At 60.6% G+C, this 57,526-nt stretch carries 51 protein-coding genes, 1 tRNA gene, 1 rRNA gene and 1 pseudogene (1 of these 54 cut by a window edge); 38 read left to right on the forward strand and 16 right to left on the reverse strand.

From position 1 onward, the window contains the following. The 3 genes and pseudogenes from rrf to KZX66_RS12565 form a co-directional block, all read left to right on the forward strand. Positions 1 to 102, forward strand: a 5S ribosomal RNA gene (rrf, locus tag KZX66_RS12555); the annotation flags it as partial. A 207-nt stretch (positions 103 to 309) separates the two neighbouring features. Then, positions 310 to 1,132, forward strand: a pseudogene (locus KZX66_RS12560) (IS66 family transposase); the annotation flags it as partial. A 3-nt stretch (positions 1,133 to 1,135) separates the two neighbouring features. After that, positions 1,136 to 1,714, forward strand: a complete 579-nt coding sequence (locus KZX66_RS12565; RefSeq protein WP_248079779.1) for a plasmid pRiA4b ORF-3 family protein — start codon at positions 1,136 to 1,138, stop codon at positions 1,712 to 1,714. A gap of 308 nt (positions 1,715 to 2,022) precedes the next feature. On the opposite strand, the gene KZX66_RS12570 is transcribed toward KZX66_RS12565, so the two are convergent. Continuing rightward, a tRNA-Leu gene (locus KZX66_RS12570) sits at positions 2,023 to 2,107 on the reverse strand. 108 nt (positions 2,108 to 2,215) lie between these two features. Between KZX66_RS12570 and queA the strand changes: the two genes are divergently transcribed. From queA to KZX66_RS12600, 6 genes are all read left to right on the forward strand, one after another. Continuing rightward, entirely contained in the window at positions 2,216 to 3,265 is a 1,050-nt protein-coding gene (gene queA / locus KZX66_RS12575) for a tRNA preQ1(34) S-adenosylmethionine ribosyltransferase-isomerase QueA (RefSeq protein WP_248079781.1), read from the forward strand. 5 nt (positions 3,266 to 3,270) lie between these two features. Continuing rightward, a complete protein-coding gene (gene tgt / locus KZX66_RS12580) occupies positions 3,271 to 4,386 on the forward strand; it encodes a tRNA guanosine(34) transglycosylase Tgt (protein WP_164393827.1) in 1,116 nt (371 codons plus the stop codon). A 43-nt stretch (positions 4,387 to 4,429) separates the two neighbouring features. Next, the gene (yajC, locus tag KZX66_RS12585; protein ID WP_003175975.1) at positions 4,430 to 4,768 is read left to right on the forward strand and encodes a preprotein translocase subunit YajC; all 339 of its coding nucleotides are present in this window, start codon (positions 4,430 to 4,432) and stop codon (positions 4,766 to 4,768) included. Between the two features lie 62 nt (positions 4,769 to 4,830). Beyond that, positions 4,831 to 6,699 (forward strand): protein translocase subunit SecD, encoded by a 1,869-nt coding sequence (secD, locus tag KZX66_RS12590; RefSeq protein WP_248079783.1) that lies wholly within the window; start codon positions 4,831 to 4,833, stop codon positions 6,697 to 6,699. A 9-nt stretch (positions 6,700 to 6,708) separates the two neighbouring features. Then, on the forward strand, positions 6,709 to 7,623 hold the full coding sequence (secF, locus tag KZX66_RS12595) for a protein translocase subunit SecF (RefSeq protein WP_248079785.1): 915 nt from the start codon (positions 6,709 to 6,711) through the stop codon (positions 7,621 to 7,623). 124 nt (positions 7,624 to 7,747) lie between these two features. Beyond that, positions 7,748 to 8,290 (forward strand): glycine zipper 2TM domain-containing protein, encoded by a 543-nt coding sequence (locus KZX66_RS12600; RefSeq protein WP_032890678.1) that lies wholly within the window; start codon positions 7,748 to 7,750, stop codon positions 8,288 to 8,290. A gap of 56 nt (positions 8,291 to 8,346) precedes the next feature. Here the strand turns inward: KZX66_RS12600 and suhB are convergent, their stop codons facing one another. Then, complete coding sequence (gene suhB / locus KZX66_RS12605) at positions 8,347 to 9,162, reverse strand: inositol-phosphate phosphatase (RefSeq protein ID WP_003175971.1); 816 nt, start codon at positions 9,160 to 9,162, stop codon at positions 8,347 to 8,349. Between the two features lie 145 nt (positions 9,163 to 9,307). Between suhB and trmJ the strand changes: the two genes are divergently transcribed. From trmJ to KZX66_RS12710, 21 genes are all read left to right on the forward strand, one after another. After that, a complete protein-coding gene (gene trmJ / locus KZX66_RS12610) occupies positions 9,308 to 10,078 on the forward strand; it encodes a tRNA (cytosine(32)/uridine(32)-2'-O)-methyltransferase TrmJ (RefSeq protein ID WP_248079787.1) in 771 nt (256 codons plus the stop codon). Positions 10,079 to 10,080: 2 nt separating this feature from the next. Further along, on the forward strand, positions 10,081 to 10,863 hold the full coding sequence (cysE, locus tag KZX66_RS12615; RefSeq protein ID WP_248079789.1) for a serine O-acetyltransferase: 783 nt from the start codon (positions 10,081 to 10,083) through the stop codon (positions 10,861 to 10,863). A gap of 292 nt (positions 10,864 to 11,155) precedes the next feature. After that, a complete protein-coding gene (gene iscR / locus KZX66_RS12620; protein ID WP_003194020.1) occupies positions 11,156 to 11,647 on the forward strand; it encodes a Fe-S cluster assembly transcriptional regulator IscR in 492 nt (163 codons plus the stop codon). A 50-nt stretch (positions 11,648 to 11,697) separates the two neighbouring features. After that, positions 11,698 to 12,912, forward strand: a complete 1,215-nt coding sequence (locus tag KZX66_RS12625) for an IscS subfamily cysteine desulfurase (protein WP_248079791.1) — start codon at positions 11,698 to 11,700, stop codon at positions 12,910 to 12,912. A gap of 99 nt (positions 12,913 to 13,011) precedes the next feature. After that, entirely contained in the window at positions 13,012 to 13,398 is a 387-nt protein-coding gene (gene iscU / locus KZX66_RS12630; protein WP_028617851.1) for a Fe-S cluster assembly scaffold IscU, read from the forward strand. 28 nt (positions 13,399 to 13,426) lie between these two features. Beyond that, a complete protein-coding gene (gene iscA / locus KZX66_RS12635; protein WP_010565230.1) occupies positions 13,427 to 13,750 on the forward strand; it encodes an iron-sulfur cluster assembly protein IscA in 324 nt (107 codons plus the stop codon). 8 nt (positions 13,751 to 13,758) lie between these two features. Beyond that, on the forward strand, positions 13,759 to 14,280 hold the full coding sequence (hscB, locus tag KZX66_RS12640; RefSeq protein ID WP_032895386.1) for a co-chaperone HscB: 522 nt from the start codon (positions 13,759 to 13,761) through the stop codon (positions 14,278 to 14,280). Between the two features lie 51 nt (positions 14,281 to 14,331). Further along, positions 14,332 to 16,194, forward strand: coding sequence for a Fe-S protein assembly chaperone HscA (gene hscA, locus KZX66_RS12645; protein ID WP_248079793.1), 1,863 nt, complete (start codon positions 14,332 to 14,334; stop codon positions 16,192 to 16,194). Between the two features lie 3 nt (positions 16,195 to 16,197). After that, positions 16,198 to 16,539, forward strand: coding sequence for an ISC system 2Fe-2S type ferredoxin (gene fdx / locus KZX66_RS12650; protein ID WP_032890689.1), 342 nt, complete (start codon positions 16,198 to 16,200; stop codon positions 16,537 to 16,539). A gap of 14 nt (positions 16,540 to 16,553) precedes the next feature. After that, positions 16,554 to 16,754, forward strand: coding sequence for a Fe-S cluster assembly protein IscX (iscX, locus tag KZX66_RS12655; protein ID WP_003194015.1), 201 nt, complete (start codon positions 16,554 to 16,556; stop codon positions 16,752 to 16,754). A 94-nt stretch (positions 16,755 to 16,848) separates the two neighbouring features. Further along, the gene (ndk, locus tag KZX66_RS12660) at positions 16,849 to 17,274 is read left to right on the forward strand and encodes a nucleoside-diphosphate kinase (RefSeq protein WP_248079795.1); all 426 of its coding nucleotides are present in this window, start codon (positions 16,849 to 16,851) and stop codon (positions 17,272 to 17,274) included. Positions 17,275 to 17,303: 29 nt separating this feature from the next. Next, the gene (gene rlmN / locus KZX66_RS12665) at positions 17,304 to 18,452 is read left to right on the forward strand and encodes a 23S rRNA (adenine(2503)-C(2))-methyltransferase RlmN (protein ID WP_003238464.1); all 1,149 of its coding nucleotides are present in this window, start codon (positions 17,304 to 17,306) and stop codon (positions 18,450 to 18,452) included. Positions 18,453 to 18,464: 12 nt separating this feature from the next. Continuing rightward, positions 18,465 to 19,223 carry a type IV pilus biogenesis/stability protein PilW gene (pilW, locus tag KZX66_RS12670; RefSeq protein WP_248079798.1) on the forward strand — a complete coding sequence of 253 codons (759 nt, stop codon included), beginning with the start codon at positions 18,465 to 18,467 and terminating at the stop codon, positions 19,221 to 19,223. Then, positions 19,223 to 20,221 carry a RodZ family helix-turn-helix domain-containing protein gene (locus tag KZX66_RS12675; RefSeq protein ID WP_248079800.1) on the forward strand — a complete coding sequence of 333 codons (999 nt, stop codon included), beginning with the start codon at positions 19,223 to 19,225 and terminating at the stop codon, positions 20,219 to 20,221. Before pilW ends, KZX66_RS12675 begins: the two co-directional genes overlap by 1 nt. A gap of 2 nt (positions 20,222 to 20,223) precedes the next feature. Continuing rightward, positions 20,224 to 21,333: a flavodoxin-dependent (E)-4-hydroxy-3-methylbut-2-enyl-diphosphate synthase gene (gene ispG, locus KZX66_RS12680; RefSeq protein WP_003175952.1), complete on the forward strand. Its 1,110-nt coding sequence runs from the start codon at positions 20,224 to 20,226 to the stop codon at positions 21,331 to 21,333. 21 nt (positions 21,334 to 21,354) lie between these two features. Further along, positions 21,355 to 22,644: a histidine--tRNA ligase gene (gene hisS / locus KZX66_RS12685; protein ID WP_248079802.1), complete on the forward strand. Its 1,290-nt coding sequence runs from the start codon at positions 21,355 to 21,357 to the stop codon at positions 22,642 to 22,644. 41 nt (positions 22,645 to 22,685) lie between these two features. Continuing rightward, positions 22,686 to 23,327, forward strand: coding sequence for a YfgM family protein (locus tag KZX66_RS12690; protein WP_248079804.1), 642 nt, complete (start codon positions 22,686 to 22,688; stop codon positions 23,325 to 23,327). Then, on the forward strand, positions 23,320 to 24,471 hold the full coding sequence (gene bamB / locus KZX66_RS12695) for an outer membrane protein assembly factor BamB (RefSeq protein WP_248079806.1): 1,152 nt from the start codon (positions 23,320 to 23,322) through the stop codon (positions 24,469 to 24,471). The genes KZX66_RS12690 and bamB overlap by 8 nt, the downstream gene beginning before the upstream one ends. Positions 24,472 to 24,605: 134 nt before the next feature. After that, a complete protein-coding gene (gene der, locus KZX66_RS12700) occupies positions 24,606 to 26,075 on the forward strand; it encodes a ribosome biogenesis GTPase Der (RefSeq protein WP_248079807.1) in 1,470 nt (489 codons plus the stop codon). A 128-nt stretch (positions 26,076 to 26,203) separates the two neighbouring features. Beyond that, a complete protein-coding gene (locus tag KZX66_RS12705) occupies positions 26,204 to 27,352 on the forward strand; it encodes a pyridoxal phosphate-dependent aminotransferase (RefSeq protein WP_248079810.1) in 1,149 nt (382 codons plus the stop codon). After that, on the forward strand, positions 27,340 to 28,131 hold the full coding sequence (locus tag KZX66_RS12710; RefSeq protein WP_248079812.1) for an amidohydrolase: 792 nt from the start codon (positions 27,340 to 27,342) through the stop codon (positions 28,129 to 28,131). Before KZX66_RS12705 ends, KZX66_RS12710 begins: the two co-directional genes overlap by 13 nt. A gap of 92 nt (positions 28,132 to 28,223) precedes the next feature. Here the strand turns inward: KZX66_RS12710 and leuA are convergent, their stop codons facing one another. The 4 genes from leuA to KZX66_RS12730 form a co-directional block, all read right to left on the reverse strand. Next, positions 28,224 to 29,903, reverse strand: coding sequence for a 2-isopropylmalate synthase (gene leuA / locus KZX66_RS12715; protein ID WP_248079813.1), 1,680 nt, complete (start codon positions 29,901 to 29,903; stop codon positions 28,224 to 28,226). A 322-nt stretch (positions 29,904 to 30,225) separates the two neighbouring features. Further along, the gene (locus tag KZX66_RS12720) at positions 30,226 to 31,047 is read right to left on the reverse strand and encodes a M23 family metallopeptidase (RefSeq protein WP_248079815.1); all 822 of its coding nucleotides are present in this window, start codon (positions 31,045 to 31,047) and stop codon (positions 30,226 to 30,228) included. A 3-nt stretch (positions 31,048 to 31,050) separates the two neighbouring features. Continuing rightward, on the reverse strand, positions 31,051 to 32,430 hold the full coding sequence (gene xseA, locus KZX66_RS12725; protein WP_248079817.1) for an exodeoxyribonuclease VII large subunit: 1,380 nt from the start codon (positions 32,428 to 32,430) through the stop codon (positions 31,051 to 31,053). Positions 32,431 to 32,439: 9 nt separating this feature from the next. Then, a complete protein-coding gene (locus KZX66_RS12730; protein WP_248079819.1) occupies positions 32,440 to 33,330 on the reverse strand; it encodes a LysR family transcriptional regulator in 891 nt (296 codons plus the stop codon). A gap of 99 nt (positions 33,331 to 33,429) precedes the next feature. Between KZX66_RS12730 and KZX66_RS12735 the strand changes: the two genes are divergently transcribed. From KZX66_RS12735 to guaA, 4 genes are all read left to right on the forward strand, one after another. Continuing rightward, entirely contained in the window at positions 33,430 to 34,197 is a 768-nt protein-coding gene (locus KZX66_RS12735) for a sulfite exporter TauE/SafE family protein (RefSeq protein ID WP_248079821.1), read from the forward strand. A 71-nt stretch (positions 34,198 to 34,268) separates the two neighbouring features. Then, positions 34,269 to 34,817 carry a sugar ABC transporter ATPase gene (locus KZX66_RS12740; RefSeq protein WP_248079823.1) on the forward strand — a complete coding sequence of 183 codons (549 nt, stop codon included), beginning with the start codon at positions 34,269 to 34,271 and terminating at the stop codon, positions 34,815 to 34,817. 104 nt (positions 34,818 to 34,921) lie between these two features. Continuing rightward, a complete protein-coding gene (guaB, locus tag KZX66_RS12745; protein ID WP_248079825.1) occupies positions 34,922 to 36,391 on the forward strand; it encodes an IMP dehydrogenase in 1,470 nt (489 codons plus the stop codon). Positions 36,392 to 36,472: 81 nt separating this feature from the next. Next, the gene (guaA, locus tag KZX66_RS12750) at positions 36,473 to 38,050 is read left to right on the forward strand and encodes a glutamine-hydrolyzing GMP synthase (protein WP_248079827.1); all 1,578 of its coding nucleotides are present in this window, start codon (positions 36,473 to 36,475) and stop codon (positions 38,048 to 38,050) included. A gap of 135 nt (positions 38,051 to 38,185) precedes the next feature. On the opposite strand, the gene KZX66_RS12755 is transcribed toward guaA, so the two are convergent. The 3 genes from KZX66_RS12755 to mltF form a co-directional block, all read right to left on the reverse strand. Continuing rightward, positions 38,186 to 40,483 (reverse strand): autotransporter outer membrane beta-barrel domain-containing protein, encoded by a 2,298-nt coding sequence (locus KZX66_RS12755; RefSeq protein WP_248079829.1) that lies wholly within the window; start codon positions 40,481 to 40,483, stop codon positions 38,186 to 38,188. Positions 40,484 to 40,798: 315 nt separating this feature from the next. After that, positions 40,799 to 41,653: an alpha/beta hydrolase gene (locus KZX66_RS12760; protein WP_248079831.1), complete on the reverse strand. Its 855-nt coding sequence runs from the start codon at positions 41,651 to 41,653 to the stop codon at positions 40,799 to 40,801. Positions 41,654 to 41,668: 15 nt separating this feature from the next. Next, positions 41,669 to 43,129, reverse strand: coding sequence for a membrane-bound lytic murein transglycosylase MltF (mltF, locus tag KZX66_RS12765; RefSeq protein WP_248079833.1), 1,461 nt, complete (start codon positions 43,127 to 43,129; stop codon positions 41,669 to 41,671). A gap of 286 nt (positions 43,130 to 43,415) precedes the next feature. Here mltF and purL point away from each other — a divergent pair, with 286 nt between their 5' ends. Beyond that, positions 43,416 to 47,312 carry a phosphoribosylformylglycinamidine synthase gene (gene purL, locus KZX66_RS12770; RefSeq protein WP_248079835.1) on the forward strand — a complete coding sequence of 1,299 codons (3,897 nt, stop codon included), beginning with the start codon at positions 43,416 to 43,418 and terminating at the stop codon, positions 47,310 to 47,312. A gap of 4 nt (positions 47,313 to 47,316) precedes the next feature. Further along, positions 47,317 to 47,628, forward strand: coding sequence for an NGG1p interacting factor NIF3 (locus tag KZX66_RS12775; protein ID WP_078734552.1), 312 nt, complete (start codon positions 47,317 to 47,319; stop codon positions 47,626 to 47,628). Positions 47,629 to 47,911: 283 nt separating this feature from the next. Here KZX66_RS12775 and nagE read toward each other — a convergent pair whose 3' ends face one another. The 7 genes from nagE to KZX66_RS12810 form a co-directional block, all read right to left on the reverse strand. Beyond that, complete coding sequence (nagE, locus tag KZX66_RS12780; RefSeq protein WP_248079837.1) at positions 47,912 to 49,609, reverse strand: N-acetylglucosamine-specific PTS transporter subunit IIBC; 1,698 nt, start codon at positions 49,607 to 49,609, stop codon at positions 47,912 to 47,914. Positions 49,610 to 49,636: 27 nt separating this feature from the next. Then, a complete protein-coding gene (ptsP, locus tag KZX66_RS12785) occupies positions 49,637 to 52,147 on the reverse strand; it encodes a phosphoenolpyruvate--protein phosphotransferase (RefSeq protein WP_248079838.1) in 2,511 nt (836 codons plus the stop codon). Positions 52,148 to 52,183: 36 nt separating this feature from the next. Continuing rightward, on the reverse strand, positions 52,184 to 53,194 hold the full coding sequence (locus KZX66_RS12790; RefSeq protein WP_248080198.1) for an SIS domain-containing protein: 1,011 nt from the start codon (positions 53,192 to 53,194) through the stop codon (positions 52,184 to 52,186). Continuing rightward, positions 53,187 to 54,293 (reverse strand): N-acetylglucosamine-6-phosphate deacetylase, encoded by a 1,107-nt coding sequence (nagA, locus tag KZX66_RS12795; protein WP_248079840.1) that lies wholly within the window; start codon positions 54,291 to 54,293, stop codon positions 53,187 to 53,189. The genes KZX66_RS12790 and nagA overlap by 8 nt, the downstream gene beginning before the upstream one ends. A 9-nt stretch (positions 54,294 to 54,302) precedes the next feature. After that, complete coding sequence (locus KZX66_RS12800; protein WP_248079842.1) at positions 54,303 to 55,061, reverse strand: GntR family transcriptional regulator; 759 nt, start codon at positions 55,059 to 55,061, stop codon at positions 54,303 to 54,305. Positions 55,062 to 55,321: 260 nt separating this feature from the next. Next, entirely contained in the window at positions 55,322 to 55,825 is a 504-nt protein-coding gene (locus KZX66_RS12805) for a L,D-transpeptidase family protein (RefSeq protein WP_248079844.1), read from the reverse strand. 37 nt (positions 55,826 to 55,862) lie between these two features. Further along, the gene (locus KZX66_RS12810; RefSeq protein WP_248079846.1) at positions 55,863 to 56,411 is read right to left on the reverse strand and encodes an NUDIX hydrolase; all 549 of its coding nucleotides are present in this window, start codon (positions 56,409 to 56,411) and stop codon (positions 55,863 to 55,865) included. Positions 56,412 to 56,557: 146 nt separating this feature from the next. Between KZX66_RS12810 and KZX66_RS12815 the strand changes: the two genes are divergently transcribed. Together KZX66_RS12815 and KZX66_RS12820 are read left to right on the forward strand one after the other, a co-directional pair. Further along, positions 56,558 to 57,160, forward strand: coding sequence for a CoA pyrophosphatase (locus tag KZX66_RS12815; protein ID WP_248079848.1), 603 nt, complete (start codon positions 56,558 to 56,560; stop codon positions 57,158 to 57,160). A gap of 35 nt (positions 57,161 to 57,195) precedes the next feature. Continuing rightward, positions 57,196 to 57,526, forward strand: the 5' portion of a protein-coding gene (locus KZX66_RS12820) for a gamma carbonic anhydrase family protein (RefSeq protein ID WP_248079850.1). It continues 194 nt past the right edge of the window; only the first 331 of its 525 coding nucleotides appear in the window; it begins with the start codon at positions 57,196 to 57,198; its stop codon lies beyond the right edge, outside the window.

Here is a 57,526-nt window from a genome sequence, read left to right on the forward strand (position 1 = left end):
AGCATTGGAACCACCTGATCCCATCCCGAACTCAGCAGTGAAACGATGCATCGCCGATGGTAGTGTGGGGTTTCCCCATGTGAGAGTAGGTCATCGTCAAGATTAAATTCCAGAACCCCTGTTTGCTCACGCAGACAGGGGTTTTGTTTTGGGCGCTCGGAAAGTGCACAGCGCAACCCAGTACGCACAAGCTTCAGCGATAACTAACGCGTACTCCCGTCGTCCAGCCACAGGCAAAGTGTCATTCCGAGTTCGCAGTTGAGGTCGCAAGCTGCGTATCACGCGCCCCCGATCCGCAGACGCTTCCCCCTGGCCGACTGGATGGGCCAGAGCAGTCAGTTGCTCAGAACGTCCTTGAGCACCACGTCATGAGCGATCACAAAGTCCATGCCGACGACACGCCGATTGGCGTGCTCGCGCCGGGCAACGGCAAGACCAAAACGGCTCGCCCGTGGGCATATGGCAAGGGGCAACATCCGCGCGCTCATCTCAAGGGCTTTAGCGGGATCTTGCAGGCTGCTTTTGCTCAGTTGTATGCCACAGGCACTGTTGAGGACGCCGCGTGCTGGGCTCACGCTCGCCGCAAGTTTTACGAGGTCTGCAAAGACCAGGCTTCACCCCTCGCCGCCGAGGCGCTGCAACGGATTGCGGCCCTGTATGCCATCGAAAGCGAGATTCGAGTGCAGCCGCCCAACCTGCGAAAAACGGTTCGCCAAAATCGAGCCAGTCCGCTGCTGGAGCACCTGCACGCATGGCTTAACCAGACGCTGACTCAGCTGTCGAAAAAGTCGGCATTGGGCGGGGCAACCTTTTATACCCTCAATCGGTGGCAGGCCTTAACGCGCGACGGCGATGACGGCCGGGTCGAAATCGACAACAACGCCGCCGAGCGGGCGCTACGCTCCGTCGCATTGGGCCGCAAGAATTACCTGTTTGTCGGTTCCGATGCCGGCGGAGAACGAGCCGCTGCGATTTACAGCCTGGTAGGTACTGCCAAGTTAAACGGGTTAAACCCACAGGCCTATTTGACCTACGTGCTTGAGCGCATTGCCGAGCACCCGGTCAATCGGTGAGCGAGTTGCTGTCCTGTAACATATCGTTGAACCACTCTGAACACTGCGAGGCCGCCTGACCCATGGTTAAAACCGTCAGTTTGCCCAAACCCGCCCCCGACCTGTTATTGCTACACATCGAGCTGAAGTGGATCACTCCGAAGATTTGGCGTCGGTTCGCGGTACCTGAAAACATCACCTTGGGCAAATTGCACCCTGTCATCCAGGTCGTGATGGGCTGGAGTGATAGCCGTCTGCATGAGTTTGAAATTGCTGGTGAGAATTACGGCATGCCCGACCCTGATGGCTGGGGGCCGACGGTGAACCCGGAAGCCCGTAAAACGCTGATTAAGGCGCTGAACGGAAAGCGGACATTCAATTATCTCTACGACTTTGATGACAGTTGGCATCACTGTATCAAGGTCGAAAAAACGCTACCCGCTATTGCCTGTCTTCAAGTGCCGTACTGCATCGACGGCGCCAATGCTTGCCCACCGGAAGATGTGGGCGGCGGGCCTGGTTACGAGGAGTTTCTGGAGGCGATGGGTAACCCCGATCATTCAGAGCATGACGCCATGGTTGAATGGCATGGCGATGTCTTTGATCCAGTCGCGTTTGATTGCGAGCGTGTGAACCAGTGGTTTAAACGGATTAAGGTTTGAGTTGCAAGGGAGTGTAGCTCGGACGCTTATACCAGAGGCGCAGTGCCCGTCCGCCAAGCCTATAAGACCTGTATCTGAGTCTAGATGTGTGTTCGGCCTGGCAGAGTGGTTTGCCAGTGAGAAGGTGGCGCAGTCGAAGGACGTCTGCGGCCTGTGAGGTCGTTCACTCAGTTTTAGGGGCTGCCCAGCTCCTTGGTGGCGGCTTCTCATTATCTCTCTCTCTGAGGGCCACGGCAGCTTCTGGCGACGTTTCCAGCTTTTCTACAGACGAAAAAAAAGACCTTGATATTCAAGGTCTTTCTTTAAGATGGTGCCCCGAGGGAGACTCGAACTCCCACTCCTTTCGAAAACGGATTTTGAATCCGCCGCGTCTACCAATTCCGCCATCAGGGCTCAATGGCGGCGAAGTATAGAGATGAGATTACCGTTGGTCAATCACGTTTCATGGTCTATTTTCACTATTTCCGCTAGACTTCCCGGCCCTGCTAGACGAACCCCATCATGCGCGTTGCTGACTTTACTTTTGAGCTCCCTGATTCGCTGATTGCTCGCCACCCGTTGGCCGAGCGTCGCGCCAGTCGACTGCTGACCCTGGACGGGGTCAGCGGTGCCCTTGCACACCGTCAATTCACTGATTTGCTTGAGCATTTGCGCCCCGGCGATTTGATGGTATTCAACAACACACGGGTGATCCCTGCACGGCTGTTTGGCCAGAAAGCGTCCGGCGGCAAGCTGGAAATTCTGGTGGAGCGTGTACTCGACAGTCATCGCGTGCTGGCGCACGTGCGCTCCAGCAAATCGCCGAAGCCGGGGTCGAGCCTGCTGATCGATGGCGGTGGCGAAGCGCAAATGGTTGCGCGCCATGACGCGCTGTTCGAACTCAAGTTCGCCGAGGAGGTATTGCCGCTCTTGGAGCGCGTCGGCCATATGCCGCTGCCTCCTTATATCGACCGTCCTGACGAAGACTCGGATCGCGAACGTTATCAGACGGTGTACTCCCAGCGCCTTGGCGCTGTTGCCGCGCCAACGGCCGGGCTGCATTTCGATCGACCGCTACTGGATGCCATCGCCGCCAAGGGCGTCGAGACCGCTTATGTGACCCTGCACGTGGGGGCCGGCACGTTTCAGCCGGTACGTGTGGATAACATCGAAGACCACCATATGCACAGCGAGTGGCTGGAAGTCAGCCAGGACGTCGTGGATGCGGTAGCTGCGTGCAAGGCGCGTGGCGGCCGGGTCGTGGCCGTAGGCACCACCAGCGTGCGCTCCCTCGAGAGCGCCGCGCGTGACGGCGTGCTCAAACCCTTCAGTGGCGACACCGATATCTTTATTTTCCCGGGCCGGCCGTTCCACGTGGTCGATTGCCTGGTGACCAACTTCCATTTGCCGGAATCCACGCTCTTAATGCTGGTGTCGGCATTTGCCGGTTACCCCGAAACCATGGCCGCTTACCAGGCTGCCATTGACAATGGGTACCGTTTTTTCAGCTACGGTGATGCGATGTTTATCACCCGCAATCCGGCGCCACGCGGCCCAGAGGAAACCTTATGAGTCGTATGTCGTTTGAACTGTTGGCCACCGACGGCAAGGCCCGCCGTGGTCGCCTGACCTTTCCGCGTGGCACCGTGGAGACGCCGGCGTTCATGCCTGTCGGTACCTATGGCACCGTAAAGGGCATGCTGCCGCGCGACATCGTCGCCACCGGCGCCGAGATCATCCTCGGCAACACTTTCCACCTGTGGCTTCGCCCGGGCACCGAAGTGATCAAGAAGCATGGCGACCTGCATGATTTCATGAAGTGGCAAGGCCCGATCCTTACCGACTCCGGCGGCTTCCAGGTATTCAGCCTGGGTGCCATGCGCAAGATCAAGGAGGAGGGGGTGACCTTCGCCTCGCCGGTGGATGGTTCCAAAGTGTTCATGGGGCCTGAAGAGTCCATGCAGGTCCAACGTGACCTGGGCTCCGACATCGTGATGATTTTTGACGAGTGCACGCCGTACCCGGCCGATGAAGACGTCGCGCGGATTTCCATGGAGCTGTCGCTGCGCTGGGCTCAGCGCTCGAAGAATGCTCATGGCGATAGCACCGCAGCCCTGTTCGGTATCGTCCAGGGCGGCATGCATGAAAGCCTGCGTAAGCGTTCTTTGGAAGGCCTCGACAAGATTGGCTTCGATGGTCTGGCCATCGGCGGGCTGTCGGTGGGCGAGCCCAAGCACGAGATGATCAAGGTGCTGGATTACCTGCCGGGCCTGATGCCTGCTGACAAACCTCGTTACCTTATGGGCGTTGGCAAACCGGAAGATCTCGTAGAGGGTGTGCGCCGCGGTGTGGACATGTTCGATTGCGTGATGCCAACCCGTAATGCCCGCAATGGGCATCTGTTCATCGATACAGGCGTGCTGAAGATCCGTAATGCGTTCCATCGCCATGATGATTCGCCGCTGGATCCAACCTGTGATTGCTACACCTGCCAGAACTTCTCCCGTGCTTATCTGCACCATCTGGACAAGTGCGGGGAAATGCTGGGTAGCATGTTGAATACCATCCACAATTTGCGCCATTACCAAGTCCTGATGGCTGGTTTGCGCGAGGCTATTCAACAGGGTACATTGGCCGCCTTCGTCGATGCCTTCTATGCCAAGCGCGGGCTCCCTGTGCCGCCCTTGGACTGAGTTTTCCGACCCTAAGATTCACTATTTGCAACTGGAGTGCTAAATGAGCTTTTTTATCTCTAACGCCATGGCTGATGCTGCCGCGCCTGCCGCTGCTGGCCCTATGGGTGGTGGTTTCGAGTGGATTTTCCTGGTCGGCTTCCTGGTTATCTTCTACCTGATGATCTGGCGTCCACAGGCCAAGCGTGCCAAAGAGCAGAAAAACCTGCTGGGCAGCCTGCAGAAAGGTGACGAAGTCGTGACCACTGGCGGCATCGCCGGCAAGATCACCAAGGTTTCCGATGCTTTCGTGGTTCTGGAAGTTTCCGACACCGTGGAAATGAAGTTCCAGAAGGGCGCCATCGCCGCCACGCTGCCAAAAGGCACGCTCAAAGCGATCTAAGTTCCAACCTTTACCAATCGACGGGGCGCGCAAGGCGCCCCGCGTTATAAGCGGGCGGCGTGATGCTGAACAAATACCCTCTGTGGAAATACGTACTGATCCTGGCGGTGCTGGCGATCGGTTTTATTTATTCCGCTCCCAATCTCTATCCTGATGACCCGGCGATCCAGATCTCTGGCGCCAGCACGTCGCTGCAAGTCAATCAGGCTGACCTGGAGCGCGCGAGCAAAGCGCTCACTGATGCGGGCATCCAGGTTAAAGCGGCAACCTTGGCGGCTGGTTCGAAAGGCGGCTTGCTGCGTCTGACCAAGCAAGAAGACCAGTTGCCGGCCAAAGACGTTGTGCGCAAGGCCATGGGTGACGACTACGTTGTCGCGCTCAACCTGGCGCAGACCACGCCACAGTGGTTGCGCAGCATTGGCGCGCATCCGATGAAGCTGGGTCTGGACCTGTCCGGTGGTGTGCACTTCCTGCTGGAAGTCGACATGGACAAAGCCCTCGACGCACGCCTGAAAGTTTACGAAGGCGACGTGAAGAGCCTGCTGCGCAAAGAGAGGTTGCGTTATCGCAGCCTGCCGCAGCTCAACGGTGCTATCCAGCTGGGTTTCTCTGACGAAGCTTCCCGCGAACAGGCGCGTGCGCTGATTCGCAAGAACTTCAACGATTTTGACATCGTACCGGCCGACCTTAACGGTCAGCCTGTGCTGCGTCTGGCGATGACCCCGGCCAAGCTGGCGGAAATCCGCGAGTACTCCATCAAGCAGAACTTGACCACGGTACGTAACCGCGTCAATGAGCTGGGTGTGGCCGAGCCGATCGTTCAGCGCCAGGGCGCCAACCGCATCGTGGTTGAGCTGCCGGGTGTGCAGGATACGGCGGAAGCCAAGCGTATCCTGGGTAAAACCGCCAACCTGGAGTTCCGTCTCGCGGCGGAGCCAGGTGCTTCGCGCGCGACCTCCGAGGAATTCGAATTCCGTGAGGGCAATCGCCCACCTGCACTGATCGAGCGTGGCTTGATCATCACTGGTGATCAGGTGACCGACGCCAAAGCCGGTTTCGGCGAGCACGGTACCCCTGAAGTTAACATCCGCCTGGATGGCCACGGCGGCGAGCTGATGAGCCGCGCCACGCGCAGCAATGTCGGTCGCAGCATGGCGGTGATCTTCATTGAGCAACGCCCGGTGACCACCTACACCAAGCAGATCGTCAACGGCGTCGAAAAAGACGTGCCTGTCCAGACTTTCAAGGAAGAGAAGAAGATCATCAGCCTGGCGACTATCCAGTCACCGCTGGGGGCGCAATTCCGCATCACTGGTCTGAACGGTCAGGGTGAGTCCTCGGAGCTGGCTCTGCTGCTGCGTGCGGGTGGCCTTGCGGCGCCGATGTACTTCGCTGAAGAGCGTACCATCGGCCCAAGCCTGGGTGCGGACAACATCACCAAGGGTGTGAATGCTGCGCTGTGGGGCATGCTGTTCGTGTCCCTGTTCATCATCGCCATCTACCGCTTCTTTGGCATCATCGCCACCGTGGCCCTGGCGGGCAACATGGTGATGCTGCTGGCCCTGATGTCGCTGCTGGGTGCAACGCTGACCTTGCCGGGTATCGCCGGTATCGTACTCACCATGGGTATGGCGGTGGACGCCAACGTGCTGATCTTCTCGCGCATTCGTGAAGAGATCGCGGCGGGCATGACCGTGCAGCGTGCAATCAACGAAGGCTTCGGCCGGGCATTTACCGCGATCCTCGACTCCAACCTGACCACCTTGCTGGTCGGCGGGATTCTCTTTGCCATGGGCACCGGCCCAGTCAAAGGTTTTGCGGTGACCATGTCCCTGGGTATCTTTACCTCGATGTTCACGGCCATCATGGTGACCCGCGCAATGGTCAACCTGATCTTTGGCGGGCGTGACTTCAAGAAGTTGTGGATTTAAGGGGCTGCCATGTTACGTACAATCAACTTCATGGGCGTTCGCAACATTGCGTTCGGCGCCACAGTGCTCCTTACCGTTCTGGCCTTGTTCAGCTGGTTCCATAAGGGCCTGAACTACGGTCTCGACTTCACCGGCGGTACGCTCATCGAGCTGACCTACGAGAAGCCGGCCGACGTCACCCTGGTGCGCAACGAGCTGGTCAAGGCCGGTTATCACGAAGCCGTGGTACAGAGCTTTGGTGCGACCACCGACCTGCTGGTGCGGATGCCGGGTGAAGACCCGCAATTGGGTCACCAGGTGGCTGAGGCGCTGCAGAAGGTCGGCGGCGAAAACCCGGCATCGGTCAAGCGCGTCGAGTTCGTCGGTCCGCAGGTGGGTGAAGAGCTGCGCGATCAGGGCGGTCTGGGCATGCTGATGGCGCTGGTCGGCATCATGATCTACCTGGCATTCCGCTTTCAATGGAAGTTCGGTGTTGGCGCCATTGTGTCGCTGATCCACGACGTGATCGTGACTGTCGGGATCCTGGCCTACTTCCAGATCACCTTCGACCTGACGGTGCTGGCGGCGGTGCTGGCGATCATTGGTTACTCGCTCAACGATACTATCGTGGTATTCGACAGGGTTCGTGAGAACTTCCGTGTACTGCGCAAGGCCACGTTGATCGAGAACATCAACATCTCCACCACCCAGACGCTGCTGCGGACCATGGCGACGTCGATTTCCACCTTGCTGGCGATCGCTGCGTTGATGATCTTCGGTGGCGATAACCTGTGGGGCTTCTCCCTGGCGCTGTTTATCGGCGTTCTGGCGGGTACCTACTCGTCGATCTACATCGCCAACGTGGTGTTGATCTGGCTGAACCTCAGTACCGAAGACTTGATCCCTCCGGCTGCCACTGACAAGGAGGTCGACGACCGTCCTTGATGGGGGCTCGTTGATCTGCTGTTACAAAGAAGGCATGAGTATTGAACTCGTGCCTTTTTTTTTGCTCCAAGGCTGGGTATAGCGCGGATCTTTCGGTCCGTTTGTGATGGTCAGGAGGTTCAACGTGAACAAGTCGTTACTGGTTGGTGCGGTATTGGGTGCTGTCGGTGTGACTGCCGGGGGTGCTGTTGCCACCTACAGCCTGGTAAAAAGCGGCCCTGAGTATGCGCAAGTGCTGGCAGTGCAGCCGGTGAAAACCCAGATCAAGACCCCTCGCGAAGTCTGCAAGGACGTTGCAGTAACCCGGCAGCGTCCGGTGCAGGACCAGCATCAAATCGCCGGTACCGTCGTCGGTGCCTTGGCTGGTGGCTTGCTGGGTAACCAGATCGGTGGCGGTAACGGTAAGAAATTGGCCACCGTAGCCGGTGCAGTCGGTGGGGGTTACGCGGGTAACAAGGTTCAGGAAGGCATGCAGAACCGCGATACCTACACCACGACGCAAACCCGCTGTAACACCGTCAATGACATCAGCGACAAAGTGGTCGGCTATGACGTGCGTTACACCCTGGATGGCAAAGAGGGTTCGGTGCGTATGGACCGTGACCCAGGCGGTCAGATTCCGGTCGATAAGGAAGGGCGTCTGGTGCTGGGTCAGAATCAGCAATAAGCTTTTTAAAGGTATAAAAAAAGCACCCCGAGGGGTGCTTTTTTGTGCTCGCTCGCTTAGCGCTTCAGCGATGCAGGCAGGTGCGGCTGGATCGCTGTCAGTACGGCCTTGAAGCATTTGGTGTTGCCGGCGACGACGTGGCCTTTTTCCAGGAAGTCATGACCGCCGGTGAAATCGCTCACCAGGCCGCCGGCCTCTTGGATCAGCAGCGCGCCTGCAGCCATGTCCCACTCGGACAAGCCTGACTCCCAGAACGCATCAAAACGACCTGCGGCCACATAGGCCAGGTCCAGGCTGGCAGCGCCGGCGCGGCGAATGCCGGCGGTCTGGCCAACCAGGGCGCGGAACATGCCCAGGTAGTTTTCCAGGTTGTCCATCTGGTCGTCGCGGAATGGGAAGCCGGTACCCAGCAGGGCGCCGTCCAGGCTGGTGCGACCGCTGACGCGCAGGCGGCGACCGTTCAACTGGGCGCCACGGCCACGGCTGGCGGTGAATTCTTCCTGGCGAACCGGGTCGAGTACGACGGCGTGTTCCAGGCGGCCACGGTATTTGCAGGCGATGCTTACCGCAAAGTGTGGGATGCCGCGCAGGAAGTTGGTGGTGCCATCCAGTGGGTCAATGATCCACAGGTAGTCTTCGCCTTCGCCGCTGCCTTTGTGCAAGCCGGTTTCTTCACCGAGGATGCCGTGGGTAGGGTAGGCCTTGCGCAGCGCGTCGATGATTTTCTGTTCGGCGGCGCGATCCACCTCGGATACGTAATCCTTGGCGTCTTTTTCGTCGACCTTGATGGTATCCAGGCGCTCGATGGAGCGGAAGATCAATTCACTGGCGCTGCGGGCGGCGCGCAGCGCGATATTCAGCATGGGCTGCATGGATGTGTCACCTAAGGTTGTTAAAGAAAGCCGGGCATTCTAGCAGAAACTTTCTTCAGGTGAAGGACGACGTGAGCTTTCGTGGCATAACCTTAGGCTGTTCTGTAAGATTTGCTCCCCTTTCCCGTGTCCGAGAGCGCCTCCCTTGCTGCAAAACATTCGTGTCGTCTTGGTCAATACCAGTCATCCCGGCAATATCGGCGGGGTGGCGCGAGCCATGAAAAACATGGGGCTGACGCGCCTGGTGCTGGTCGAACCGCGCGTTTTTCCGCACCACGAGGCTGATGCCCGTGCATCCGGCGCCAACGATCTGCTTGAAAAAGCTCAGGTCGTCGCCACCTTGGAGGATGCGCTGGTCGGCTGCAATCTGGTGCTCGGCACCAGCGCCCGCGACCGTCGGATTCCTTGGCCGTTGCTGGATCCGCGTGAGTGCGGCACCAAGGTGGTGGAGGAGGCTGTCGGTGGCGCTGAAATCGCTTTGGTGTTTGGCCGCGAGGATTCCGGCCTGACCAATGAAGAGCTGCAGCGATGTCACTATCACGTGCATATACCCTCAGACCCTGAGTTCAGCTCGCTGAATCTCGGCGCAGCGGTGCAGGTGTTGACGTACGAAGTGCGCATGGCTTGGCTGGCCGCCGCCGGTCAGCCTAGCAAAATGGAAAAGGAAGAGGTTGCCTCAACCAAGAGTGGCGAGTTGGCAACCATGGACGAGCTGGAACGATTTTATGAGCACCTTGAGCAAACCCTGGTGGCCATTGAATTCCTTGACCCAGAAAAGCCACGGCACTTGATGGCGCGCCTGCGTCGCTTATATGGGCGCAGCTCGGTCAGTCGGGCGGAAATGAATATATTGCGTGGCATCCTCACGGAAACCCAGAAAGCGGCCCGTGGCGAGCTGCTTAAGCGGAAGGATTAAAAATGTTCGAGCGTCTGCGAGAAGATATCCAGAGTGTTTTTCACCGTGACCCTGCGGCGCGCAACGCCTTTGAAGTGCTGACTTGCTATCCGGGCATGCACGCCATTTGGATCCATCGTCTGTCCGGCGCCTTGTGGGGTATGGGTTGGAAATGGCTGGCGCGGCTGGTGTCCAACTTCGGACGCTGGTTGACCGGTATTGAGATTCATCCGGGTGCGAAGGTGGGGCGTCGGTTCTTTATCGACCATGGCATGGGTATCGTTATTGGTGAGACCGCTGAGATCGGCGATGATGTCACTCTGTACCAGGGCGTAACCCTGGGCGGCACCAGTTGGAATAAAGGCAAGCGCCACCCGACGCTGGAAAACGGCGTAGTGGTGGGCGCGGGTGCCAAGGTTCTGGGGCCGTTCACGGTCGGTGCGGGTGCCAAGGTGGGCTCCAATGCGGTTGTCACCAAGGCTGTGCCACCGGGTGCCACCGTCGTAGGTATTCCTGGGCGAATCATCGTCAAGCCGGAAGTCGGCGATGAGCAGGAGGCCAAGCGCAAGGCCATGGCTGAGAAGATTGGCTTTGACGCCTATGGTGTCAGTGAGGATATGCCTGACCCAGTGGCCCGTGCCATCGGTCAACTGCTCGATCACCTGCAAGCGGTGGACGGCAAGCTGGATGGCATGTGCGGCGCTTTGAAGGAACTGGGCAGCAGCTACTGTGCGAAGGATCTGCCTGAGCTGCGTGAAGAGGACTTCGCGCAGATCAAAGATGAAGCGGCCTCCAAGGTCGGCTGAAGTCTCCTGTCATCACAAGCCCCTTGTGGGAAGGGGCTTGTGGTCGATCGCAGTATGTCAGGCGCCATCTATGTCGACTGACTCACCGTTATCGGGTGCATGTCTCTGCCATGCTATTGCTCTCTGAATTCCTGTTCGGTCTTGTTCCCGCTATTCGTCCCCACCCCATCCTGCTATGATTCGCGCGCCCTTTTTACGGGTAATCCTGACTAAAGTACTAGGTCTTATAGTTGACTTAAATACTCGGGAATCGCATACTTGCTCCCATTCTGAAACACCTTGGTACTTGTCCATGAGACTGACTACAAAAGGCCGATACGCGGTGACTGCCATGCTCGACCTGGCTTTGCACGCGCAAACTGGGCCGGTGTCCCTGGCCGATATCTCCGAGCGCCAAGGCATTTCCCTGTCCTACCTTGAACAGCTGTTCGCCAAGTTGCGCCGCAGCAATCTGGTGTCCAGCGTGCGGGGTCCGGGTGGTGGCTATCAACTGTCCCGCGATATGCAGGGTATCCAGGTCGCCCAGGTGATCGATGCGGTCAACGAGTCCGTCGACGCGACCAAATGCCAGGGGCTGGGTGACTGCCACGCCGGCGATACCTGCCTGACGCACCACTTATGGTGTGACTTGAGCCTGCAGATCCATGAGTTTTTGAGTGGTATCAGCTTGGCTGATCTTGTGACTCGCCGTGAGGTGCAAGAAGTAGCCCAGCGTCAGGACCAGCGCCGTTGCAATACAAAGGCGCCGCGTCTGGACAAGATTGAAGCGTCCGCCGTCGAGTGACAGCCGAAGAGCTAACGGCACGCCAGCCAGCCTGATTTAGGAGAAAGTCCATGAAATTGCCGATTTACCTTGATTACTCAGCGACCACCCCGGTTGATCCGCGTGTCGCGCAAAAGATGAGCGAATGCCTGCTGGTTGACGGAAACTTCGGCAACCCGGCCTCCCGTTCTCACGTATTCGGCTGGAAAGCCGAGGAAGCGGTCGAGAACGCTCGTCGCCAGGTCGCAGACCTGGTGGGCGCAGATCCGCGTGAAATCGTCTGGACCTCCGGTGCTACCGAGTCCGACAACCTGGCGATCAAGGGCGCGGCGCATTTCTATGCGACCAAGGGCAAGCACCTGATCACCACCAAGATTGAGCACAAGGCTGTTCTCGACACCATGCGCCAACTGGAACGTGAAGGCTTCGAGGTCACTTACCTCGAACCGACCACCGACGGTATCGTCACCTCGGCGATGATCGAAGCCGCACTGCGTGATGACACCATTCTGGTGTCGGTGATCCACGTGAACAACGAAATCGGCACCATCAACGACATCGCGGCCATCGGTGAGCTGACCCGTTCCAAGGGCATCCTGCTGCACGTCGACGCTGCTCAGTCCACCGGCAAGGTCGACATCGACCTGTCCAAGCTGAAAGTCGATCTGATGTCGTTTTCGGCCCACAAGACCTACGGTCCTAAAGGTATCGGCGCGCTGTACGTGAGCCGCAAGCCTCGCGTGCGCATCGAAGCCGCCATGCACGGCGGCGGTCACGAGCGCGGCATGCGTTCGGGCACCCTGGCGACCCACCAGATCGTTGGCATGGGCGAAGCGTTCCGCGTGGCCAAGGAAGACATGGCTGCCGAAAACGTGCGCATCAAGGCCTTGAGCGACCGCTTCTACAAGCAGGTCGAAGACCTCGAAGAGCTGTACGTCAACGGCAGCATGACAGCCCGCGTACCGCATAACCTGAATTTGAGCTTCAACTACGTCGAAGGCGAGTCGCTGATCATGGCCCTCAAGGACCTGGCGGTTTCGTCCGGTTCTGCCTGCACCTCGGCGTCCCTTGAGCCTTCGTACGTACTGCGCGCCCTGGGCCGCAACGACGAACTGGCACATAGCTCGATCCGCTTTACGTTTGGCCGTTTCACCACCGAAGAGCAAGTCGACTACGCCGCGCAGAAAGTCTGTGAAGCCGTCAACAAACTGCGTACGTTGTCGCCGCTGTGGGACATGTACAAGGATGGCGTCGACATCTCCAAGATCGAGTGGGCGGCACACTAACTATAGAAGCCGCCACCCAAGCTCTGTAGGAACGTGGCGGAAAACGCAGGCGTTTTTACAGGGTTCCAGAGCGGCCCTGATGAGTGAGGATTCAGTACCATGGCTTACAGCGAAAAGGTCATCGACCACTACGAAAACCCGCGCAACGTCGGCAAGATGGACGCGGAAGATCCTGATGTCGGCACTGGCATGGTCGGCGCTCCGGCGTGCGGCGACGTGATGCGCCTGCAGATCAAGGTCAACGACGCTGGCGTTATCGAAGATGCCAAGTTCAAGACTTACGGCTGCGGTTCCGCCATTGCCTCCAGCTCCCTCGCTACCGAGTGGATGAAAGGCAAGACCCTGGATGAGGCTGTCACCATCAGCAACACCCAGTTGGCCGAAGAGCTGGCTTTGCCGCCTGTGAAAATCCACTGCTCGGTACTCGCTGAGGACGCCATCAAGGCGGCCGTACGCGACTACAAGCAGAAGAAAGGCTTGATCTAAGCATTTGGCGACGAGTAAGGAGTCAACGATGGCTATCAGCATGACAGAAGCGGCTGCGCGGCACGTGCGACGCTCCCTGGATGGGCGCGGTAAAGGTGAGGGGATTCGTCTGGGTGTTCGCACCACAGGCTGTTCCGGCCTAGCGTATGTGCTGGAGTTCGTCGACGAGGTAGTTGCGGAAGACCAGGTGTTCGAAAGTCACGGCGAGAAAGTGATCATCGACCCTAAAAGCCTGACCTACCTGGACGGCACCGAACTCGATTTCGTCAAGGAAGGGTTGAACGAAGGCTTCAAGTTCAACAACCCCAACGTTCGCGGTGAATGTGGCTGCGGCGAAAGCTTCAACATCTGAGGCGACTCGTGGGTACTCCTTGTCATTTCGCTTTATTCGAGCTGCAGCCGAGCTTTCGGCTGGACCTTGAGCAGCTTGCTACGCGCTACCGTGAGTTGGCGCGTGGCGTGCATCCGGACCGCTTTGCCGACGCTTCCGAGCGTGAGCAACGCTTGGCGCTGGAGCAATCGGCCAGCCTCAACGAAGCCTATCAGACGCTCAAAAGCCCCCCGAAACGCGCGCGTTATTTACTGGCGATGAAGGGTGGTGAGTTGCCGATGGAAGTCACCGTGCATGATCCGGACTTCCTGATGCAGCAAATGCAGTGGCGCGAAGAGCTCGAAGACTTGCAGGACGAAGCCGATGTGGCTGGCGTCGTGGTCTTCAAGCGCCGTCTGAAGGCGGCCCAGGATGAGCTCAACGAAAGCTTCGCAGCCTGTTGGGATGATGCGGCGCAACGCGAACAGGCCGAACGCCTGATGCGGCGCATGCAATTCCTCGACAAGCTCACCTACGAAGTGCGCCAGCTAGAAGAGCGCCTCGACGATTAACCCAGTGCTGCCCGTGATGCACGCCTGATAGACAGATAAGACCTGATTACCATGGCTCTACTGCAAATCGCCGAACCCGGCCAAAGCCCTCAACCGCACCAGCGTCGCCTGGCGGTCGGGATTGACCTGGGCACCACCAATTCCCTGGTTGCTGCCTTGCGCAGCGGCCTGTCCGAGCCACTGCCCGACGCCGACGGCCAGGTTATCCTGCCGTCAGCCGTGCGCTATCACCTCGATCGCACCGAAGTGGGCGAGTCGGCCAAACTGGCCGCGTCGACTGACCCACTGAATACTGTGCTGTCCGTCAAGCGCTTGATGGGACGCGGTCTGTCCGACGTCAAGCAATTGGGTGATCAACTGCCTTACCGCTTTGTCGGCGGCGAATCCCACATGCCCTTCATCGACACCGTCCAGGGCCCGAAAAGCCCGGTGGAAGTGTCTGCCGATATCCTCAAGGTGCTGCGCCAGCGCGCAGAAACCACATTGGGTGGTGAGTTGGTCGGTGCAGTGATCACGGTTCCGGCTTATTTCGATGATGCTCAGCGCCAGGCCACCAAGGATGCGGCGAAACTCGCCGGCCTGAATGTGCTGCGCCTGCTCAACGAGCCGACGGCTGCTGCCGTGGCCTATGGCCTGGATCAACATGCCGAAGGCTTGGTCGCCATCTACGACCTGGGCGGCGGCACCTTCGATATTTCGATCCTGCGTCTGACCGGTGGTGTGTTTGAGGTGCTGGCCACCGGTGGCGACAGCGCCCTGGGCGGCGATGACTTCGATCATGCAATCGCGGGCTGGATCATCAGCAGTGCCGGCTTGTCGGCTGACCTGGATCCGGGCGCGCAGCGCAACCTGCTGCAAACCGCCTGCGCGGCCAAGGAGGCGCTGACGGATGCCGCTTCTGTTGAAGTTTCCTACGGTAGCTGGTCGGCTCAACTGACTCGCGAAGCCTTTGATGCGTTGATCGAGCCAATGGTTGCCCGCAGCCTGAAAGCGTGCCGCCGTGCCGTGCGTGATTCCGGTATCGAGTTGGAAGATGTCGGCGCTGTGGTCATGGTCGGTGGCTCAACCCGTGTGCCGCGTGTCCGTGACGCGGTTGCCGAAGCCTTCGGTCGCCAGCCGCTGACAGAAATCGACCCGGATCAAGTCGTTGCCATCGGTGCCGCGATCCAGGCCGATACCCTGGCCGGCAACAAGCGCGATGGCGGTGAGCTGTTGCTGCTTGATGTGATCCCGTTGTCCCTGGGGCTGGAAACCATGGGCGGCCTGATGGAGAAGGTGATTCCGCGTAACACGACCATCCCCGTTGCCCGCGCCCAGGATTTCACCACGTACAAAGATGGCCAAACGGCCATGATGATTCATGTGCTGCAAGGCGAGCGTGAGCTGATCAGCGACTGCCGCTCCCTGGCGCGTTTTGAATTGCGCGGCATCCCGGCGATGGTCGCGGGCGCGGCGAAAATCCGCGTGACCTTTCAGGTCGACGCGGATGGCCTGCTCAGCGTGGCCGCCCGTGAGCTGGGTTCGGGCGTTGAAGCCAGTATCCAGGTCAAGCCGTCCTACGGCCTCACTGACGGCGAAATCGCCAAGATGCTCAAGGACTCGTTCCAATATGCCGGTGACGACAAGGTCGCCCGCGTACTGCGCGAACAGCAAGTGGATGCCCAGCGCCTGCTCGAAGCGGTGCAGGGCGCCCTTGACGCTGATGGCGAACGCCTGCTGGATGCTGAAGAGCGCATGGTCATCGACCTGCAGATGCAGGAACTGGCCGAACTGATGAAAGGCAACGATGGTTATGCCATCGAGCAACAGACCAAGCGCCTGTCGCAAGTTACCGATGCCTTTGCTGCCCGCCGCATGGACCAGACGGTCAAAGCCGCCCTGGCGGGACGCAACCTGAATGAAATCGAGGAATAATTAATGCCGCAGGTCATTTTTCTGCCACACGCCGAGCATTGCCCGGACGGTATGGTTGTGGAGGCTGAGACCGGCAAGTCCATCCTCGAAGTTGCCCACGACAATCACATCGAAATCGAGAGTGCTTGCGGTGGTGTGTGTGCCTGTACCACGTGTCATTGCATCATTCGCGAGGGTTTCAACTCGCTTGAGGAAGCCGATGAACTGGAAGAGGACTTTCTCGATCGTGCCTGGGGCCTTGAGGCGCAATCGCGTCTAAGCTGTCAGGCAAAGGTGGGGACTGAAGACATCACTGTCGAAATTCCGAAATATTCGCTCAACCATGCAGCCGAAGCGCCGCATTGATTCAAGGAAGTGTCATGAGTCTTAAATGGGTTGATGTGCAAGAGATCGCTATCCTGTTGGCCGATGGCAACCCGGATCTTGATCCCTATTCCCTGAATTTTGTTGCTTTGCGTGACATGGTCATGGCTTTGCCAGGGTTTGAGGATGAGCGGGATCGTGGCGGCGAAAAGGTCCTTGAAGCTATCCAGACTGCCTGGAAAGAAGAACAGGACTGACGGCCCCCACCTTACGCAGTTAGGCAATACCCAATAACCCGCGTATAATTCGCGGGTTTAATTTTTCGTAAATTACCGTTTCTGGAGTTACACCATGGCTGTTCAACGTACTTTCTCCATCATCAAGCCTGACGCTGTTGCAAAAAACGTCATCGGTGAGATCACCACTCGTTTCGAAAAAGCCGGCCTGAAGGTTGTAGCTTCGAAGCTCAAGCAACTGTCCAAAGCTGAAGTTGAAGGCTTCTACGCTGAACACAGCGCTCGTGGTTTCTTCGGTGACCTGGTTGCATTCATGATCTCCGGTCCTGTTGTTGTTCAGGTTCTGGAAGGCGAAAACGCCATCGCTCTGAACCGCGAACTGATGGGCGCCACCAACCCTAAAGAAGCAGCTGCCGGCACCATCCGTGCTGATTTCGCTGAATCCATCGACGCCAACGCTGTCCACGGTTCGGACTCCGAAGCCGCTGCTGCTCGCGAAATCTCGTACTTCTTCGCCGCTACTGAAGTAACCGCTCGCTAAGCATCGGCTTAAAGAGTGAGGGTGAATCCATGACTACATCGACTGTTAAAACCAACCTGCTGGGGCTGACCCAGCCGGAAATGGAGAAATTCTTCGACTCAATCGGGGAGAAGCGTTTCCGTGCCGGTCAGGTAATGAAATGGATTCACCACTTTGGCGTCGATGATTTCGACGCCATGACGAACGTCAGCAAGGCCCTGCGCGACAAGCTCAAGGCTATTGCTGAGGTCCGTGGTCCCGAAGTGGTCAGCGAGGACATCTCCAGCGACGGCACCCGCAAGTGGGTGGTACGCGTGGCGTCCGGCAGCTGCGTCGAGACCGTGTACATTCCCCAGGGCAAGCGCGGTACTTTGTGCGTTTCGTCCCAGGCAGGCTGTGCCCTGGACTGCAGTTTCTGCTCCACCGGCAAGCAAGGCTTCAACAGCAACCTCACCGCCGCCGAAGTCATCGGGCAGGTGTGGATTGCCAACAAATCCTTTGGCAGCGTCCCGGCTACCGTCGACCGTGCCATCACCAACGTGGTGATGATGGGCATGGGTGAGCCGCTGCTGAACTTCGACAACGTGATTGCGGCCATGCATTTGATGATGGACGACCTCGGCTACGGCATCTCCAAGCGCCGTGTGACCCTGTCGACCTCCGGTGTGGTCCCGATGATCGATGAGCTGGCCAAGCACATCGACGTCTCCCTGGCGTTGTCGCTGCACGCACCCAATGACGCATTGCGTAACCAATTGGTGCCGATCAACAAGAAGTATCCGCTTAAGATGCTGCTCGAATCCTGCCAGCGTTATATGGCGACCTTGGGCGAGAAGCGCGTGCTGACCATTGAGTACACCATGCTCAAGGACATCAACGACAAGGTCGAACACGCCGTCGAGATGATCGAGTTGCTCAAGAACACCCCGTGCAAGATCAACCTGATCCCGTTTAACCCGTTTCCTCATTCTGGTTACGAGCGGCCGAGCAACAACGCCATCCGTCGTTTCCAGGATCAACTGCACCAGGCCGGCTACAACGTCACCGTGCGCACCACCCGTGGTGAAGACATCGACGCCGCCTGTGGCCAATTGGTAGGGCAGGTGATGGACCGCACCCGCCGCAGCGAGCGTTATATCGCCGTGCGTGAACTGAACGCCGCCGACGATCTACCGCAAATTGCTGTGAATCGAATCTGAGAGAGGATCTCTATGCCCTTGCGCCTGGCGCTGCTGCTGCTTGTTACCGGCTTCACGGCCGGTTGTGTTTCATCGGGCCATGACAGCCCTTTGCAAACCGGCAAAGGTCGTGACGAAGCGCGAGTTGCCTATGTACAGCTGGGGTTGGGCTACCTTCGGCAGGGCATGAGCGAGCAGGCCAAGGTGCCGTTGAAAAAGGCCCTTGAGCTTGACGGCAGTGATGCCGACGCCAATGCCGCACTGGCGCTGGTGTTCCAGGCCCAGGCCGAGCCGGAATTGGCGGAACAGTATTTCAGTAAGGCCCTGGCCTCTCGGCCCGCGGATCCGCGGCTGCTGAACAATTACGGCAGCTTCCTGTTCGAACAGAAACGTTATGACCAGGCTGCGCGTTATTTTGCGCAAGCGTCCGCCGATACCCTCTACCCGGAGCGCTCGCGGGTGTTCGAGAACCTCGGGGTGACCTCTATGCGCCTCGGTCAGCGTGACGACGCCCGCCAGCAACTGATAAAAGCCCTGCACCTGAACAGTCGTCAGCCACGCGCCTTGCTCGAAATGGCTGAGTTGTCTTACGAAGACAGGCATTATGTGCCGGCACGTGACTATTACGAGCGTTTTAGCCTGCTCAGTGGGCAAAATGCACGTAGTCTATTGCTCGGCGTGCGCCTGGCGACGGTTCATGACGACCGCGACACGGCCGCACGGTTTGGCCAGCAACTCGAACGACTCTATCCCGGTACGCCGGAATATCAGCAATACCTGTCGGAGCAATGATGAAAGCGGCGCACCCGGAAGTTGTAGCAGCGAATCGCGTAAACCCAGGCGACACCTTGCGTCAGGCCCGCGAAAGCAATGGTTGGTCGCTGGCGGAAGTGGCCCTCAAGCTCAATTTGACCACCACATCCCTGGCCAACCTGGAAGCCGGCGCGTTCGATAAGCTGCCAGGGCATACGTTCGCCCGCGGTTATATCCGCGCCTATGCCAAGTTGCTGGGGATCGACCAGGCCTCTCTGGTTCAGGAATTCGACCAGTTCACCGGTACCGACTCTCAAGGCAGCAATGTCCATGGCCTGGGTCGCATCGAAGAACCGGTGCGGGTTTCCCACACGATTCTGCGAATTGTCAGCCTGCTGTTGCTGATCGCCGTGATTGGCGGCGGGTTTCTCTGGTGGCAAGACCAGGCCTCCCTGCGTACTAAGGATCTGACCAGCAACGCCATGGAGCACGTCGAAGTCGAAAGCGCCGACGGCACCACCCAGATTCACCCGCTGGATGAGCCGGAAGACCAGGCCGTGGCTGACGGCCAGGCCGCGCCTGAAGCACCGCTGGCCAGTGAGCAGCCTGCGCTGCAAACGGCCCCGACTACGACGGCCGCCGCACCGGCTCCAGCGACACCCGAAACTCCCGCTGCACCGGTTGCTGCCCCGCCCCATACGCCAGCGACGCAGGCGCAGACCCCAGCGGCTCCTGTCCCCGCTGCTCCGGCAACACCTGTCATGTCGCCGCCCACCACCCCTGCGTTGATCGCCGGTGATGGCCGTGTCCAGATCACGTTCGTCGCTGACTGCTGGACGCAAGTCACCGATGGCAATGGCAAAGTGCTGTTTAGCGGTCTCAAGCGTAAGGGAGATACGCTCGACCAGGGCGGCAAGCCTCCTTTGACGCTGCGTCTGGGCTATGCCCGTGGCGCGCAAGTGGCCTACAACGGCCAGCCTGTGGACGTGGCGCCGTTCACCAGTGGCGAGACCGCTCGCCTCAAGTTGGGACAATAGTCATGCACGGCGAATCTCCAATCAAACGTCGCGTATCGCGCAAGATCTGGGTCGGCTCGGTGCCGGTGGGCGGTGATGCGCCCATCGCGGTGCAGAGCATGACCAACAGCGACACCAATGATGTGGCTGCCACCGTGGCCCAGATCAACCGTCTGGAAGCCGCAGGCGTCGATATCGTGCGGGTTTCCGTGCCCGATATGGACGCTGCTGAAGCCTTTGGTCGTATCAAGCAATTGGTCAAGGTGCCGTTGGTTGCCGACATCCATTTTGACTACAAGATCGCGTTGCGCGTCGCCGAACTGGGCGTGGATTGCCTGCGGATCAACCCAGGCAACATCGGTCGCGAAGACCGTGTGCGTGCGGTGGTGGACGCTGCCCGTGATCGCGGCATTCCAATCCGCATCGGTGTCAACGCCGGTTCCCTGGAAAAAGACCTGCAAAAGAAATACGGCGAGCCTACCCCGGCGGCGCTGGTTGAGTCGGCCCTGCGCCACGTCGAGCACCTTGAACGCCTGAATTTCCAGGACTTCAAGGTCAGTGTGAAGGCTTCCGACGTGTTCATGGCGGTTGAAGCCTACCGCCTGCTGGCCAAGGAAATCGTGCAGCCATTGCACCTGGGTATCACTGAAGCGGGCGGTTTGCGCTCAGGCACAGTGAAATCTGCAGTGGGTCTCGGTATGCTGCTCGCCGAAGGGATTGGCGATACTATCCGCATCTCGTTGGCGGCAGACCCGGTAGAGGAAGTGAAAGTCGGCTACGACATTCTCAAATCCCTGCGTTTGCGTTCCCGTGGCATCAACTTCATTGCCTGCCCGAGTTGCTCGCGGCAGAACTTCGACGTGGTGAAAACCATGAACGATCTGGAGTTGCGTCTCGAAGACCTGCTGGTGCCGCTGGATGTCGCGGTGATCGGCTGTGTGGTCAACGGGCCGGGTGAAGCCAAGGAAGCCCATGTGGGCCTGACCGGCGGTACCCCAAACCTGATTTATATCGACGGCAAACCGTCGCAGAAGTTGACGAATGACAATCTGGTGGATGAGCTGGAAAAGCTGATCCGCGAGAAAGCGGCCGAAAAGGTCGCGGCTGACGCAGCGCTGATCGCGCGCGGCTAAGAACGAACTTAAGGATTTGATGTGAGCAAGTCTCTGCAAGCCATTCGTGGCATGAACGACATCCTGCCGGAGCAGACGCCACTGTGGCGTTACTTCGAGAACACTGTCGCGCGCCTGCTGGATAACTACGGTTACAAGCAGATCCGCATGCCGATCGTCGAGTTCACCGAGCTGTTCAAGCGCTCCATCGGTGAAGTGACCGACATCGTCGAAAAAGAGATGTACACCTTTGAAGACCGCAACGGTGACTCCCTGACCCTGCGTCCGGAAGGTACCGCCGCGTGCGTGCGCGCGGTGCTCGAGCACGGCCTCACCGGTGGCGGCCAGCCGCAGAAGCTGTGGTACATCGGCCCCATGTTCCGCCACGAGCGCCCCCAGAAAGGCCGTTATCGTCAGTTCCACCAGATCGGCCTGGAGGTGTTCAACCTCGACGGTCCGGACATCGACGCCGAGCTGATCGTGCTGACCTGGCGCCTGTGGGGCATGCTGGGCATTCGCGATGCCGTCAAGCTTGAACTCAACAGCCTGGGGACCAGCGAGTCCCGTGGCCGTTATCGCGAAGCCCTGGTGGAGTTTCTCAGTGCTCACCTGGACAAGTTGGACGAAGACAGCCAGCGCCGTCTGAAAACCAACCCGTTGCGCGTATTGGACACCAAGAACGCCGACACCCAGGCCGTGCTGGTCGATGCGCCGAAAATGGCGGATTACCTGGACGACGAGTCCCGTACGCACTTCGAGGGCCTCAAGGCTCGCCTGGATGCTGCCGGTATTCCCTACGTGATCAACCCCAAGCTGGTGCGCGGCCTCGATTACTACAGCAAGACCGTGTTCGAGTGGGTTACCGACAAGCTCGGCGCCCAGGGCACCGTGTGCGCGGGTGGCCGCTACGACGGGCTGGTCGAACAGATGGGCGGCAAGCCGACCTCGGGCGTGGGTTTTGCGATGGGTATCGAGCGGTTGATTCTGCTGCTCGAAACCCTGGGGCAGGTCCCGGAAGAAATCTCCCGCCAGGTGGACGTCTACCTTTGCGCCTTTGGCGAGGCTGCCGAACTGGCTGCCCTGGCCTTGAGTGAACAGGTGCGTGACCAACTGCCAAACCTGCGCCTGCAGATAAACGCCGGCGCCGGCAGCTTCAAGAGCCAGTTCAAGAAGGCTGACAAGAGCGGTGCGCTGTACGCACTGATCCTCGGCGATGACGAACTGGCCCAGCAAGTGATAGGTTTCAAACCCCTGCGTGGCCAGGGCGAGCAACAGAACATTGCCTTTGATGCGCTTGCTGCGCACTTGGCCACCTGTATTGTGCAGGGTTGAAGCTGTCGAACAGCCGAATTTAGCGATTAAGGAGTATTGGGGTGTCGAGTACTGATGATGAGCAGTTGGCCGAGTTCAAGGACTGGTGGCAGCGTAACGGCAAGCCCCTGGTTACTGGCGGCCTGCTGGCTTTAGTAGTGGTGTTCGGCTGGCAAGCCTGGACGAAGTATCAGGCCAACCAGTCCCAAGGCGCCTCGATTCTCTATCAGCAACTGCTGGAAACGACGCTGACGCCAACTGGCAAACCTGATCCTGCACAGGTAGCTGACCTGGCCGGCAAGCTCAAAAGTGAATTCGGCGGTAGCACCTACGCCCAATACGGCAGCCTGTTTGTCGCGAAAGTCGCGGTCGATACCGGCAAGCTGGATGACGCCGCTGCAGAACTGAAGGCAATCGCCGACAAACCGACCAACCCAACCCTGGGTGAAATCGCACGTCAGCGCCTGGCGCAGGTATTGGCGGCACAGAACAAAGCTGACGAAGCACTCAAACTGCTCGACGGCGATGCTGACAAGGCATTTGTAGCCACTCGCGAAGAGCTCAAGGGCGACCTTCTGGTCCAATTGGGTCGTACCGACGAAGCCAATGCTGCGTATAAAAAAGCCAAGGCGGCGCTGTCTGATGAAGCGGCGGTCGGTGGCTTACAAATCAAGCTGGACGACTTGGCCAAAGGGGATGCGTGACGTGATCCGTTGGAAACATGCAGCATTGCTGGCTCTGGCCGTTCTGGCCGCGGGTTGCAGCAGCAACAGTAAAAAAGAACTGCCTCCGGCCGAGCTGACCAGCTTCAAGGAAGAAGTGGTCCTGCAAAAGCAGTGGAGCCGCTCCATTGGTGATGGCCAGGGCGAAACCTACAACATGTTGGTACCGGCAATCGACGGTGACAACATTGTGGCCGCTGACGTGACCGGCGTGGTGATCTCCATGGATCGCATGAACGGCGACGTGAAGTGGAAAAAAGACCTTGAGTTGCCCGTGTCCGGCGCCGTAGGCGTGGGTTATGGCCTGGTCATGGTCGGCACCCTCAAAGGCGAAGTCGTGGCGCTGGATTCCAGCAGCGGTGAAGAGAAATGGCGCGCTCGCGTGACCAGTGAAGTGCTCGCACCGCCTGCCACCAACGGCGATATTGTCGTGGTGCAAACCCAGGACGACCGTGTGATCGGTCTGGACGCCAGCACTGGCGAACAGCGCTGGTTGTACGACAGCACCCCGGCGGTGTTGACCCTGCGCGGTACCAGTGGTCCGGTTGTGACCAACAATCTGGCCGTTGCAGGTCTGTCGACCGGTAAAGTGGTCGCCCTGGACACCCAGAACGGCGTACCGGCCTGGGAAACCCGCGTGGCCATCCCACAAGGTCGTTCCGAACTGGATCGCGTCGTGGACATTGACGGCGGCTTGCTGCTGTCGGGCGAAACCCTCTACGTCGCCACCTATCAGGGCCGCGTTGCGGCGTTGGACCTGCAGAGCGGCCGCGTCAACTGGCAGCGTGATGCTTCCAGCTACGCCGGTGTCGCCCAAGGGTTTGGCAGCGTCTACGTAAGCCTGGCGTCCGGCACCGTTGAAAGTGTCGACGAGCGCTCCACCACTGCGTTGTGGAGCAACGACTCCCTGGCTCGCCGTCAGCTGTCGGCACCGGAAGTGTTCTCCAGCTACGTAGCGGTCGGTGACTTCGAAGGCTACCTGCACCTGCTGAGCCAGGTGGACGGTCGCTTTGTAGGCCGTGAGCGTATCGACAGCGACGGCCTGCGTGCGCGTCCGCTGGTGGTGGGTAACATGCTTTATGTGTATGGCAACAGCGGCAAGCTGGAAGCCCTGACCATCAAGTAAGAACCATGCTTGGGGTAACACCCAGGCGGCCCCGCTTCGGCGGGGCATGCGGCATCTGACGATGCTGCCCCGAGCACCAGCCGCTGCCATGCAGCGGCTTTTGTATTTTCTGAAATAACGAAGTGGAGAGCCGCATGGTTCCCGTAATCGCCCTGGTGGGCCGACCTAACGTCGGCAAGTCCACCTTGTTCAACCGCCTGACCAGGACTCGCGACGCTATTGTCGGCGACTTGTCCGGTCTGACCCGTGATCGCCAATACGGTGAGGCAAAGTGGCAAGGGCGCTCCTACATTATTGTCGACACCGGTGGTATCTCCGGTGACGAGCATGGCATGGACGAAAAAATGGCCGAGCAGTCGCTGCTTGCCATTGAAGAGGCCGATGTCGTGTTGTTCCTGGTGGATGCCCGCGCGGGCTACACCGCAGCCGACCAGATGATTGGCGAGCACCTGCGCAAACGCAACAAGCGTTCCTATTTGGTCGCCAACAAGATCGACAACATTGATCCTGAGCAGGCCCGTGCCGAATTCAGCCCGATGGGCCTGGGCGACGCGATTCCTATCGCAGGTGCCCACGGTCGCGGCATCACCCAAATGCTGGAAATCGCCCTGCGCGACTTCCCGAAGGATGACGTCGAGGAAGAAGAGGGCGACGAGGAGATTGTGGCCGAAGGCGAGGAAGCCAAGCGCATTCCTGGCCCAAGCGAAAAAGATGGCATCAAGATCGCCATCATCGGCCGTCCGAACGTCGGCAAGTCCACCTTGGTCAACCGCATGCTCGGTGAAGACCGGGTTATTGTCTACGACCAGCCCGGCACCACCCGCGACAGTATCTACATCCCGTTCGAGCGTAACGACGAGAAGTACACGCTGATCGACACCGCCGGTGTGCGCAAGCGCGGCAAAATCCACGAGGAAGTTGAAAAATTCTCGGTGGTCAAAACCCTGCAAGCCATCAAAGACGCCAACGTGGTGATCTTCGTGATGGACGCCCGCGAAGGCGTGGTGGACCACGACCTGAACCTGCTTGGCTTCGCCCTGGAGGCGGGTCGCGCGCTGGTCATCGCGATCAACAAGTGGGACGGCATGACGCCGAGCGAGCGCGATTTCGTGAAAATCGAGCTGCAACGCCGCTTGTTCTTCGTCGAGTTTGCCGATATCCACTTTATCTCGGCACTGCACGGCACCGGCGTGGGCAATCTCTACGCATCCGTACAAAACTCGTTCAAGTCCGCAGTCACCCGCTGGCCGACCAACCGTCTCACCCAGATCCTCGAAGACGCCGTGGGCGAGCACGCGCCGCCGATGGTCAACAACCGCCGGATCAAACTGCGTTACGCCCACTTGGGTGGGGCCAACCCGCCGATCATCGTGATCCACGGTAACCAGATCGAGAAGGTGCCCAAGTCCTACGTGCGTTACCTGGAAAACACCTACCGCCGTGTCTTGAAACTGGTCGGTACGCCGATCCGTATCGAGTTCAAGGGTGGCGAGAACCCATACGAAGGCAACAAGAACACACTGACTGACCGTCAGGTGAACAAGAAGCGTCGTTTGATGACTCACCACAAGAAGGCCGACAAGAAGCGCCGCGACAAAAAATAACGGCTGCTTCACGTTGTAAGTTGCAAGAGAGGGCTCCTTCGGAGCCCTTTTTTGTGCCCGGCGGTTTGTCGCTTGACCCGCTTGTGGCTTGCAGCTTACAACTTGCAGCTCACCCGAAGGGGGCTCCCATGATCACCAGCAAGCTGCCGAATGTCGGCACCACCATTTTCACCACCATGTCGCAACTGGCTGCCGAAACCGGTGCGCTTAACCTGTCCCAGGGCTTTCCCGACTTCAATGGCCCCCAGGGGTTGCTCGATGCCGTGGGCAAGCACGTTGCCAGCGGGCATAACCAATATTCCCCGATGACCGGCTTGCCGGCACTGCGCCAGCAGGTGGCGGCCAAGATCGCCCGCAGTTACGGAGCCACCGTTAACCTGGACAGCGAAGTGACCATCACCCCTGGCGCCACCGCGGCGATCTTCTGTGCGATCCAGGCGGTGATTCGCAACGGTGACGAAGTGATCGTGTTCGACCCCAGTTACGACAGTTATGAGCCCTCGGTCGAACTGGCCGGTGGCCGCTGCGTGCACGTGCAACTAAGCCTGCACGGCTTCGCACTCGACTTCGAGAAGATCAAGGCCGCGCTGTCGCCCCGTACGCGCATGATCATCCTCAACAGCCCGCACAACCCCACCGGCGCCCTGATCAGCCGCGCCGAGCTGGACCAGTTGGCCGAATTGATCCGCGACCGGGATATCTACCTGGTCAGCGACGAAGTCTATGAACACTTGGTATTCGACGGCGTGCCGCATGTCAGCGTATTGGCTCACCCGGAGCTGTATCAGCGTGCGTTCGTGGTCAGCTCGTTTGGCAAAACCTACCACGTCACCGGCTGGAAAACCGGGTATGTCGTGGCGCCACCGGCGCTGACCGCGGAGCTGCGCAAGGTGCACCAGTACGTCAATTTCTGCGGTGTGACGCCGTTGCAGTACGCGCTGGCTGACTTCATGGCCGAACACCCGGAACACGTCGACGAGCTGCCGGCGTTCTATCAGGCCAAGCGCGATCTGTTCTGCGACTTACTGGCGCCGTCGCGTTTCACGTTCACCCGCGTTACCGGCACCTACTTTCAACTGGTGGACTACTCTCGCATACGCCCGGACCTGGATGATGTGGCCATGTCGTTGTGGATGACCCGCGAGCACGGTGTGGCGACGATCCCCGTCTCGGTGTTTTACCAGAACCCACCCCAAGGCCAGCGCCTGGTGCGCCTGTGCTTCGCCAAACGCGAGGAGACGCTGCAACAAGCAGCCGAAAAACTATGCGTGATCTGAGTGCACTGCCAAACCTGAACATCGCCCTGGTCCAGACCACCCTGGCCTGGCATGACCGCACGGCCAACCTTGAGCACTTCGAGTTGCTGTTGGAGCAGGCTAGGGGCGCCGACCTGATCGTGCTGCCGGAGATGTTCACCACGGGGTTCTCCATGGACTCGCAGGCTCTGGCCGAGCCCGAAAACGGCCCCACCCAGCATTGGCTCAAGGCCCAGGCGGCGAAGTACCACGCTGTGATCACTGGCAGCGTGATCATCCGGGCCGCCGATGGCAGCCACCGCAACCGGCTGCTGTGGGCGCGGCCGGATGGCGAAGTGTTGCATTACGACAAGCGCCACCTGTTCCGTATGGCCGGTGAGCACAACCATTACACCCCCGGCGAACAGCAGGTGCAGTTTGAGGTGAAGGGCTGGCGTATTCGCCCGCTGATTTGCTACGACCTGCGCTTTCCCGTATGGAGCCGTGATGCTCAGGACACCGACCTGCTGCTGTACACCGCCAACTGGCCCGGCGCGCGGCGCCTGCATTGGAACCGTTTGCTGCCGGCGCGGGCCATCGAGAACCTGTGTTACGTGGCGGCGGTGAATCGGGTGGGCACGGACGGTAAGGGTTTCGCCTATACCGGTGACAGCCAGGTGCTGGATTTCCAGGGCGAAACATTGCTGAGCGCGGGGGAGGCCGATGGCGTGTTCCAGGTAAGCCTGGATGCATCGGAGTTGGCGGCCTACCGCAGCAGGTTTCCGGCGAACCTGGATGCCGATCGCTTTGAGTTTGTCTGACAGTTAGCGGGCTACCCAGGAGAGCGCTTTCAACGATGCAATAAAAAGGCCCCTGGATAAGAATCCAGGGGCCTTGTGTATAGCGGCGAAGGTTACGCCGCTTTGGCTTCCAGCTGGCTCAGCGAGCGGTTCAGCGCGCTGAACACCGCCTTGAAGCTGGCGGTGGTGATGTTTTCATCAATCCCCACGCCGTGCACCGGGCGCTCACCGTTCACGCGCAATTCGATGTAAGCGGCGGCCTTCGCGTTTGTGCCCGCGCCAATCGCGTGTTCGTTGTAGTCCATGATCTCTACCTTGATCGGCAGCGAAGCGACCAGGGCTTCCAGGGTGCCGTAGCCTTTGCCTTTCCAGTGCAGGTTGGTTTCGCCCTGGCCTTTGCCCGAGACTTCCACTTCCACCGAACTGTTGCCGTTCTCTTCCTGCAGGCGATGGCTGACCAGCGCGTACGGGGTGTTGGCTTGCAGGTATTCACGTTGCAGCAAGGCGTAGATCTGCGGCGCGGTCATCTCCAGGCCGACGCGGTCGGTTTCGGCCTGAACCACCTGGCTGAACTCGATCTGCATGCGGCGTGGCAAGCTGATGTCGTATTCCTGCTCCAGCAGGTAGGCGATGCCGCCTTTGCCCGACTGGCTGTTCACACGAATCACTGCCTCGTAGCTGCGACCGATGTCGGCCGGGTCGATCGGCAAGTACGGCACTTCCCACAGGGCATCGTCTTTCTGCTGGCTGAAGCCTTTGCGGATGGCGTCTTGGTGGGAGCCGGAGAATGCGGTGTGCACCAAATCGCCCACGTACGGGTGACGCGGATGCACCTGGATCTGGTTGCACTCTTCAACGACTTTGCGCACGCCGTCGATGTCGGAGAAGTCCAACTGCGGGTCGAGGCCCTGGGTGTACATGTTCAAGGCCACGGTCACCAGGTCGACGTTACCGGTCCGCTCGCCGTTGCCGAACAGGCAGCCTTCGACACGGTCAGCGCCGGCCATCAGGCCCAGCTCGGTGGCGGCTACGCCGGTGCCACGGTCGTTGTGGGTGTGCAGGCTGATGATCACGCTGTCACGACGGTTGATGTGGCGGCCGAACCACTCGATCTGGTCGGCATAGATGTTCGGAGTGGCGCATTCAACCGTCGCCGGCAGGTTGAGGATCATTTTGTGCTCAGGCGTCGGGTTCCACACCTCGATCACGGCGTCGCAGACTTCCTTGGCGAACTCCAGCTCAGTGGCGCTGAAGGTCTCCGGGGAGTATTCGAAGGTCCACTGGGTTTCCGGCTGCTGGGCGGCATATTTGACGAACAGCTTGGCCGCGTTGACCGCGATGGCCTTGATGCCGTCCTTGTCCTGGTTGAACACGATACGGCGGAACGACGGCGAGGTGGCGTTGTACAAGTGCACGATGGCTTTCTTGGCGCCGCGCAGGGACTCGAAGGTGCGTGCGATCAAGTCTTCACGGCCCTGGGTCAGCACCTGGATGGTGGTGTCCTCGGGGATGTGATTGTCTTCGATCAGGGTGCGTACGAAGTCGAAGTCGGTCTGCGAGGCGGCCGGGAACGACGCCTCGATTTCCTTGACGCCGACAGCGACCAGGGTTTTCCAGAAGCGCAGCTTCTTCACCGCGTCCATTGGTTCGATCAGCGATTGGTTGCCATCACGCAGGTCGGAGCTGCACCAGATCGGCGCGCTGGTGATGGTCTTCGATGGCCAGGTGCGGTCCGGGATATCGATAGTCGGGAACGCGCGGTACTTCGAAGACGGGTCTTTGAGCATGCTCATCGGGAAATCCTTTGTTTAGGGGCCGAGAAAAGGCGGCCTGCCGTGTAACTATTGTTGGGAGTAAAGCTTGGGACGAGGCAGATCGATTCAGCCTGGCAGTCGTGCGCTGACGAGGCACAGGCTGCGGTGCTGGCGAAGCTGAATGAGGGTGTGAGAGGTTTTCATAAGCTCAACCCTAACCGCCGGGGTGAAAGATGGCAAGCAGTCAAGAAAAATTGAGATAAGTTCTTCTATTCGCAGGGTGGGCGAGATTATATGGCGGTAATACGGCTGGGCGTTGAGTTTAATTGCGCGGCCTTTACGGCGCGCGCAATCCCGTCATTCAGGGCTGGAAGGCGCCGATGAAGATCGCCGGATCCACCCGTGCATCGTTCAAACTGACATTCCAGTGCATATGCGGCCCGGTCGCGCGACCTGTCGCGCCGACCTTGCCTACCACGGCGCCGCGCACCAGTTGCTGGCCCACCTTCACATCGATCGTCGACATATGGCAGAACATGCTGATAAAACCCTGGCCGTGGTCGACGAAGACGGTGTTGCCGTTGAAGAAGTAATTGCCGACCAAAATCACCTTGCCGTTCGCCGGCGTCTTGATCGGTGTGCCTGCCGGCACCGCAAAATCCAGGCCCGAATGCGGGTTGCGTTCCTCGCCGTTGAAAAAGCGGCGTACGCCAAACTTGCTCGACAGCGGCCCGTTCACAGGTTTATCCAGCACCAGGTTGCTCGGCAGGTTGGGGCTGAAGCTGCGGTAAGCCTTGATCTGCACGGCCAGCTCTGCCTCGATGCGCTTGAGTTGGGCGGGTGCTGGGTTGACCTGGCTTTTATTTTTCAAGGTGATGCGCTGTTCCGGGTATTGCTTGTAGCCCACGATAAACGGCAGGCTGCGCCCGCCACTGCTGATGCGCTCGTTACCCGGCTTGACGCTCAGGGGGATACCGACAATCGCCAGCCAGTTGTCCTGCTCCTTGACCACCAGCACCGGCTTGCCTTGATACGTGGCTTTTGGCGCGCCGGCCGCAGGCCCCAGGTCGACCACCGCAACGCCACCCGGCACCGGTTTGTTCAAGGTACGGCTGATATAGCTATCGGCGTGGGCATTCAAGGCGAGGCACAGCAGCATCAACAAGCTAGCAAGACGTGGCATCAATCAATCCAATAACGAAAGGGTGACAGGCGTCAGGTGGTTATCTTCCACCCGTACCTGCAATTGGCCTTCACCGAGGCGCGCGGTGAGGCGCTGACCGGTATGGGTTTGCGCAGCGCTGCGAATGGCCTGGCCGCGTTCATCCAGCAGGATGCTGTAGCCACGCGCCAAGGTGGCCAGTGGACTGACCACCTGCAATGTCTGCGCCTGGCTTTGCAGGTGCAGGCGGCGGGCCTTGAGACCTTCGCGCATGGCGCGGGGCAGACGTTCGGCGAGGCTGTCCAGGCGCTGGCGCAGCAACGCCAACTGACGACCGGGGTGCTGGCCGGCAAGGCGGGTTTCCAGGCGGATCAAGCGTTCGCGGCGGGTATTGAGGCTGCGCTCGAAGGCGCGGCGCAGGCGCATGTCCAGGTCATCCAGGCGTTGAGCCTGCTGGCGCAGACGTTCGCCGGGGTGACGCAGGCGGCGGGCCATGCCTTCCAGGCGCAGGCGGTCGTGAGTCAGGCGATTGCGCATCAGCATCACCAGGCGGCGATGCAGGTTCTCCACCTGGCGCACCAGATGGCTGGCGTCCGGCGCCAGCAATTCAGCGGCGGCAGACGGGGTGGGCGCACGCACGTCGGCCACGAAGTCGCTGATGGACACATCGGTTTCATGCCCGACGGCGCTGACGATCGGCGTGACACAGGCATCCACCGCACGCGCGACGGCTTCTTCGTTGAAGCACCACAGGTCTTCCAGGGACCCGCCGCCACGGGCCAGGATCAGCGCGTCAAAGCCGCGGGCGTCGGCGAGTTTCAGCGCACGCACGATCTGCGGGATCGCTTCGCGGCCTTGAACCGCGGTCGGAATCAAGGTCAGTTCGATGTTCGGCGCCCGACGGCGGAACACGCTGATGATGTCGCGGATCACCGCGCCGGTGGGTGAGCTGATAATGCCAATGCGTCGAGGGTGGGCCGGCAGCGGCACCTTGCGCTCGGCGCTGAACAAACCCTCGGCGCTGAGTTTTTGCTTCAGCGCATCGAAGGCCAGGCGCAGCGCGCCATCGCCGGCGGGCTCCACGGTGTCGAGGATCAGTTGGTAGTCGCCACGGCCCTCGAACAACGAGACCTTGCCACGCACCTTCACCGCCAGGCCATCCTTCAACGCCTGGCGCACCCGCGCGGCATTGTTGCGAAACAACGCACAACGCACCTGGGCGCCGCTGTCCTTAAGGGTGAAATACACATGGCCGGAGGCGGGGCGGGCAAGGTTGGAGATCTCGCCTTCAACCCAGATATTGGTGAATACGTCTTCCAGCAACACCCGCGCACGGCCGTTGAGTTGGCTGACAGTCAGGACTTCACGGTCCAGGCCCAGACGGGCAAAGGGGTCTTTAATCATGGCGGCAGTTTATAGGCATTCGTGCAAGGTTTGACAGAATTGCTCCACCAGCGGGCTCGGCGCCTGCTGGCAGGCCACGGCCACGGTACTGAGGCAGTCCGGATCGGCCAGGGGTAAAAACTGCACGTTGGTGGGCGCAATGTCTTGCATGGATTTGGGCAACAAGGCGATACCGAAGCCGGCCTGAATCAACTGCAACTGGGTGGTCTTGCGCGACATCACCCGCGCCGCCTTGGGAAAAAATCCGGCGCGCATGCACAGTTCAGCCGACAGATAACTCAAGCCTCCGCGCTGTGGATGGGGAATTGAGATAAACGCTTCGTCCTTGAGTTGCGTCAGTTCGACGGGCCTGTCACTGCGCGCCAGCGGGTGATCTGGCGGCACAGCCAGCAGCAATTGCTCGCTATATAAAGGCCGTACCTGCACCCCTTCGCGCTGGCGTAACACCGGCAGGCGCAGCAAGCCAGCGTCCAGGCGCCCGTCGGCGATCTCCTCCAATTGGGCCTCGGAAGACAATTTGACGATGTCCATCGACACGCCTAAGCAGCGCTGCAGCCAGGTGCTGACGCCGTGCAGCAAAAGGCCGCTCATCGGCACGGTGCTCGAATGGCTCAGGCGCAGGGTGCCGACTCTGCCGTTGCCGACCTGGGTCGCCATTTCACTGGCCTTGAGCAACTCACTCAGCAGGTTACGCGCCCGAGGATAAAAGGCTTCGCCGGCTGCGGTCAGCCGGGGCTGGCGCGCGGTGCGCTCGAACAGCGGTGTCTGCAGGTGGTTTTCCAGCGACTTGATCTGCCGGCTCAACGCCGATTGCGCCACGAACAGACGCTCGGCCGCCGCGCTGAAGCTGCCGCTGTCAGCGATTTCGACGAAATAGCGCAGTTGGCGAGTGGAAATCACGGGGGATGCCTTTTTGAGATGGCTTGAGCGCTTTGAAGATATTAGTCGCATCCCTTCTCGATGACTAAAGTAAAAGCCATCTCTTTCAAGGAATGCCCCATGAGTCCGGTTGAGCTGATGAGCCAGTGGTCGTTTGGCGGTATGGATTGGCTGGTGATCGGCCTGGGTGTGGCGGTGGCGTACATCGTGTTTGGCATTGCCGGCTTTGGCACGGCGCTGGTGGCGGGGCCGGTCCTGCTCCTGTTTATGCCGTTGTCGAAGATCATCCCATTGCTGGTGTTGCTGGATTTTGTCGCGGCCTTTGGCGGCCTGTTGCAAACCCGGCGGGAGGTGAACAAACCGGAGTTGCTGCGATTGCTGCCGTGCATGGCCATCGGTTGCACGCTCGGTGTGGTGTTTTTGCTCAACCTGCATTCGGATCTGTTGCTGCTGTTGATGGGGCTGTTTATCAGCGCCTACGCCATCTACACCCTGGCGGTGAAAGCGCGCCCCACGCAATTGGCGGCGGGCTGGTCGATCCCCATGGGCACAGTGGGCGGGCTGTTTGGTGCACTCTTCGGCAGTGGCGGCTTTTTGTATGCGATCTACCTCAACAGCCGCCTGCCCAAGGACGCCGCGCGGGCGACCCAAAGCGCACTGATCAGTTGCAGCACGGTGGTGCGACTGAGTCTGTTCCTGATTGCCGGGGTGTATGCCGATGTGCCGCTCTTGCTGATGGCGCTGTGCTTGCTGCCGGCGATGGCGCTGGGGTTGTGGTGCGGGCGCCGCTTGACCATGCGCATGTCCCGTGAGGCGTTTGTGCGGCTGGTGACATGGCTGGTGCTGGCCAGTGGCATTGCGTTGATCGGGCGCTACTTGAGTACTTGACCTGCGTGGGGCAGGGATTAAGCTGCCAGCCTTCAGGGCCCCATCGGGGGCAGCCACACCGCCGGACTCCCATGAATTCCCAAAGCATCCTTGTTCCGAAAATTTCCACCTTGCCGGTCCACGAACCCCGCGCACGGGCCATCGTGCGCTGGCTGGTGCGCAAAAACATCATCAAGGAAGAACTGACCACCTGCGGGCGCACCGGTAATCGTATGGCCTACGCCTTGGCCGATGGTGCCCGCGCCGTGGTGTTGTACCCCGAGGCGCTGCCGTTCAACGAGCCGGTCAATGGCCTGGAGATCATCTACAAGCGCTGCATCTACACGCCGGCCAAGGGTTTTCTCGAAGAAGCCGGCTGCCCGGAGTGCCGCAAGGAGGTAGGCGAAGCGCTGTTCGACAGCCTGGAAGACTGGATGCCCGGCCACACCGACAACTTCACCTGCCCGCTGTGTGGTCATGAAGATGACATCAACGGCTTCCTGTTCCTGCAGGAATGCGGGTTTTCCAACCTGGGATTCATCTTCAACAACTGGGCGGAGGCAGGGTTCAAGCAGAGCTTTATCGACGAATTTGCCGATTGGCTGGACCAGAAGATCAGCTGGGTTAAGGTCGAACTTTAATCCATCTATCAGTATTACCAAGTTTGTCAGAGTTTTACGTTGAGACCCGGGGGGTGCATGTATATAATGGCGCGCTTCCATTTTCCCGCTCGGGAGCCCCCGCGATGCTGCGTATCAGCCAAGAAGCTCTGACATTCGACGACATTCTCCTAGTGCCCGGTTATTCCGAGGTGCTTCCTAACGAAGTCAGTCTCAAGACCCGCCTAACCCGTGGCATCGAGCTGAATATTCCCCTGGTTTCCGCTGCGATGGACACCGTTACCGAAGCCCGTCTGGCCATTGCCATGGCGCAGGAAGGCGGTATCGGTATCATCCACAAGAACATGACCATCGAGCAGCAAGCTGCCGAAGTGCGCAAGGTCAAGCGTTACGAAGCCGGTGTGGTGAAAGATCCGATCACCATCGAAGCCGACGCCACCGTGCGTGACCTGTTCGACCTGACCCGCCTGCACAACATCTCCGGTGTTCCCGTGCTGCATGATGGCGACCTGGTCGGCATCGTCACTTCCCGTGACGTGCGTTTCGAAAACCGTCTTGAAATCACCGTCCGCGAAGTGATGACGCCTAAAGAGCGTCTGGTCACCGTCAAGGAAGGCGCCGACAAGAACGACGTGCGCGAGCTGCTGCACAAGCACCGCATCGAACGCGTGCTGATCGTCGACGACGCATTCGCCCTCAAAGGCATGATGACCGTCAACGACATCGAAAAAGCCAAGGCTTACCCGCTGGCCAGCAAGGATGACCAAGGTCGTCTGCGTGTTGGCGCTGCCGTCGGTACCGGTAAAGACACCGGCGACCGCGTGGCCGCCCTCGTTGCAGCCGGTGTTGACGTGGTAGTGGTCGACACTGCCCACGGCCACTCCAAAGGCGTGATCGACCGCGTGCGTTGGGTCAAGCAGAATTTCCCTGACGTGCAGGTGATCGGCGGCAACATCGCCACCGGCGCTGCCGCCAAGGCCCTGGCTGAAGCTGGCGCCGACGCGGTCAAGGTCGGCATCGGCCCAGGCTCCATCTGCACCACGCGTATCGTCGCCGGTGTGGGCGTGCCGCAGATCAGCGCCATCGCCAACGTCGCCGCTGCCCTTGAAGGCACGGGCGTACCGTTGATCGCCGACGGCGGCATCCGGTTCTCCGGTGACCTGTCCAAGGCCATCGTTGCCGGTGCCTCCTGCGTGATGATGGGCTCGATGTTCGCCGGTACCGAAGAGGCCCCGGGCGAGATCGAACTGTTCCAGGGCCGTTCGTACAAGGCTTACCGCGGCATGGGTTCGCTGGGCGCCATGTCCCAGGCCCAGGGCTCCTCCGACCGTTACTTCCAGGACTCTTCGGCAGGCGCCGAGAAGCTCGTACCGGAAGGCATCGAAGGCCGTGTGCCGTACAAGGGCACCCTGAGCGCGATCATCCATCAACTGATGGGCGGCCTGCGTTCCTCGATGGGCTACACCGGCAGCGCCGACATCGAAGAAATGCGCACCAAGCCAGAGTTCGTACGGATCACCGGCGCCGGCATGGCTGAATCCCATGTCCACGACGTGCAGATCACCAAGGAAGCGCCAAACTACCGCGTAGGTTGAGGCTTCCAGCAAAACGTTAAGTAACCGGGGCTGTTCTTTCAGCCCCGAGTTGTTTCTGATTCATTAGACGAGACTGACTTCATGGCCCTCGACATTCACGCCCACCGCATCCTGATCCTCGACTTCGGTTCCCAGTACACCCAACTGATCGCCCGCCGCGTGCGTGAAATCGGCGTGTACTGCGAACTGCACCCGTTCGACATGGACGACGAAGCGATCCGCGAATTCGCACCTAAAGGCGTCATCCTCGCCGGTGGCCCCGAGTCCGTGCACGAAGCCAACAGCCCGCGCTGCCCGCAGGCCGTATTCGACCTGGGTGTGCCCGTCTTCGGTATCTGCTACGGCATGCAGACCATGGCCGAGCAACTGGGCGGCAAGGTCGAAGGCTCCGAACTGCGTGAATTCGGTTATGCCCGTGTGGACGTGGTCGGCAAGAGCCGCCTGCTGGACGGCATCGAAGACCACATCGACGCCGACGGCCTGTTCGGCCTCGACGTGTGGATGAGCCACGGTGACAAGGTCACCAAAATGCCGGAAGACTTCCACATCCTGGCCAGCACCCCGAGCTGCCCGATCGCCGGCATGTTCAACGACGAGCGCGGCTACTACGGCGTGCAGTTCCACCCGGAAGTGACCCATACCAAGCAAGGCGGGCGCATCCTGTCGCGCTTCATCCTCGACATCTGCCAGTGTGAAGCCCTGTGGACCCCGTCGAAAATCGCTGAAGACGCCATCGCCCAAGTACGCGCCCAGGTCGGCACCGATAACGTGCTGCTCGGCCTGTCCGGCGGCGTTGACTCCTCCGTGGTTGCTGCGCTGCTGCACAAAGCCATCGGCGACCAACTGACCTGCGTGTTCGTCGACAACGGCCTGCTGCGTCTGCACGAAGGTGAGCAAGTGATGGCCATGTTCGCCGAGAACATGGGCGTCAAGGTGATCCGCGCCAATGCCGAGGAGCAGTTCCTCAACAACCTGGCCGGCGAGTCCGACCCGGAGAAGAAGCGCAAGATTATCGGTCGCACCTTCATCGACGTGTTCGATGCCCAGTCCAACAAGCTGGACAACATCAAGTACCTCGCTCAGGGCACCATCTACCCCGACGTGATCGAGTCGGCAGGCGCCAAGAGCGGCAAGGCCCACGTGATCAAGTCCCACCACAACGTGGGTGGCCTGCCTGAGGAAATGAACCTCAAGCTGGTCGAACCGCTACGCGAACTGTTCAAGGACGAAGTCCGCCGTCTGGGCCTGGAACTGGGCCTGCCATACGACATGGTCTACCGCCACCCCTTCCCAGGCCCAGGCCTGGGCGTGCGCATCCTGGGTGAAGTGAAAAAGGAATACGCCGACCTGCTGCGTCGTGCCGACCACATCTTCATCGAAGAACTGCGCAAAGCCGACTGGTACCACAAAGTCAGCCAGGCGTTCGTGGTGTTCCAGCCGGTGAAGTCCGTTGGCGTTGTTGGCGATGGCCGTCGTTACGCCTGGGTCGTGGCCCTGCGTGCCGTAGAAACCATCGACTTCATGACCGCCCGTTGGGCTCACCTGCCATACGAACTGCTGGAGACCGTCAGCGGCCGTATCATCAACGAAATCGAAGGTATCTCGCGCGTTACTTATGACGTGTCGAGCAAGCCGCCGGCGACGATTGAGTGGGAATAACCCCGCGGCGCTGCATATCAGCATGAAAAAACCGGCCCCGGCCGGTTTTTTCATGCCCGCACCAACGGCTTTTCCCGCACTATCAAACAACAAAGCCCGCATCGGCGGGCTTTGTTGTTCAGGCGAACAGGTTAATCAGAAGTCGTAACGCACGTTCGCGGTGAAGGTGTCGGCGTCGAAACCGCTGCTGGTCATGTAGTTGTACATTCCGCCCACACTCCAGGCGCCCACTCGGTAGTTCGCGCCCAGGCCGAGCTCGTAGCTGTCGCGCGCGGGTGTCGCGCCTGTGGTGGTGAATGGGGTGCCGCCGAGCACGAAGGTGGAGGTGGTGCCGGCCTTGTCGCCGATGAAGTCGTGCCAGGCCATCAGCTTGGCTTCCGGTTCCAGGCTGCCCGCGCCTACGTCAAAAGCGGCTGCGAGACGCGCACCCAGGCCCATTTCGCCGATTTCATAGCGCTGGCGGCCGACGTTGAGGGCGGCTGAGCTGCCTTTTTCACGGTACGAATCAATCGATACGTTGGCATAGCGCGCACCGACCTGTGGTTCCAGCAGCCACTGTTTGTCGAGTCGGAACGTGTAGCCTGCCAGCGCGTTGACGCCGAAGATTTCACTGTCGTAGTCGGCCTTGGCGCGGGTACCGGCGATGTAGCGTTTGGACTCGTTTTCGTTCCAGCCATACATCAGCGAGGTGTCGACAAAGAAGTTGTCACGGGCCCAGTTGCCGTACAGGGTCAGTGCATGGCCGCTGACGTCGGTTTTGTTACCCAAGTCCGATTTGACGTCGCTGGTCAGGTAGCTGTAAGCCAGACCCACGGTGGTATCGGGAGTGAGCTTGCCGTCGGCACCTACGGCGATGCCGTGGGAGTTGGCGTCGTAGCCTTCGGTACCGTGGCGGCTGTCCTGGTTGGCGTCGCTGGACAGCGCCTGCAGCCATACCCCTTGTTCGGCCAGGACGTCACCGGAGGACAGACCGCTACGCGCTTTGCTGGCGCGGCGGTTGACGGTACTCGCGACCAGGTTCTGGCTGTTGGTGGCGGCGTTGATCGCCCCACGGCTTACGTCCGGGGTCAGAGCTTCGGCAAGTTTGGCCAGCTCTTCACTGGTAGCGGCGTTGGCGAAACGCTGGAATACCGGGTCGCTCTCGTCCATCTGGCCCATGACTGTGTTCTTGAGTGGCGTGATGGCGTTCACCGCGTTGCGTGAACCGCGGGCACCCAGCAGGTCTTGCGCGATCACCTCGTCACTGCGGGTCGCAACCAGTGCTTTCACGTCCTGGCCGTCAATGCCGAAGTCCCTCACCTCAAGCAGCGCCGAGGAGGACACCACGGACAGGTTCTGCGGGTCTTCCCAAGTGCCAGAGTTGATCAGGGTGTAGCGGGTGCCCTGGGCCGGCGTGCGGAAATCGTCGGAGCGAGCCTGCAGTTCGATCTGGCTGCCTTGAGAGAAGAAGGTATTGCCGGTGACTTTCAGGATCGGTGTGTTGGGCTGAGTGTTGTTATCCAGCAGCAAGCGCAGGCGCGCTGTGTCGCTGTCCAGGTCGAGGTCGCCCATAATCGTGGTCTGCGGGCGCAGCAGAGTCAGGCGGCCACCGTCGATATCGACGTAGCCGGCGCGGATGGTCGAGCCATCAAATATCGTGTCGCCTCGTACCAGCACGCCACTCAGGCCCAGCAGGTCGCCCTTGACTTGACCACCTTCCCAATAGAAGTAGGAAGTGGAGGCATTGTCGTTCGCCAGAATGGCCGCAGTGCCGCCTTCGATCAGGCCACCGGTTTGCCTGATGGAGATGGAGTTGGTGCCGCCGGAGGTGTCGAGGTTGACAAAGTGGATACCAATTCCGTCGGCGGAGATCGTCCCGCTGTTGTTGATATCACTCTTTAAAGGAGCACCTGCTATCTGACCGGTGAAGCGCGCGTTCTCGATCTCGATACCGGCAGAGTCGATGCCATGCGCGGTGATCGTGCCCGTGTTATTGATGCGCGCCTGGGTCGAGGTGACCATCATGCCGTTGGCATCTTCACCAGTGACCGTGATGTTGCCGTTGTTGTTGACTTCACCGGCGATGTTCGCCAGATACAGGTCCAGCCCCATGGCGCCAGTGCCGCTCACCGTGATGTCGCCCTGATTGACCAGATCGCCGGCGACGTTGGAATTAAGGAGCATGGCAATACCGGACGGGATGTCGTCGGGCGTCGCGGCCGTCAGGTTGATGTTGCCTTGGTTGACCAGGTTGCCGCCCAGGGTCACGTTGACCAGTTCTACCCCTGCGTTTTGCGACGTGCCGGTGAAGGTGGCGTTGTTGAAAACGTCATCGGAGCTGTTGTACGCCCCGGTGCTCAGATCGTGGTTCAGGTCGGGTGCGGGTGCGGCATTGACCGTGGTAGCCGCGACGGAAAGCGCCAGCAACGAGCGGCGCAGGTGGGAAATATTCAAGGCAGTATCCTTACAGGGCAGAAACTGGCAGGGAACAGCCCACGCGTCAGCGTCTGTTTTAGGCATCCCTGCCAGCTTGTCAGTGAAGTGCTGATTCAAGCGCGTGCAAATTTACACGATGCCTGTAGGCTAATTCACCTTAAAAAGACTTGAGGTTGAATAAAAAAACTAAAAAATGAGAGCCGGCCGTTGTTTTTCGGAGGTCTTAAGGAATTATCAGCAATAAGCGGAACTTCGGGGTGCTCATTGCTGTCGCCTCCATTTGAGGCACAGGGTGGGGCGCTATTCAGCTGTTTTTAAAAGACGTGCCCACGCTTATTCAGGAACCTGATGGGCCAACGGGGTGTTAGCCCATCGGCGCCAAGCCGCTTCCCATCCCTTGTCATGGCTTGTGTCTGATACGTGGATGCATTGGGAGAGGGGCGAGCCAAGTGCCTGTTGGTACCTTTGAGCTAAACCGGCGGGAATAATCGGGTCTGCGTCTGCAACGAGATGACGCTGGGGTAGTCGGGCAATTCGATCACGATAATCCAGCGGGTCCAATGAGCCGTCGAGCGGTGACAGGCCTTTCATCGTGGTCCACAGACGTGGGCTGAGGTTGCCCGCGAGGGTTTGCACCTGGGTAACATCAGTGCGTTGCGCCGCTAATAACAAGGCGAGAGCGGCGCCACCTGAATACCCCACCAGTTCGAACTCCCTATTGCCATACCGCTGTTTTAACTGGTCCAGCGCCTGGCTGAGGCGGGTGACCACTTCCTGAGAAAAACGTCGATGGGTCCAGAGTGCGGGTTCACAGGCTGCGGCCATGATGAACTGGCAGGGGCGTGCCAGGTACGCATTCGGTGTTGGATCATCGACCGCCAGCCGCGGCACTAAAAGCGTGTGCGGGCTCGGGTCCAGACTGGGTTGAGTGGCCGTCGCCCACGAATGGCCATCGCCTTCCAGGTAGACACGCAGGCGAGTCATCTTTTCTGCAGTCTGCGGTGCAAGTATGAAAAGAGGGAAGGTGTGCCCCGGCAGGACCTCCCATTGCCGCCCATGCGCTTCAGCCAGTTGTTGCAGTGCCTCGCGCGGCGATTGGCAGGCGGTGAGAAGCGCGCTGACTATCACCAGCCCGGCGATATGAAAGCCGGACAATGTCCGACGACAGGGAAAGTGTCTGCTCGTCATAGGTCATCAGCGTTCTTACAGTTGCGAGTTGTCTTCCGGCGGCTTGGTCTTGTCCACGCCCGGTACATGCAGGTTGCCTTCGACCACCTGGTTGCCTTCCAACTGTGGCTGGGTCACCCAGGTGAGGATGTCGTAGTAGCGTCGGATGTTCGCCACAAAGTGCACCGGCTCACCACCACGGGCGTAGCCGTAGCGGGTTTTGCTGTACCACTGCTTCTGCGACAGGCGCGGCAGCATTTTCTTCACATCCAGCCACTTGTTCGGGTTCAGGCCTTCTTTCTTCGCCAACAGGCGCGCGTCGTCCAGGTGCCCGCTGCCGACGTTATACGCCGCGAGCGCGAACCAGGTACGGTCGGGCTCGGCGATCTTGTCGTCCAGCTCGTCCTTGATCTTGGCCAGGTACTTGGCGCCGCCCATGATGCTTTGCCTGGCATCCAGACGGTTGGACACGCCCATCGCCTGGGCGGTGTTCTGGGTCAGCATCATCAGGCCGCGCACGCCGGTCTTGGAGGTGACCGCCGGTTGCCACAGCGATTCCTGATAGCCGATGGCTGCCAGCAGGCGCCAGTCGACCTTTTCTTCCTTGGCGTAGGCGCGAAAGTGCTTTTCGTATTTGGGCAGGCGCTGCTGCAGATGCTGGGCGAAGGTGTAGGCGCCCACATAGCCGAGTACGTCGACATGCCCGTAATAACGGTCCTTCAGACGTTGCAACGTGCCGTTCTTCTCGACCTTGTCCAGGTAGCTGTTGATTTCATTGAGCAGGCTGTTGTCTTCACCGGCGGCCACGGCCCAGCTCTGGTTGCTGGCGTTGCCCAGGTCGAACGCCACGCGCACGTTGGGAAAGTACACCTGGTTCATCGCCACTTCGTTGGAGTCCACCAGGGTCAGGTCGATTTGCCCCTCGTCCACCATGCGCAACAGGTCGACCACTTCAACGGCGTCGGATTCTTCGTATTCGATTGCAGGGTTCTGTTTTTTCAGCTCAGCCAATTGCTCGGCGTGGGTGCTGCCCTTGAGCACCATGATCTTCTTGCCCACCAGATCCGCTGCGTTGGTCGGGCGCGACTGACCGTTGCGGTAGATGATCTGCGGGGTCACTTCGAGGTAGGGGTGGGAGAAGCGTACTTGCTGCTGGCGCTGCTCGCTGCTGACCAGGCCGGCGGCGGCGAGGACCGGGCCGTTGGGTTTGCCCAACTGGCCGAACAGGTCGTCGAGGTTGTCGGCGGTCTCGATCTCAAGCTTGACGCCCAGGTCGTCGGCAAAGCGCTTGACCAGTTCGTATTCGAAGCCGGTTTCGCCGTTGCGGTCCTGGAAATAGGTGGCCGGGCTGTTCCGGGTTATCACCCGCAATACGCCATCCTCCTTGATTCGCTCGAGCGTGCTGGGTTTGTCAACACAGGCGCTGAGCATCAAAAAGAGTCCGGTGGCGAGCAGCCATCTGGCGCATCGCGGGCGCAAAGCAGTTGGTGAGAACATCTGCGCAGTATACGCAAACGGCCCACGGCGCCATATCTCGACAGCGCGGGACTTGTCTGCTAGTGCCGCCGAAACTGTGCTGCAGCCCGCAGAAACGTGGCTTGGCGCCCGATTGTGACGGTTAAAATAACTGGGCGAAATGCCGGGGATAATGCCTCGATACCGTGCAATCGCAGCCAACTGACGTCCGGCAGCGGCCCGCCGTGCCGTTTCGGGTGCCGTTGGCGATGGTTTACGCTAGAATGCACGGCCTCAAAGCACACCCCTTCCCGAGGCTGTCCCGAAGATGTTGATCCTGCGCGGCGCTCCTGCCCTTTCTGCCTTTCGCCACAGCAAACTCCTTGAACAACTGAGCCAGAAGGTTCCAGCGGTTACAGGCCTGTATGCTGAATTTGCTCACTTCGCCGACGTTACCGGCGTGTTGACCGCCGACGAGCAGCAAGTGCTGGCACGCCTTCTGAAGTACGGCCCAAGCGTTCCCGTTCAAGAGCCGACCGGCCGCTTGTTCCTGGTTCTGCCACGGTTCGGCACCATCTCGCCTTGGTCGAGCAAGGCCAGCGACATTGCCCGTAACTGCGGCCTGGAAAAAATCCAGCGCCTGGAACGCGGTATCGCCTTCTACGTCGAAGGTGGGTTCAGCGATGCCGAAGCCGAGCTGATCGCCAGCAGCCTGCATGACCGCATGACCCAGATCATCGTCAGCCAGCTGGAACAGGCTGCCGGCCTGTTCAGCCACGCCGAGCCCAAGCCGCTGACCGCGATTGACGTGCTCGGCGGCGGCCGCGCCGCCCTCGAGAAGGCCAACACCGAACTGGGCCTGGCCCTGGCCGAAGACGAGATCGACTACCTGGTCAATGCCTTCAACGGCTTGCAGCGCAACCCCCACGACATCGAACTGATGATGTTCGCCCAGGCCAACTCCGAGCATTGCCGTCACAAGATCTTCAACGCCAGTTGGGACATCGATGGCGAAAACCAGGAAAAAAGCCTGTTCGGCATGATCAAGAACACCTACGTGATGCACAGCGAAGGTGTTCTGTCTGCTTATAAGGACAACGCCTCGGTCATCGTCGGCAGCGTCGCCGGTCGTTTCTTCCCGGACCCTGAGACCCGCCAGTACGGCGCGGTGCAGGAACCGGTGCACATCCTGATGAAGGTTGAAACCCACAACCACCCGACCGCGATTGCCCCGTTCCCAGGCGCAGCCACCGGTTCCGGCGGCGAAATCCGCGACGAAGGTGCAACCGGCCGTGGCGCCAAGCCAAAGGCCGGCCTCACTGGCTTTACCGTGTCCAACCTGCAGATCCCCGGCTTCGAACAGCCGTGGGAAGTGCCGTACGGCAAGCCTGAGCGCATCGTGACCGCCCTCGACATCATGATCGAAGGCCCACTGGGCGGCGCCGCGTTCAACAACGAATTCGGGCGCCCGGCGCTGACCGGCTACTTCCGTACCTTCGAACAGTCCATCACCACGCCTCACGGTGATGAAGTGCGCGGCTACCACAAGCCAATCATGTTGGCCGGCGGCATGGGCAACATCCGTGAAGAACACGTCAAGAAAGGCGAGATCCTGGTCGGCTCCAAGCTGATCGTACTCGGCGGCCCGGCCATGCTCATCGGCCTGGGCGGCGGCGCCGCTTCCTCCATGGCCACCGGCACCAGCTCGGCCGACCTGGACTTTGCTTCCGTACAGCGCGAAAACCCCGAGATGGAACGCCGCTGCCAGGAAGTCATCGACCGTTGCTGGCAGTTGGGCGACAAGAACCCGATCAGCTTCATCCACGACGTCGGCGCCGGTGGTTTGTCCAACGCCTTCCCGGAACTGGTCAACGATGGCGACCGCGGTGGCCGTTTCGAACTGCGCAACATTCCAAACGACGAGCCGGGCATGGCCCCGCACGAAATCTGGAGCAACGAATCCCAGGAGCGCTACGTACTGGCCGTCGGCCCTGAAGACTTCGCGCGCTTCCAGGCCATCTGCGAACGCGAGCGTTGCCCGTTTGCCGTGGTTGGCGAAGCCACTGCCGAGCCGCAGTTGACGGTCACCGACAGCCATTTCGGCAACAGCCCGGTGGACATGCCGCTCGAAGTGCTGCTGGGCAAAGCCCCGCGCATGCACCGTTCGGCGGTACGTGAAACCGAGCTGGGCGATGATTTCGACCCAAGCGCACTGGAACTGGCCGACAGCATCGAACGCGTGCTGCACCATCCGGCCGTGGCCAGCAAAAGCTTTTTGATCACCATCGGCGACCGCAGCATCACCGGCCTGGTGGCCCGTGACCAAATGGTCGGCCCATGGCAGGTTCCGGTGGCAGACGTTGCCGTCACCGCCACCAGCTTCGACGTTTACACCGGTGAAGCCATGGCGATGGGCGAGCGCACGCCGCTCGCCCTGCTGGACGCCCCGGCCTCGGGCCGCATGGCCATTGGTGAAACCCTCACCAACATCGCCGCTTCGCGCATTGGCAAGCTGTCCGATATCAAACTGTCGGCCAACTGGATGTCCGCGGCCGGCCACCCCGGTGAAGACGCGCGCCTGTACGACACCGTCAAGGCCGTCGGCATGGAGCTGTGCCCGGAACTGGGGATCACCATTCCGGTGGGCAAGGACTCCATGTCCATGGCCACCCGTTGGAACGAAGAGGGCGTGGACAAGAGCGTCACCTCGCCGCTGTCGCTGATTGTGACCGGTTTTGCTCCGGTGACCGATGTGCGCCAGACCCTCACCCCGCAACTGCGCATGGACAAGGGCACCACCGATCTGATCCTGATCGACCTGGGCCGTGGCCAGAACCGCATGGGCGCCTCGATCCTCGCGCAAACCCACGGCAAACTGGGCAAGCACGCGCCGGACGTGGATGACGCCGAAGACCTCAAAGCCTTCTTCGCCGTGATCCAGGGCCTCAACGCCGACGGCCACCTGCTGGCCTACCACGACCGTTCCGACGGTGGTTTGCTGACAAGCGTGGTCGAGATGGCCTTCGCCGGTCACTGCGGCCTGAACATCGTGCTCGACAGCGTTGCCGAGGATGCCGCTGAAATCAACGGCATCCTGTTCAACGAAGAGTTGGGTGCGGTGATACAGGTGCGCCAGGACGCTACCCCGGACGTACTTGCACAGTTCAGCGCCGCCGGCCTGGATGACTGCGTGGCGGTGATCGGCCAACCGATCAACAACGGTGAAGTCACTATCTCCTTCAATGGCGATACCGTGTTTACCGGCCAACGCCGTCTGCTGCAACGCCAGTGGGCCGAGACCAGCTACCAGATCCAACGCCTGCGCGATAACGCCGACTGCGCCGAGCAGGAGTTCGACGTGATCCTGGAAGAAGACAACCCAGGCCTGAGCACCAAGCTCAGCTTCGACGTCAACCAGGACATCACCGCGCCGTACATCAAGAAAGGCATTCGCCCACAAGTTGCCGTGCTGCGTGAGCAGGGCGTCAACGGCCAGGTGGAAATGGCGGCTGCGTTCGACCGCGCCGGCTTCAATGCGATCGACGTGCACATGAGCGATATCCTCGCCGGTCGCGTCGACCTCAATGAGTTCAAAGGCCTGGTGGCCTGCGGCGGTTTCTCCTACGGCGACGTGCTGGGTGCCGGTGAAGGCTGGGCCAAGTCCGCGCTGTTCAACAGCCGTGCCCGCGATGCGTTCCAAGGGTTCTTCGAGCGCAACGACAGCTTCACCCTTGGTGTGTGCAACGGTTGCCAGATGATGTCCAACCTTAGCGAACTGATCCCGGGCAGCGAGTTCTGGCCGCACTTTGTGCGCAACCGTTCCGAGCAGTTCGAAGCGCGCGTGGCCATGGTGCAGGTGCAGGAGTCCAACTCGATCTTCCTGCAAGGCATGGCCGGTTCGCGCATGCCGATCGCCATCGCCCACGGTGAAGGCCATGCCGAGTTCGAAAGCGAAGAAGCACTGCTTGAAGCCGACCTGTCCGGCACCGTTGCGCTGCGTTTCGTCGACAACCACGGCAAGGTCACCGAAAGCTACCCGGCCAACCCGAACGGCTCGCCGCGCGGGATCACCGGCCTTACCAGCCGCGACGGTCGCGTGACCATCATGATGCCGCACCCGGAACGCGTGTTCCGCGCCGTGCAGAACTCGTGGCGCCCCGAAGAGTGGAACGAAGACGGCGCCTGGATGCGCATGTTCCGCAACGCGCGCGTGTGGGTGAACTAAGGCCGTGTACAAGCTTGCCTTCTTCGTGCCCGACAGCCATGTGGAGACGGTGAAAACCGCCGTCTTCGCAGCTGGCGGCGGGCGCATCGGCGACTACGACAACTGCGCCTGGCAAGTGCTGGGCCAGGGCCAATTCCGCGCATTGGACGGCAGCCAGCCGTTCATTGGGCAAGTGGGTCAGGTTGAAGTGGTTGAGGAGTGGAAGGTGGAGCTGGTGGTGGCGGATGAGTTGATTGTGGCGGTTGTGGCTGCACTCAAGCTGAGCCATCCGTATGAAACACCGGCTTATGAGGTGTGGCAGTTGGCGGATTTTTAATTCGCAGATTGCAGAAACGAGAAACCCGCTGGGCCAGTTTGGTCAGCGGGTTTTTTGTTGGTTGTAATGGCTTGCTCGCGAAGGCGCCGGGACTTCAAGCAGCGCTGGCGGAGGCACTCCCGGCCAGTGGTCAGTACACGATTAATTGATCGTTCCCACGCTCCGCGTGGGAATGCATCCTGTGACGCTCCGCGTCACCCTTGTGCAGGGTTGAACCATGCGCGACGGCTTGGACGCGGAGCGTCCGGGGCGGCATTCCCACGCAGAGCGTGGGAACGATCGGTCAGGAGTTGATTGGGCGGGTTACCAGTCCCTCCAGTGCCTCGCCCAATCCAGTGGCCTTGTCACCAATCAACAAGTGCCACGCCCCGCTGTCCATCTGGCTCACACCCTGGCAACCCAGCGCAGTCAGGTCCGCTTCAGACAACCCCGAATCATCCCCCAACTCCACCCGCAACCGGGTCATCGCCACCGCTTCCAGCTGGCGCACATTCCCTCGGCCACCCAACGCACTCAGCCATTTCTCGGCCTCCTGCACATTCACCGTCACGGGCTTATCCTCAGGCGCAACCGCTACGGGTGTCGAGGCAACAAACGACGGCATGGCCAAGCGAATTTCATCAGCAATGCTATCGGCCATCGGCCCAACCACCACCTGCAAACTGCCGCCATTGCCTGGCCGCACCACAGCCATGGCGCCCAGTGTCTTGAGTTCGGCATCCACCGCCTTGTTGCGGTCGACCATGTCCAGGCGCAGGCGTGTGGTGCAAGCCCCCACGCTGAGCAAGTTGTCTGCACCGCCCAAGGCTCGGATGTAAGCCGTGGCACGCTGGTTGTCGCTCATCACGTGTGCCGGCGCCACCTGGATGTCTTCGCGGCCGGGTGTCTTGAGGTTGAAGCGGCGAATGCAGTAGCTGAACACGGTGTAATAGATCACCGCGTAGGCCAGGCCCACCGGCACCACCAGCCAGCCGTTGGTGGACTTGCCCCAGCCCAGCACCATGTCGATAAAGCCACCGGAGAAGGTAAAGCCCAGGTGGATATTGAGCATATTGGTCACCGCCATCGACAGGCCGGTGAGCAGCGCATGCAGCAGGTACAGGAACGGCGCGAGGAACATGAACGCGAATTCGATCGGCTCGGTCACTCCGGTGAGGAACGACGTCAGTGCCATCGACAGGAAAATCCCGCCCATCACTTTGCGGCGCTCCGGCAGTGCATTGCGGTACATCGCCAAACACGCAGCAGGCAGGCCGAACAGCATCACCGGGAACATGCCGGTCATGAACTGGCCGCCTTTCGGATCGCCGGCGAAGTAGCGGGTCAGGTCACCTGTTACCACAGCACCGGTCACCGGATCGGTAAACGTGCCGAATACGAACCAGGCCATGTTGTTGAGGATATGGTGCAGGCCGGTGACGATCAGCAGGCGGTTGAACACACCAAACACGAACGCGCCAAAGCTGCCGCTTTCCATCAGCAGCACCCCGAAGCTGTTGATGCCGTGCTGGATCGGCGGCCAGATCAAGCCAAAGATCACGCCCAGGCCCACCGCCGAGAACCCGGTGATGATCGGCACAAACCGCCGCCCGCCAAAGAACGCCAGGTACTCCGGCAGCTTGATGTCCTTGAACCGGTTATACAGCGCGCCGGCCATCAAGCCGCTGGCGATACCGGCGAGCATGCCCATGTTGATGGTGGTATCCATCACCTTGAGGGTAGAGATCATCACCAGGTAACCAATCGCCCCGGCCAACCCTGCCGTGCCGTTGTTGTCGCGGGCAAAACCCACGGCAATACCGATGGCGAAGATCAGCGCCAGGTTGGCGAAGATCGCTTGCCCGGCATCGTGCATCACCGCGATGTTGAGCAAGTCGGTATCGCCCAGGCGCAGCAACAGCCCGGCGATCGGCAGAATCGCGATCGGCAGCATCAGCGCACGGCCCAGGCGTTGCAGCCCTTCAATCAGATGTTGGTACATGGCGAGTCTCCTTTTTTCTTGTTGTTGTCAGCTCAGCGGCCAGTGGTGTTGACAGGCTTGGCGAACGGCCCTGGCGCTGCTCAGGTCGAGCAGGCCTTGGCTCAATTGCCGGCATTGCGCCGCGTCCAAGTGGCGGACGCGGTCCTTGATTTCGCCGATCTGCGGCGGGCTTACCGACAGCTCGCTGACGCCCAGGCCGACCAGCACCGGCGTGGCCAGTGGGTCAGATGCCAGGGCGCCGCATACACCGACCCAACGCCCATGCTTGGCGGCGCCGGCGCAGGTTTGCGCGATCAGGCGCAGCAGCGCCGGGTGCAAGGCATCCACCCGCGCGGCCAGGCCCGCGTGGTCGCGGTCCATGGCCAGGGTGTACTGGGAAAGGTCATTGGTGCCGATGGATAAAAAGTCTGCGTGTTTGGCGAGTTGCTCGGCCATCAGCGCAGCGGCGGGCACTTCGATCATCACGCCCAGTTCCGGGCGCTGAGTCAGCTCCAGCTCCGCGCACAGTTCATCCAGGCGCTGGCGGATCTGCAGCAGTTCGTCGACCTCGCTGACCATCGGCAACAGAATCCGGCAACGCGCCAGCGGGCGGACTTGCAGCAGCGCGCGCAGTTGCTGATCAAGCAGCTCCGGGCGCACCTGGGCCAGGCGAATACCGCGCTGGCCCAGCACCGGGTTGGCCTCAACCGGCAACGGTAGATAGTCGAGTTGCTTGTCGCCGCCCACGTCGATGGTGCGGATGATCACCGACTTGTCGCCCATGGCGTCCAGCACGGCCTGGTAGGCCTGGCGTTGCTCTTGCTCATCCGGCGCGGTGCGGCGGTCGACAAACAGGAATTCGGTGCGTAGCAGGCCCACACCATCGGCGCCGTTTTCAAACGCCATTTGGGCCTCGGCACTGGAGGCGACGTTGGCCGCCACTTCAATACTGACGCCATCGCGGGTTTGCGCCGCTTGCCGGGCTTGGGCCTGTTGTCTCTGACGGCGCCGTTTCTGCGCATCGCGAATCTGGTGCACTTCGGCGTGGCGCGCTTCGCTGGGGGCCAGTTCCAGGCGACCATTGGCCGCGTCCAGTACCACGCGTTGGCCTTGCGGCACGTCGAGCACTTCGGCGCCCAGCGCGACCACACAGGGCAAGCCTTTGCCTCGGGCCAAAATTGCGACGTGGGACGTTGCGCCGCCTTCGGCCATGCAAATACCCACGGCGTTTTGTGCGCTCAGTTGCAGCAGGTCGGACGGGGTCAGGTCATGGGCGCTGACAATTGAACCGGCCGGCAATTCGAAATGCCAGGTTTCACCCAACAGCGCACGCAACACCCGTTGTTGCAGGTCGCGCAGGTCGTTGGCGCGCTCGGCAAACAGCGGTTTGCCCAACGCCAGCAACACCGCGCATTGCGCCTGGATAGCATCGTGCCAGGCGTGGGTGGCGGCACTGCCTTGCTCGATGGCACCGGTGGCGGCGTCCAGCAGCGTGGGGTCTTCCAATAGCGCAAGGTGGGCGGCGAAGATGTCTCCTTCTTCGACGTTCTTGCGTTGGCGTGCATGCTCCAGGGTGCTGCGGATTTCGCCGCGCACTTGCTCCAGCGCGGTGTCCAGACGTTGCAGTTGTTCGTCGGCGGTATGCTTGCCCGTGTCTTGCGGCAGTTCGATACCGGCCAGGCGAAACAGCGGCCCACAGACCAGACCGGGCGCCGCGCACACGCCTTGCAACACACCGGCTTCGGTATTCGCCCGACGCGGTGCTGCGGCTACCGGCGTGTGGTGTTCTTCACTCACGGCAACCGACAGTACGGCCACCAACGCCTGCAGCGCCGCCTCGCAATCCTTGCCGCGACAGGTGATGCGCACTTCATCGCCTTCACCAATGCCCAGGCCCATCAAGCCAATCAGGCTGTCGCACGGCGCCGACTTGCCGGCGAAGTGCAGCTCTGCATGGCAGTTAAAACCTTGCGCGGCTTTGCGCACCAGCGCGGCGGGGCGTGCATGCAAACCGCCACGGTGGGTAATGCGCACGCTGGCGTGCACTTCGGTGACCGAGTTATCCACAGCCGCCTGCAGCGGTGCTGCCGAACGCGCGGCAATGTGCAGCAACGGCTCACCCACCTTGACGATTTTTCCGGCCACCGGCCGTAGCGCAAAACCCTCGCCATTGGTCAGGATGATCGGGCTGACCAGGCTTTTGCACTGGCGCGCAACGTGGTCCAGATCAAAGCGCACCAGCGCCTGGCCCTGGGCCACGCGCGCGTCCGGTTTGACCAGCAGTGCAAACCCTTCGCCGTTCAATTCCACGGTGTCGATGCCCACATGCATCAGCAATTCGGCACCGTTGTCGGCGCGGATCGTCAACGCATGCCCGGTGCGGGCGACATGGATGATCACCCCGTCACACGGCGCATGCAGGCAGTCATTCAACGGGTCGATGGCCACGCCGTCGCCCAGGGCGCCACTGGCGAATACTTCGTCGGGGATGTCGCCCAAGGCGAGCACGGGGCCGCTCAAGGGCGCACAGAGGGTCAATTCTTTATTGTTGTTGGACATGGGCACGGTACTCATCAGGAAAACGCGGCAATCGACTCAGTGAGTGCGGGTGACTTTGCTCAGGTGGCGCGGCTGGTCCGGGTCCATGCCCCGGGCCTGCGCCAGGCCGGCGGCCATGACGTAGAAGCTTTGGATGGCCAGGATCGGGTCCAGGCTCGGGTGTTCGGCACGGCTCAGGGTCAGGTCGCGTTCCACGATATCGTCCGGCGCGGCCAGCAAGACGCGGGCGCCGCGTTGACGCATATCGGCGGCCAGGCTCAGCAAACCGGCTTGCTCGGCGCCGCGTGGGGCGAACACCAGCAACGGGTAATTTTCATCGATCAAGGCCATCGGCCCGTGGCGCACTTCGGCGCTGCTGAAGGCTTCGGCCTGGATCGCCGAGGTTTCCTTGAGCTTGAGTGCGGCTTCCTGGGCGACGGCAAAGCCGGCACCGCGGCCGATCACCATCAAGCGTTGGCTGTCTTTCAGGGCGTCGATGGCCGCTTGCCAATCCTGTGTGGCTGCTTCGTGCAGGCCGTCGGGCAGGGCCTGGCAGGCTTGCAACAGTTCGCGTTGCTGGTTCCAGTGGCCAACCAGCAACGCGCTGGCGCTGAGGGTGGCGATAAAGCTCTTGGTGGCCGCCACGCTCAGTTCCGGCCCGGCACACAGGGGTACGTGGCATTCACACGCGGCCTCCAGCGGCGAGTCTTCGGCGTTGACCAGCGAGATGCTCAAGGCGCCTCGCTTGCGCAGCAGGCGCAGGCTGTTGACCAGGTCCGGGCTTTGCCCCGACTGCGAGAAGCCGAACGCCACTTGGCCACTGACCTTCAATGGGGCCTGCAGCAAGGTCACCACCGACATCGGCAATGACGCCACCGGAATGCCCACATGCTGCATGGCCAAGTAGGCAAAGTAGCTGGCGGCATGGTCCGAGCTGCCACGGGCGATGGTCATCGCCACGTGCGGCGGCTGGCGGCGCAGGCGGCCGGCGATTTCTTCGAGTATCGGGGTCAGGCGCTGCAATTGGGCGGCGACGGCATCACCGGAGGCCAAGGCCTCTTCAAGCATTTTTGAAGTCAATGGTGTCTCCTTCGACCATTACGTCGGTGAGGTGCAGGGCGCGGTCCAGGCGCACGCAGTCGGCAAAGCTGCCGGGTTGCAGGCGGCCGCGTTCTTCCAGGCCCAGGTAGTCCGCCGGAAACTGCGACAGGCGTTGTGAGGCTTCGCTGATGGGCAGGCCGATCTTCACCAGGTTGCGCAGCGCCTGGTCCATGGTCAGCGTGCTGCCTGCCAGGGTGCCGTCGGCCAGGCGGACGCCGCCCAGGCATTTGGTCACGGTGTGGCTGCCCAACTTGTACTCGCCATCGGGCATGCCGGCGGCGGCGGTGGAATCGGTGACGCAGTACAGGCACGGAATCGCACGCAGGGCCACGCGCATGGCGCCGGGGTGCACGTGAAGCAAATCCGGGATCAGCTCGGCGTACTTGGCGTGGGCCAGCGCTGCGCCGACGATGCCGGGTTCGCGGTGATGCAGCGGGCTCATGGCGTTGTACAAATGGGTGAAGCTGCTGGCCCCGGCGGCGAGGGCGGCGACGCCTTCTTCATAGCTGCCCAGGGTGTGGCCGATTTGCATGCGTACACCGCGTGCGCTGAGGGCACGGATCAACGCGTCATGGCCGGCGATTTCCGGCGCGATGGTGATCACCCGGATCGGCGCCAGACGCAGGTAGGCTTCCACTTCAGCCATCAACGCGGTGTGGGCGAAGTTGGGCTGAGCGCCGAGTTTTCCGGGGTTGATGTAGGGGCCTTCCAGGTGCACGCCGAGCACCCGGGCGCTGCCTGCAGGACGCTGCTCGCAGAACGCGCCAAGCTCACCGAGCACGCGGGAGATTTCATCCACCGGCGCCGTCATGGTGGTGGCCAGCAGCGAGGTGGTACCAAACCGCACGTGGGTGCGGGTGATGGTCTCGAAGGCCGCGCTGCCTTCCATGATGTCCTTGCCGCCGCCGCCGTGCACATGCAGGTCGATAAAGCCCGGCAGCAGGTAGGGCAAGTCGTTTTCAGACGGGTCACAAGGCGTGCCTTCAATGGCGAGCACCTTGCCGCGTGCGTGCACCAGGCGGCCGCGAATCCAGCCATGGGGCGTGAGGATATTGTCTTCGGACATGGCAGTTCTCTAAGGCCGCAACTCGGCGGCAAAGTCGTACCTGCGCAGCTCTGCGACGAAGTCGTAGTAGTCGTTGCGGCAGTAGGTGTCGGTGATTTCAATCGGCGTGTTGTCGGCGGTGTAGCCCACGCGCGTCATCAGCAGCATGGCGGTGCCGGGGGCGATGCCCACCAGCGCGGCAAACTCGTCCGAGGCGTTGATTGCCTGGATATGTTGCAGGGCGCGCACGATGGGTTTGCCGATGCTTTCCAGGTATTCGTACAGCGAGTTGCCGATGGCGTGCGGTTGCGGCAACACGGCGGCGGGCAGGGTGCTCATTTCAATCGCCATGACCGTGTCGTCGGCTTTGCGCAAGCGTTTGAGGCGCGCGACTTTATCGGTGGGCGACAAGGCCAGGCGAATCAGCTCTTCGTGGGTCGGCGGAGTAATGTCGCGTTCCAGCCATTGGGAGCTGGGCGCAAAACCCTTGAGGCGCAGCATTTCGCTGAACCCCGACAGGCGTGACAGCGGCTGTTCCAGGCGTGGCGTGATAAACGTGCCGGAACCTTGGCTGCGACGAATCAGGCCTTGGTCAAACAGTACTTGCAGGGCCTTGCGGGCGGTGACCCGCGAGATGCTCAACTGCTCGCTGAGTACGCGCTCGGAGGGCAACGCCTGCTCGGATTTCCACTCACCGGCGTGGATGGCGGCTTCGAGCTTGCGCGCCAATTGCAGGTACAGCGGCGTGGACTGTTTGTCGTCGGGGCGCAGGGCCAGGATGGGATTCATCTGTCAGATTTCCGATGCGTTATTGGAGTGTTGTCGCCCGGTATTGGTCGAAAACTAATACCACTTAAATACCATGTCAATGCCGCCAAAACGGTGCAAATGCTTGTTTCATGGCCCTGAAACGGGGCTTGGTATCGAGTGGTATTAGAGAGGTCTTTCTCGCGTGCAGAACGACGCAGCCCGCGCCGTGAACTGGTATTCACCGGCGGGGGGGTTCAGGGGCGGGATTTTTTTTGAATTATTTTACGAGCGGTCGACGACTACGGCCGAATCTCGATCAGCGTGCCGTCTTTGACCAGGTTCCAGACTTCACGCATGTCGACGTTGCGCATGCCGATGCAGCCGTCGGTCCAGTCCAGGGTGTGGAACCACTGCTCCGGGTAGTCCTCGGTGTCGGGCGTGCCGTGGATCATGATCATGCTGCCGGGCTTCACCCCTTCGCGGCGCGCGCGGGCGGCGTCGCTGATGTTGGGGTAGGAGATGTGCATGGCCAGGTTGAAACGGTCACTGGTCTTGCGCCAGTCGATCCAATAGAGGCCCTCCGGGGTGCGGCGGTCGCCCTCGATCAGCTTGTGGCCCTTGGGGTTTTTGCCCAGGGAAATGCGATAGGTCTTGAACGGCTTGCCGTCGTTGATCAACTGCAATTGGTGGGCGGATTTAAGCACCAGGACTTTTTCGACAGGCTTGCTGCCCGGCGTTTGCAGAGTGGAGGCCGGTGACAGGGTAGCGAACGACAGGCAGATCAAAACAAGCAACAGACGCATTACAACGGTATCCCTTCAAAGGCCAGGTGCCGGGGGGTTAAGGGGCGGGCTTGCCCATTGGCGGCACAGCCTCGCTGCGCACCGGGTATGACTTGAGCCTGCGGTCAGCGAAAAAGCATTCCAAGGTACGGCCTACTGTGCGAAAAGCCAGCTCGGACCAAGGGATGTCGGCTTCGTCGAACAGCTGTACCTCAAGGCTTTCGGGGCCTGCGGCGAAGTCCAGATCGACCAGTTCGGCGCGGTAGAAGATGTGCACCTGGCTGATATGCGGTACGTCGATCAGCGTATAGACGCACAGGTTACATACGCGGGCGCAGGCTTCTTCCAGGGTTTCGCGCATGGCGGCCTGTTCGACGGTCTCGCCGTTCTCCATAAAACCGGCGGGCAGGGTCCAGTAACCCAGGCGCGGCTCGATGGCGCGGCGGCACAGCAGCACTTTGTCGCCCCACACCGGCAGCGTGCCTGCGACAATATTGGGGTTCTGGTAATGGACGGTCGAGCAGTGATCACACACAAAACGCAGGCGGCCGTCGCCTTCGGGAATGCGTTGGGTGACCGGTTTACCGCACTGGCTGCAGAAATTCATGCTGGGGTTCCTGGAAAGTGCGTCTATCTTGGCGTGGCGGGCAGGGCCCTGCAAGTTGTCGTTTAGCGACAGCCGCCGGGTTTTGGGCTTGGGCGTGTCGTCGCTTTGGTGCATGATGCAAGGTAGCCAACAGACCGAGATGACTCATGCTGGACGAGCTACTTCGCCGGGTAAGCAATCACACGCCGCATACGCTGGAAACGGACGGACGTTTCCCCGAGGCCGCGGTGCTGGTGCCGATTACCCGCAGTGACGAACCTGAGCTGATCCTGACCCTGCGCGCCAGCGGCCTGTCGACCCACGGTGGCGAAGTGGCCTTTCCTGGCGGACGCCGCGACCCTGAAGACCCGGACCTGGTGTTCACCGCCCTGCGTGAAGCCGAAGAAGAAATCGGCCTGCCGCCGGGGCTGGTGGAGGTCATCGGCCCGTTGAGCCCGCTGATTTCCCTGCATGGTATCCGCGTGACGCCTTACGTGGGGGTCATCCCCGATTACGTCGAGTACCTGGCCAACGATGCCGAAATCGCCGCGGTCTTCAGTGTGCCGCTGGACTTTTTCCGACAGGACCCGCGCGAACATACCCACAGAATCGATTACCAGGGCCGCAGTTGGTACGTGCCCAGCTATCGCTTTGGTGAATATAAAATCTGGGGGCTGACGGCGATCATGATCGTCGAGTTGATCAACCTGCTCTATGACGATGCCAACATCAGCCTGCACCAGCCACCCAAAAGCTTCATCAATATTTAAGCCATCGTTTGAATGGCCGGCCGTGAGGACACACCATGAAATACCGCCTGGGCGACGCCCGCGTCGAGACGCACCCCAACAGTTGGGTGGCACCCAATGCCACGCTGGTGGGCAAGGTCAAGCTGGAGGAGGGTGCCAACGTCTGGTTCAACGCGGTATTGCGTGGCGACAATGAACTGATCCTGATCGGCAAAAACAGCAACGTGCAGGACGGCAGCGTGATGCACACCGACATGGGCTACCCGCTGACCCTGGGCACCGGTGTGACCATCGGCCACAACGCCATGCTGCATGGCTGCACCGTCGATGATTACAGCCTGATTGGTATCAATGCGGTAATCCTCAACGGCGCCAGGATCGGTAAGC

Origin of the sequence: Pseudomonas sp. EYE_354, assembly GCF_023148575.1 — a bacterium.
Lineage (GTDB): Bacteria > Pseudomonadota > Gammaproteobacteria > Pseudomonadales > Pseudomonadaceae > Aquipseudomonas.

Excerpts from the sequence above, each read along its gene's own strand:
- KZX66_RS12565 (WP_248079779.1), top strand. The coding sequence starts at position 1,136 with ATGGTTAAAACCGTCAGTTTGCCCAAACCCGCCCCCGACCTGTTATTG.
- queA (WP_248079781.1), top strand. The coding sequence starts at position 2,216 with ATGCGCGTTGCTGACTTTACTTTTGAGCTCCCTGATTCGCTGATTGCT.
- tgt (WP_164393827.1), top strand. The coding sequence starts at position 3,271 with ATGTCGTTTGAACTGTTGGCCACCGACGGCAAGGCCCGCCGTGGTCGC.
- yajC (WP_003175975.1), top strand. The coding sequence starts at position 4,430 with ATGAGCTTTTTTATCTCTAACGCCATGGCTGATGCTGCCGCGCCTGCC.
- secD (WP_248079783.1), top strand. The coding sequence starts at position 4,831 with ATGCTGAACAAATACCCTCTGTGGAAATACGTACTGATCCTGGCGGTG.
- secF (WP_248079785.1), top strand. The coding sequence starts at position 6,709 with ATGTTACGTACAATCAACTTCATGGGCGTTCGCAACATTGCGTTCGGC.
- suhB (WP_003175971.1), bottom strand. The coding sequence starts at position 9,162 with ATGCAGCCCATGCTGAATATCGCGCTGCGCGCCGCCCGCAGCGCCAGT.
- cysE (WP_248079789.1), top strand. The coding sequence starts at position 10,081 with ATGTTCGAGCGTCTGCGAGAAGATATCCAGAGTGTTTTTCACCGTGAC.
- iscR (WP_003194020.1), top strand. The coding sequence starts at position 11,156 with ATGAGACTGACTACAAAAGGCCGATACGCGGTGACTGCCATGCTCGAC.
- KZX66_RS12625 (WP_248079791.1), top strand. The coding sequence starts at position 11,698 with ATGAAATTGCCGATTTACCTTGATTACTCAGCGACCACCCCGGTTGAT.
- iscU (WP_028617851.1), top strand. The coding sequence starts at position 13,012 with ATGGCTTACAGCGAAAAGGTCATCGACCACTACGAAAACCCGCGCAAC.
- iscA (WP_010565230.1), top strand. The coding sequence starts at position 13,427 with ATGGCTATCAGCATGACAGAAGCGGCTGCGCGGCACGTGCGACGCTCC.
- hscA (WP_248079793.1), top strand. The coding sequence starts at position 14,332 with ATGGCTCTACTGCAAATCGCCGAACCCGGCCAAAGCCCTCAACCGCAC.
- fdx (WP_032890689.1), top strand. The coding sequence starts at position 16,198 with ATGCCGCAGGTCATTTTTCTGCCACACGCCGAGCATTGCCCGGACGGT.
- iscX (WP_003194015.1), top strand. The coding sequence starts at position 16,554 with ATGAGTCTTAAATGGGTTGATGTGCAAGAGATCGCTATCCTGTTGGCC.
- ndk (WP_248079795.1), top strand. The coding sequence starts at position 16,849 with ATGGCTGTTCAACGTACTTTCTCCATCATCAAGCCTGACGCTGTTGCA.
- rlmN (WP_003238464.1), top strand. The coding sequence starts at position 17,304 with ATGACTACATCGACTGTTAAAACCAACCTGCTGGGGCTGACCCAGCCG.
- pilW (WP_248079798.1), top strand. The coding sequence starts at position 18,465 with ATGCCCTTGCGCCTGGCGCTGCTGCTGCTTGTTACCGGCTTCACGGCC.
- KZX66_RS12675 (WP_248079800.1), top strand. The coding sequence starts at position 19,223 with ATGAAAGCGGCGCACCCGGAAGTTGTAGCAGCGAATCGCGTAAACCCA.
- ispG (WP_003175952.1), top strand. The coding sequence starts at position 20,224 with ATGCACGGCGAATCTCCAATCAAACGTCGCGTATCGCGCAAGATCTGG.
- bamB (WP_248079806.1), top strand. The coding sequence starts at position 23,320 with ATGCGTGACGTGATCCGTTGGAAACATGCAGCATTGCTGGCTCTGGCC.
- der (WP_248079807.1), top strand. The coding sequence starts at position 24,606 with ATGGTTCCCGTAATCGCCCTGGTGGGCCGACCTAACGTCGGCAAGTCC.
- KZX66_RS12705 (WP_248079810.1), top strand. The coding sequence starts at position 26,204 with ATGATCACCAGCAAGCTGCCGAATGTCGGCACCACCATTTTCACCACC.
- KZX66_RS12710 (WP_248079812.1), top strand. The coding sequence starts at position 27,340 with ATGCGTGATCTGAGTGCACTGCCAAACCTGAACATCGCCCTGGTCCAG.
- leuA (WP_248079813.1), bottom strand. The coding sequence starts at position 29,903 with ATGAGCATGCTCAAAGACCCGTCTTCGAAGTACCGCGCGTTCCCGACT.
- KZX66_RS12720 (WP_248079815.1), bottom strand. The coding sequence starts at position 31,047 with ATGCCACGTCTTGCTAGCTTGTTGATGCTGCTGTGCCTCGCCTTGAAT.
- xseA (WP_248079817.1), bottom strand. The coding sequence starts at position 32,430 with ATGATTAAAGACCCCTTTGCCCGTCTGGGCCTGGACCGTGAAGTCCTG.
- KZX66_RS12735 (WP_248079821.1), top strand. The coding sequence starts at position 33,430 with ATGAGTCCGGTTGAGCTGATGAGCCAGTGGTCGTTTGGCGGTATGGAT.
- KZX66_RS12740 (WP_248079823.1), top strand. The coding sequence starts at position 34,269 with ATGAATTCCCAAAGCATCCTTGTTCCGAAAATTTCCACCTTGCCGGTC.
- guaB (WP_248079825.1), top strand. The coding sequence starts at position 34,922 with ATGCTGCGTATCAGCCAAGAAGCTCTGACATTCGACGACATTCTCCTA.
- guaA (WP_248079827.1), top strand. The coding sequence starts at position 36,473 with ATGGCCCTCGACATTCACGCCCACCGCATCCTGATCCTCGACTTCGGT.
- KZX66_RS12760 (WP_248079831.1), bottom strand. The coding sequence starts at position 41,653 with ATGACGAGCAGACACTTTCCCTGTCGTCGGACATTGTCCGGCTTTCAT.
- mltF (WP_248079833.1), bottom strand. The coding sequence starts at position 43,129 with ATGTTCTCACCAACTGCTTTGCGCCCGCGATGCGCCAGATGGCTGCTC.
- purL (WP_248079835.1), top strand. The coding sequence starts at position 43,416 with ATGTTGATCCTGCGCGGCGCTCCTGCCCTTTCTGCCTTTCGCCACAGC.
- nagE (WP_248079837.1), bottom strand. The coding sequence starts at position 49,609 with ATGTACCAACATCTGATTGAAGGGCTGCAACGCCTGGGCCGTGCGCTG.
- ptsP (WP_248079838.1), bottom strand. The coding sequence starts at position 52,147 with ATGTCCAACAACAATAAAGAATTGACCCTCTGTGCGCCCTTGAGCGGC.
- KZX66_RS12790 (WP_248080198.1), bottom strand. The coding sequence starts at position 53,194 with ATGCTTGAAGAGGCCTTGGCCTCCGGTGATGCCGTCGCCGCCCAATTG.
- nagA (WP_248079840.1), bottom strand. The coding sequence starts at position 54,293 with ATGTCCGAAGACAATATCCTCACGCCCCATGGCTGGATTCGCGGCCGC.
- KZX66_RS12800 (WP_248079842.1), bottom strand. The coding sequence starts at position 55,061 with ATGAATCCCATCCTGGCCCTGCGCCCCGACGACAAACAGTCCACGCCG.
- KZX66_RS12805 (WP_248079844.1), bottom strand. The coding sequence starts at position 55,825 with ATGCGTCTGTTGCTTGTTTTGATCTGCCTGTCGTTCGCTACCCTGTCA.
- KZX66_RS12810 (WP_248079846.1), bottom strand. The coding sequence starts at position 56,411 with ATGAATTTCTGCAGCCAGTGCGGTAAACCGGTCACCCAACGCATTCCC.
- KZX66_RS12815 (WP_248079848.1), top strand. The coding sequence starts at position 56,558 with ATGCTGGACGAGCTACTTCGCCGGGTAAGCAATCACACGCCGCATACG.